Origin of the sequence: Cellulomonas soli (genome assembly GCF_052036975.1) — a bacterium.
Taxonomy (GTDB): Bacteria; Actinomycetota; Actinomycetes; order Actinomycetales; family Cellulomonadaceae; genus Cellulomonas; species Cellulomonas soli_A.
In genome coordinates this window covers 55,502-105,724 of sequence record NZ_JBQIAR010000015.1, presented here as the reverse complement: position 1 = coordinate 105,724, position 50,223 = coordinate 55,502, and the positions used below count along the sequence as shown (strand labels likewise).

The following is a 50,223-nucleotide window of genomic DNA, read 5'->3' as shown; positions in this document are numbered from 1 at the left end:
GGCGTCTCCCACACGGAATGGGGGGTCACGCCGGCGTCGAGGACACCGGCGAGCCGCCGCCCGGTGATGTCCCAGGCGGGTTCGTGCCGGTCGGCCTCGTCGACGAGGCCTTCGTGGCGGTCGCGGGAGAACGGCAGGGTCACGACGCTGATCCGGCGGTGCCCGAGGTCCGTCAGGTGCGTTGCGAGCCGTTGCATGCCGCCGCGGTCGTCGATGCCGACGACGGGGACGTCGGCGGTGCGGGAGCCCTCGACGAGCACGGTGGGCACCCCCCGTCGGCGCAGCGCCCCGAGCACCTCGGCGTCGGTGGTGCCGCCCCAGAGCAGGACTGCGACGTCCATCGCGGCGGATTCCAGGAGCGGGTCGACGGCGGGTGCGCCGGCGTCGCAGGAGTTGGGGATCAGCAGGACCCCGAGGTCGAGCGTGCCGAGGGTGCCGACGAGCCCGTCGAGCACCTGCACCGAGACGGGGTCGCGGAACGAGCGGCGCAGCGCGTCGCCGACGACGACGCCGACGATCCCCGAGCGTCCTCGGCGCAGCTGGCGGCCGAGCGGGTTGGGGCCGGCGTAGTCGAGCGTGGCGGCTGCGTCGAGCACGCGTTGGCGGGTGGAGGCGGCGATCGGGCCGGCCCCGGAGAAGGCCAGGGAGGCCGTCGAGACGGAGACGCCCGCGGCGGCGGCCACGTCGGCGAGGGTCGGGCGCTGGCTCGACAGGGGGCCACCTCCGGTCGGTCTGCGGCGGGTCCGGCGGGTGCCGGGGCGGGTCGCGCGTCGGGTCGTGGCGGTCTCGGGCGGCACCGGTGACGTGTCCGCGGGGTGCGGCGTGAGGGTCGGCGGTGCCCAGGCGGGACCTGTTGACGCAGCGGCCAGCGTACCCGCAGAATGGTCGCCACACTCAAATCGATTCGATCCGCGCTTCACCGCTGTCGAATCGATTCGATATCGTGAGATCCGTCAGCTCGACCCGCCCTGCCAGCACAGCACCCGTGACGCACCAGTCGAGAGCGGGTCGGCCCTCGACCGTCCGTGGAGCATCCGTGAGTCAGCCCTCCCGCCCCGGGAGCCCCGTCGTCGTGCAGCGCCCCGCGCCGCGACCGGGTACCACCGACCCCGTCGTGCAGCGCGCCCGCGTGCTGCTCCTCGGGCTCTTCGGGCTCCTCGGGGTCGCCGTCTCCAGCTGGCTCGCCCGCATCCCGACGATCCGCGACCTGCTCGACCTGTCGACCGGGGACCTTGGCGTCATCCTGCTGATCGGCTCCGTCGGCGCGCTCGTGTGCGTCACGTTCGCCGGGGTCGTCGTGACCCGGTACGGCAGCCGCGTCGGCATCGTCGCCTCGACCGTCGTGTTCGCCGTCGGCTACGTGCTCATGGGCATCGGCCCGCAGGTCGGTTCGCTGCCCGTGCTCGCGGTCGGGGTCTTCCTGCAGGGCTGCTCGATGCCCCTGGGCAACGTGCCCCTCAACGTGGAGTCCGCACGCATCGAACGCGCGATGGGTCGCACCGTGATCCCGCAGTTCCACGCGATGTTCTCCGTCGGGGCGGTGCTCGGCTCGTCGCTGGGGGCGGTGGCCTCGCACGCCCAGGTGCCGGTCGCCACGCAGTTCGGCACCGTCGCGGCCGTGTTCGTCGTCTGGCGGATCGCGTCGCTGCGCGGGGTCGTGCTCGCGCAGGCCCCCGGCGACGCCCCTCGCGCCTCCCGGTCGGGCGGCACCCGCGCGCGCCGGGTCGGCTCGGCGCTCGGCGCGTGGCGCGAACCGCGCACGCTGCTGATCGGTGTGGTGATCATGGCCGCCTCCCTGTCGGAGGGGGCGGCCAACGACTGGCTCTCGCTCGCCGTGGTCGACGGCTTCGGTCGCACCGAGGCCGTCGGCGGGGTCGTGCTCGGTGTGTTCGTGGGTGCCATGACGCTCGTGCGCCTGCTGGGCACACGGCTGATCGACCGCTTCGGCCGGGTGGTGGTGCTGCGGACCTCGGGGCTGGTGTCCATCGCAGGCCTGCTGCTGTTCGGCCTGGCGCCCTCGTTCATGCTCGCCGGGATCGGTGTGGCCGCGTGGGGCTTCGGGGCCGCGCTCGCCGTGCCGATCGGCATCGCGGCGGCCTCCGACGACCCGGTGCGTGCCGCCGGACGGGTCGCCGTCGTCTCGTCGTTCGCCTCCGTCGCCTCGATCGCGGCCCCGCCGCTGCTCGGTCTGGCCGCCGAGGTCACCGGCGCGCGGCACGCGCTCCTGCTGATCAGCGTCGCCATGGTCGCCAGCGTGACGTTCTCCGGCCGGGTGGCCCGCGAGACCCCCACCCGGACCACCCCGCCGGTCGACCCGACGCCCGTGCACGACACCGAGGCCGAGCACCTCGACGACGCCCACGGAGCCGCCGACACGTTCGGTGGGCCCGACCTGGCGCCGCACACCCTCGCACCGGCCGGTGCGGTGCGAGGCTGAACTCTGACCCTCTGCCCGCCCCGCCACCCCCACGACCACCACAGCCACGCCCCGGAGGGACGATGACGACTCCCCACGACCCCGACGTCCCCGGCGCCGGGGGTACCTCCACCGCCGCGAGCGCCGCACCGCAGGCCGCACAGCAGGGCGTGCCCGGCACGACGCGCGCCGTGCGCGCCGCGTCGACCGCGGTGTTCGTGGTGTTCGTGCTCAACGGCGTGAACTTCGCCAGCTGGGCCTCGCGCATGCCGGCCATCCGCGACGGGCTCGGGTTCTCCCCGCAGTCCATGGGTCTGCTGCTGCTGGTCGCCTCCGTGGGGTCCCTGCTCGCGCTGCCGTTGTCCGGGCTCGTCGTCGAACGGCTGGGCGCCCGACGCACGGTGATGGCGTTCGCGATGCTCAACGCGAGCGGCCTCGTCGTCGCCTCGGTGGGTGTCGCGGTCGTCCAGGTGTGGGTCGTCACGCTGGGTCTGGTCCTGTTCGGCGTGGGCACCGGGGTGTGGGACGCGGCGATGAACCTCGAGGGCGCGGCCGTCGAGCAGCGACTGGGGCGGACCGTCATGCCGCGGTACCACGCCGGGTTCTCGTTCGGCACGATGGCCGCCGCCGGGGTCGCCGCCGTCGTGGCCGCGCTGCACGTGCCCGTGGTGGTGCACCTGCCGGTCGTCGTGGCGCTGTCCACCGTGGGTGTGGCGCTGGCCGTGCGGGCGTTCCTGCCTGCTGCGGACGAGCGCACGCCCGACGTCGCCGCCCCCCAGGGCTCCCTCGCCCGCACGGCTGTCGACACCGCGGCCGACCCGTCGACCCTCGCTCCCCGCGGTGCCCGCGGCGCGCTGGCCGCCTGGGGGGAGTCGCGCACGCTGCTCATCGGACTGGTCGTGCTGGCCGCCGCCCTCACCGAGGGCTCCGCGAACGACTGGGTGAGCCTGGCGGTCGTCGACGGGTTCGGCACGTCGCACGCCGTGGGCGCCGTCGGCTTCGGCGTGTTCGTCACCGCGATGACCGCCATGCGCCTGTTCGGCACGCTGCTGCTGGACCGGTTCGGCCGGGTGCTGGTGCTGCGCCTGACGGCCGGGCTCGCGCTCGTCGGCCTGCTGCTGTTCTGCCTCGTCGGCCCGCTGTGGCTCGCGCTGCTGGGCGTGGTGCTGTGGGGGGCGGGTGCCGCGCTCGGATTCCCGGTCGGCATGAGTGCTGCCGCGGACGACCCGCTGCGGGCTGCCGCTCGCGTGTCGGTCGTCTCGACGATCGGCTACTCGGCGTTCCTGGCCGGCCCCCCGCTGCTCGGCCTGCTCGCCGACGCCGTCGGGTACCGCAACGCGCTGCTGGCCATCGGCGTGCCGATCGTGCTCGGCCTGCTCGTGACGAGCGCCGCGGCCCCGCTGTCCGAGCAGGGGCGGCCCTCGACGGGCGGTTAGCCTGTGCGCGTGGAGCTCGACGCCTGCGACCTGCCCGCCCCGAGCCCCGTGCCCGGTGCGACGCCCGCCCCTGCGACGGCGCAGACCGCGCGGAGGCTGGCCGACCTGACCACGATGCGTGTCGGCGGGCCGGCCCGCAGCTACGTCGAGACGTCCACCGAGGCGGACCTGATCGATGTGGTCCGGGCGGCGGACGCGGCCGGTGAGGCCCTGCTGGTGCTCGGCGGCGGCTCGAACGTGGTCGTGGCCGACGCGGGGTTCGACGGGGTCGTGGTGCGTGACGTGCGCGGTGGCATCCAGGTGCCCGACGCCTCGGCGTGCGCCGGTGTGACCCTGACCGTCCCGGCGGGCACCCCGTGGGACGAGGTCGTGGCGTACGCGGTCGAGCACGGGCTGTTCGGCGTCGAAGCGCTCTCCGGCATCCCCGGTTCGACGGGCGCCACACCCGTGCAGAACGTGGGCGCCTACGGCCAGGAGGTCGCCCAGTCCATCGCGCACGTGCGCGTGTGGGACCGCGCGCGGGGGCGAGTGCGCACCCTGCCGTTCGTCACGCTCGCGTTCGGGTACCGCAGCTCGCTGCTCAAGCGGTCGATGCGGACCGCCGACCCGGCCGACCCGCGGTCACCGTGGGCACCGACGCCGCGCTACGTGGTGCTCGACGTGACGTTCCAGCTGCGCCCCGGGTCGTTGTCCGCGCCGATCGCGTACGCCGAGCTGGCGCGCACGCTCGGCGTCGCCGTGGGGGAGCGTGCCCCGTTGGCGCAGGTCCGCCAGGCCGTGCTGGGCCTGCGCGCCGGCAAGGGCATGGTGCTCGACCCGTCCGACGCGGACACGGCCAGCGCCGGGTCGTTCTTCACCAACCCGCTCCTCGACGCCGCGGCGGCGTCCGCGCTGCCGGACGACGCCCCGCGGTTCCCGACCGACGACGGTCGGGTGAAGTCGAGCGCGGCCTGGTTGATCGAGCATGCCGGGTTCACCAAGGGCTTCGGCGCACCGGGGCCGGCGACCCTGTCGACCAAGCACACGCTGGCCCTGACCAACCGCGGTACTGCCAGCACGGCCGATGTGCTGACGCTGGCGCGTCGGGTGCGCGACGGGGTGCGCGAGCGGTTCGGTGTCGAGCTCGAGCCGGAGCCCGTGCTGGTGGGCGTCAGCCTCTGACGTCGGCGGGGGTGCCGTGCGTCGCGCCGACGGTCGTGCCGGGTACGGCGGGTACGGCCGGCGCGGCGAGCCAGTCGTCCACCCCGGCCAGCAGGCGCGCCCGCACGTCACCCGCGGCACGCGAGGCCCGGATCGAGGACCGCGCGAGCTCGGCCAGCTCCGTGTCGGAGAAGCCGTGCACGGTGCGCGCGCTCTCGTACTGGGCCAGCAGCCGCGACCGGAACAGCAGCGGGTCGTCGGCGCCCAGCGCCACGACCGCGCCGGCGGCCACCAGGGTCCGCAGCGGCACATGCTGCGCGTCGCGGTAGACGCCCAAGGACACGTTCGACGCGGGGCACACCTCGAGCGCCACACCGGAGCGCACCACCCGGTCGAGCACGCGTGGGTCCTCGCCGGCACGCACGCCGTGTCCGAGACGGTCGGGGTGCAGGTGACCGAGCACGTCCTCGACGTGCGTGGGGCCCAGGAGCTCGCCACCGTGCGGCACCGAGGCCAGGCCGGCCCGTCGGGCGATCGCGAACGCCGGCGCGAACGCCGCGGTGTCGCCGCGCCGCTCGTCGTTGGACAACCCGAAGCCGACGACCTCGCCCGTGCCGTCACCGGCATGCCGGGCGGCCAGGCGTGCCAGCGTCCGGGCTTCCAGCGGGTGGCGCATGCGTGAGGCGGCGACCACCACCCCGACGCTCGTGCCGGTCTGGGCCCCGGCCGTGCGGGCCGCGTCGAGGACGATCTCCAGAGCGGGGGTGATGCCGCCGACGAACGGCGCGTACGAGGTCGGGTCGACCTGGATCTCGAGCCGCCCCGAGCCCTCGGCCGCGTCGTCGGCGACCGCCTCGGCCACGATGCGACGCATGTCGGCCTCGGTGCGTACGCACGCGCGGGCGGCGTCGTACAGCCGCTGGAACCGGAACCAGCCGCGCTCGTCGGCCGGCACGTGCAGCGGGTCGTCGTCGAGCAGCGCCGCCGGGAGCCGCACCCCGTGGGCCGCCGCCAGCTCGGCGAGCGTGCCCGGGCGCATCGACCCGGTGAAGTGCAGGTGCAGGTGCGCCTTGGGGAGCCGGGCCAGGTCGCGCACGGCGTCAGTCTGCCAGGCGCACGGGCGTGCCCCGGCCGCTGCCCGGGCTCAGCGCTGCGCGAGCTCCGGTTGCTCGCCGACGCCGGCGTCGACCAGGCGGTAGCCCAGGCCGCGGACGGTCTCCACGTGCTCGGCACCGAGCTTGCGGCGCAGGTACCGCACGTACACGTCCACCACGTTCGAGCCGGGGTCGAAGTCGTAGCCCCACACCTGCGACAGCAGCTGCTCGCGGGTGAGCACCCGTCCGGGGTGCCGCAGGAACATCTCAGCGAGCGCGAACTCGCGGGCCGACAGGTCGACGTCGCGGTCCCGCACCCGCATCCGGCGGGCGTGCAGGTCCAGCTGCAGCGGCCCGTGGGTCAGCACGGCGACGTCGGCGCCGTGCCCGCCGCCGCGCAGCCGTAGCCGGATGCGTGCGAGGAGCTCCTCGAAGCGGAAGGGCTTGGGCACGTAGTCGTCCGCACCGTGCTCGAGCCCGGCCACCGTGTCACCCACCGAGGTCCGGGCGGTCAGCACGATCACGGGCACGGGGTTCTGCTCGTCACGGACCCGGCGCAGCACGTCGAAGCCGTCCATGTCGACCAGGCCCAGGTCGAGGATCACCAGGTGCACGCCGCCGGCCCGGATCAGCGCCAGGGCCTCGCGGCCGCGGGTGACGCACGTGGTCGAGTAGCCGGCCCCCCGGAGGCCCTTGGCGACGAAGGCGGCGATCCGTTCCTCGTCCTCGACGATCAGGATGTGCGTCATCGGTTCTCCACGAGCTCGGGGTCGAGGAAGGATCGCCTGCCGAACCCGTCCGTGTCCAGGTCACCCCGCAGGTCCGAGGCCCGTCCGGGGTTCCGGGCCGGTGTCTGGTCCGGCACGCAGAGCCGGGCCGGCAGGTCGAGGACGAACACCCCGCCGGGATCGTGACCGGCCGGGGGTTGCTCCACCCGCACACGGCCGCGGTGCGCCGTGGCGATGGCCATGACGATCGGCAGGCCGAGTCCGGCGCCGTGCGCGGTGCGGTCGGCCTGCCCGCGGTGGAACCGCTCGAAGATCAACGGCACCTGATCGGGGTGCACCCCTGGACCCTCGTCGCGGGACCACAGCAGCAGGCGGTCGCCGACCAGCTCGCTGCCGATCCGCACGGTGGTCCCCTCGTCGGAGAACCGCACGGCGTTGGCCAGCAGCTGCAGCCATGCCTGCGTGATCCGCTGCTCGTCGAGCAGCACCGTGACCTCGGCGCGGGCGGCCACGACCCACCGGCGGTCGCCCAGGCCTCGGGCCTTGTCGTGCACGTCGTCGGTGAGTCGACCCACGTCCGTCGGTGCCGGCCGCACGAAGTCGGGACGGTCCGCTGTCGCCAGGGTGACCAGGTCGTCCACCAGGCGGTGCATCCGGTCGAGCTCGTCCAGTGCCAGGGCCTGCGTGGCGCGCACGTCGTCCGGGTCCAGCGGGTCGACGAGCTCCAGGTGCCCGCGGACGATGGTCAGCGGGGTGCGCAGCTCGTGGCCGACGTCGTCGAGCAGCTCGCGCTGCGAGCCGAAGGCCCGCTGGAGCCGGTCGAGCATGGCGTTCACGGTCCGCGCCAGGTCGGAGAGGTCGTCGTGCCCGGTCACCTCGATCCGTTCGGACAGGTCGGACTCCGTGACCCGCCGGGCGGTGTCGCGCAGCAGACGGATCGGTGCCAGGAGCCGGCCGACGACGCGCCAGGAGACACCGCCGACGACCACCAGCGTGAGCATGCCGACCACGGAGTAGAGCACGTAGGTGCGGGTCAGGCCGGCCAGCTCGGCCGAGCGGTCCGTGGCCACGACGAACAGCCCCGGGGTGTCGTCGCCGACCTGCACGGGGACGGCCACCAGGCGGTACTGGGTCGTCGCGGTCCGAATGGTCCGAGGTGCGGTGGTCGTGGTCGTGGTCGCCGTGGCGGGTGCGGTCGTGGTGCGGGCGAGCTCGTCGAGCGCGGCCACCAGCTCAGGGTCCTGCTCGAGCCGCACACCCCGGGTCTCCGGTGCGGGCAGCCACAGCGGTGCACCGCCCTGCAGGGTGAGCACCCCTTCGTGCTCGCCCGGCACGCGGCTGCGCACCCCCTCGTTGAGCAGCCGCGAGACCGAGGCGAACGGTTGGTGCGTCTGCGGGTCGTCCTGCTCGGCGAGCGACTCGAACGCGGTGACCGCGCGGCGCAGCGAGTCGTCGATGCGGTCGTCGGTCTGGCGGCTCTGCAACCCGTAGGCGGCGAACCCTGCCACGAGCACGGTGATCGCGGCGATCGCGATGGATGCCGCCATGACCCGCGCCCGCACGGTGAGGCGAGCGCCCCACGAGCCGGGAGAACGGGAGTCGACGCGTTCGGGCGACGCGACGCGCGGTGGCATCGGGCCATTATGGCGCGGCAGGTCACCGACCAGGCAGGATCCCGCGTTCGAGCGCGACGGTGACCGCGCGGGTGCGGTCGTCCACGCCGAGCTTGGCGAAGATGCGCAGCAGGTGCGTCTTGACGGTGGCCTCGGTGATGAACAGCTCGCGCCCGATGGCCGCGTTCGACAGCCCGCGGGCCACGCCGGCCAGCACCTCGCACTCCCGAGGGGTGACCCGGTCACCGTCGCCGCCGCGCACCTGCTGCACGAGCCGCAACGCGACCGAGGGCGACAGCGCCGCCTCGCCGCGGGCGGCCGCCCGTACCCCGGCGACCAGCTGGTCCCGGGGTGTGTCCTTGAGCAGGTAGCCGGTTGCCCCGGCCTCGACGGCCCGCAGGATGTCCGTGTCGGTCTCGTACGTGGTCAGCACGAGCACCCGCACGCCGGGCAGCGTGGCGACGATCTGGCCGGTGGCCGTCGCCCCGTCCGTCCCCGGCATCCGCAGGTCCATCAGCACCAGGTCGGGGCGCAGCGTCGTGGCCAGCGTGACGGCCTCCGCACCGTCGGCCGCCTCGCCCACCACCTCCAGGTCGGGTTCGACGCCGAGCATCCCGACCAGGCCGGAACGCACCACAGGATGGTCGTCGGCCACGATCACGCGGATCCGGGTCACGGGGTACCTCCGGTCGGTGGTGCGGGTGGGAGCGGCGCTGTGGCCTGGTCCCCGGCGGGCACGCTGGCGGGGGACGATCCCACCGGCAGCCGCAGCAGCACCCGTGCGCCGCCGCCGTCGGCCGAACCCACCTCGAGCGACCCGCCCCCGGCGCGGACCCGCTCCCGCATACCGCGCAGGCCCACGCCCTCGACGGCGTCGGCCGGGAGCCCCCGCCCGTCGTCGACGACCTCCAGCTGCACGTGCCCGCCGGAGGTGGCGCCCGGGCCGGACGAGCTGCCCGCCGGGGTCGCGCCGTCCGCGTCGAGCGAGAGGTGCAGCACGACGTGCCGGGCGTGCGCGTGCTTGCGCACGTTGGCCAGCGCCTCCTGCGCCGCGCGCAGCAGCACCACCTCGGTGTCCTTGCCCAGCTCTGCCCGCTCGGGGGCCTCACCCGGGGAGTCGTGGTCCCCGAGCCCGCGCACCTCGACCCGCACCCCGGTCTCTGCCTCGAACCGGCGCGCGAGCCGCCCGAGCGCTTCGGGCAGGTCGCCGTCCTGCAGCGCGGTCGGGCCGAATGCGGCGACGAGCGCCCGTGCCTCGGCCAGGTTCTCGCGGGCCACCTGCTCGATCTGGGTCACACGTTCCCTCGCGCGCGCGGGGTGCTCCGCGTCCAGCTCGGCGCTCGCGGTCTGCGCGAGCATGATCACGCTGGTGAAGCCCTGCGCGAGGGTGTCGTGGATCTCCTGGGCGACGCGTGCCCGCTCGGCCAGCACCCCGGCACTGTGGTGGGTCACGGCGAGCTCGGCCTGCGCCGCCTCGAGCCGTTCGAGCAGCACGGCGCGTTCCTCGCCCCGTTCGGCCACCTGGGTGAGCCACAGGCCCAGCACGATGCTGAACGCGAGCGCGAGGGCGAGCTGTGCGACGGTCGTCAGCAGCTCGACCGCCCCACCGTCGGTGCCGAGCAGCACCGGGACGGCGACCCCCACGGTGAGCAGCGTCGCCAGGACCACACCGGTGGTGCGGTTCTCCGCGAGGTACCAGATCTGGGAGTAGGCCACGAACAGCAGCACCTGCCCCTGGGCCGACAGCGAGACGACCACGACGGTCACCACGAGCAGCACCGCGAGGTAGGCCCCCACGAGGCGCCGGTCACCGGTCCGCGCACCGCGGCGACCGAGCAGGGTGTACGCGGTGACGAGCACCGCGAACGAGGCTCCAGCCGCGACGGCGCGCGACGTACCGTGCGGGTCGGCGAACGCGGCCACCGCCGCCAGGGCCGTCATCGCGTAGAACGCGACGTCCCACCCGCGCAGCGAACGCTCCCAGAACTCGATGCGCGTCGAGGACACCTCAGCCGTCGTCACGACGCTGCCACCGGAACGTCTTGACCCCGACCACCAGGGCCACGACCAGCCACGCCGTGAGCATGATCGCGGTCTGCGGGTGCTGCCACGAACCTGACACCTCCCACGCCTCGGCCTGCTCGGGCAGGAACACCGACCGCATGCCCTGCGCCATCCACTTCAGCGGGAACACCGAGGCGATCTGCTGCATCCAGGTGGGCAGCTGGTCGTACTGGAAGAACACCCCGGAGATGAACTGCAGGATCAGCACCACGGGGATGACCACTGCGCTGGAGCTGCGGCCCGACCGCGGCAGCGAGGAGTACGCCACACCGCACACAGCACCGGTGGCCGTGCCGAGCACGAACACCCACGTGAACGTGGTCCAGGCGGCCGCCGTGGAGGGCATCGGCACGTCGAACACGACTGCGGCGACCGCCAGCAGCAGCCCGATCTGCACGACGGAGGCGACCAGCACCTGACCGACCTTGCCCAGGAAGTACGCCGCCGGCGGCATCGGTGTGCCGCGCAGCCGCTTCAGCGACCCCTCGTCGCGCTCCACCGAGATGGAGATCGCCAGGTTCTGGAAGCTGGAGAGCATCAGGCCGGTGGCGATCATGCCCGGCAGGAAGTACTGCGCGAACGAGACGTCCTGGCCGCCCACGGTCTGGCCGTCCTGGCCGAACACCGTGGCGAAGATCGCCAGCATGATGATCGGGTAGGCGAAGATGAACACGACCGCGTCGCGCTCGCGGAAGTAGAGCCGCAGCTCGTGGGCGGTGCGGGCGGCGGCCACGCGCAGCAGAGCGGGCTGGCGGGCCGCGCCGGCGGACCGGGTCGGGGGCGTCAGGGTGGTGCTCATCGCAGGGCCTCGCTCGTCTGGTCGGCTGCTGCCGTCGTGCTCCGCGGGTCGGCGAGGGGTGTGCCGTCGTCGCCGTCGGGGTGTCCGGCGCTCTCGATGAGCCCCAGGTACACGTCTTCCAGCGTCGGGCGCAGCACCTGCAGGCCCGGCACCTCGTCGTCGGCGAACCGTGCGGAGAGCGCGGCGACCGTGCGGGTGGGTGTGGCGGTGCGCTCCTCGTGCACCTGCCCGTCCTGGGTCCAGCGCACCACGGCCAGCCGTGCGTCGCGGCCGCCCAGGTCCTGCGGGGTGCCGAGCGCCACGACCTGGCCGTCCCGGACCACGGCCACCCGGTCGGCGAGCCGTTCGGCCTCGTCGAGGTAGTGGGTGGTCAGCAGGATCGTCGTGCCTTCGTCCCGCAGGCCGTCGATGAGGTCCCAGAACGAGCGTCGTGCCTGCGGGTCGAACCCGGTGGTCGGTTCGTCGAGGAACAGCAGCTCGGGGCTGCCCACGATGCCGAGCGCGACGTCGAGCCGACGACGCTGCCCACCGGACAGCTGTCGGACGCGCGTACGGGCCTTCTCGCGCAGCCCGACGGCGTCGATGACCTGCTCGGGGTCGCGCGGGTGCGGGTAGTACAGCGCGCACAGCCGCACGAGCTCGCTCACGGTGGCCTCGTCGAGGTCGTTCGCGCTCTGCAGCACGATGCCGAGGCGGGCGCGCCAGTCGCGGCCGGCGGTCTGCGGGTCCTGGCCGAGCACCCGCACGTGGCCCTCGTCGCGGTGCCGGTAGCCCTCGAGGATCTCCACGGTCGTGGTCTTGCCGGCTCCGTTGGGGCCGAGGATCGAGAAGATCTCGCCGCGGTGGACCGTCAGGTCGAGGCCGTCGACGGCCTGCTTGGTGCCGTAGCGCTTGCGCAGACCGCGGACGTCGACCGCGGGGGCGTCAGCGAAGGTGGTGGTCATGGCTCCAGCCTGGCCTCGTGGACCGGATCGGCGCGAGGGCCGTCCGACGGCAACGGCCGTCCACCGATCGGTGGACGGCCGTGTCGGTCGTCATGGTCGGCGCGCGGGGTCCGGGCCGGGCGCGCCGACGTTCACTCGGCCTCGGCGAGCAGACGCTGGATCCGGGCCACGCCCTCGACGAGGTCCTCGTCGCCCAGCGCGTACGACAGCCGCAGGTACCCGCTGGGCCCGAACGCCTCGCCGGGCACCACGGCCACCTCGGCCTGCTCGAGGATCAGCGCGGCCAGCTCGGCGGACGTCGTCGGGGTGACGCCGCGGATGGTGCGGCCCAGCACACCCTCCACCGAGGGGTACGCGTAGAACGCGCCCTGCGGGGCGGGGCACACGACGCCGTCGATCGCGGAGAGCATCTCCACCATGGTGCGGCGGCGGCGGTCGAAGGCCGTGCGCATCTCGTGCACCGCCTCCAGGTCGCCGGTGAGCGCGGTGATCGCGGCCCGCTGGGAGACGTTCGCGACGTTCGAGGTCAGGTGCGACTGGAAGTTCGTCGCGGCCTTGATCACGTCGGCCGGCCCGATCATCCAGCCCACGCGCCAGCCGGTCATGGCGTACGTCTTGGCCACGCCGTTGAGGACGATCGTGGTGTCGGCGAGCTCGGGCACCGCCTTGACGATGGGTGTGAACACCGCGTCGTCGTAGGTGAGGTGCTCGTAGATCTCGTCGGTGATGACCCAGATGCCGTGCTCCAGCGCCCAGCGGCCGATCTGCTCGGTCTGCTCGGGGGAGTACACGGCGCCCGTCGGGTTCGACGGGGAGTTGAACAGCAGGACCTTGGTGCGCGGTGTGCGAGCGGCTTCGAGCTGGTCGACGGTCACCAGGTAGCCCTGGTCGACGCCGGCGAACACCTCGACGGGCTCGCCGCCGGCGAGGCGGATCGCCTCGGGGTAGGTCGTCCAGTACGGCGCGGGCAGGAGGACCTCGTCGCCGGGGTCGACGATCGCGGCGAACGCCTGGAACACCGCCTGCTTGCCGCCGTTGGTGACGAGCACCGAGGCGGGGTCGACGGCGTAGCCGGAGTCGCGCAGGGTCTTGGCGGCGATGGCCTCGCGCAGGGCCGGTAGGCCCGCGGCGGGCGTGTAGCGGTGGTTGGCCGGGTCCTGCGCGGCCGCGACGGCTGCGGCCACGATGGGGGCCGGCGTGGGGAAGTCGGGCTCACCGGCGCCGAAGCCGATGACGGGACGACCGGCGGCCTTGAGCGCCTTCGCCTTCGCATCGACGGCGAGCGTCGCCGAGGGGGCGATCGCGGCCAGGCGCGCCGAGACGCGCGGGCGGACGGAGGACGACGTCGATGCGTGCTCGCTCACCGGTCCATAGTGGCAGAGGTCGTGCTGAGCGACCTGCGCCGTCCGGTTTCACCTTCCGGTCACGGTCGCGTACAGTGGGCGCCCGGCGGTTGACGTCCGCCATGATCGGTCGTGCCCAGGCGCGTGCAGACATGGTGGAGGGCGGCCGTCGTAGGGCAGTAGCTCAATTGGTAGAGCAGCGGTCTCCAAAACCGCAGGTTGCAGGTTCGAGTCCTGTCTGCCCTGCGCACGCGACCCCGTTCCGGACCCCGGAGCGGGGTGTGTGAGCAGGACCGCCGGCCGGTCCGGCGCCTCGCGTCGGTCCAGGCGGTGCCATGTCACACCATCGGGGACACACGACGAGACGTAGGGGCCAGACGTGAGCGATACCGCAGCGGCGGCAGCGTCCGACGCCGAGGGCTCGGCGGCCCGCGCCCGGACGCCCCAGGACGCCGGCAAGGACGAGAAGAAGCGCGGTCTGGGCGGTCGTATCGCCCTGTTCGTGCGTCAGGTCGTCGCCGAGCTCAAGAAGGTCGTGCGCCCGACTCGTTCGGAGCTGCTGACCTACACCTCGGTGGTGCTCGTGTTCGTCGCGGTGGTCATGGCGTTCGTCACCGTGGTGGACCTCGGCATCGGCCAGCTGACGCTCTGGGCGTTCGGCGGCTGATCGGGCACCGAGCCCGGCCCGCACCACCCCACTGCCGCTGACGCGGTCCGCACAGCACCCGATCGAGGAAGCAGGTTCGCCCGTGTCGCAGGAGTCGCAGGAGCCCACCGAGGGCGCTGAGATCGAGCTCGAGGACGCCGTCGCGTCGGTCGAGGCTGTCGAGGCACCCGTCGTCGAGGGCACTGAGGACGACCTCGACGAGGTCGCCACGGACACCGAGGACGAGGCCGCCGAGGACGAGGCCGGGTCCGACGAGAGCGAGCCGGAGGTCGCCGCCGACGCGGACGCCGACGTGCTGGCCGACCCCGACGAGGACCCCGTCGCCGCGTTCAAGGCCCAGCTGCGCCGCCAGCCGGGCGACTGGTTCGTCATCCACTCCTACGCGGGGTACGAGAACCGCGTGAAGGCGAACCTCGAGAACCGCACGCAGAGCCTCAACATGGAGGACTTCATCTACCAGGTGGAGGTCCCCATGGAGGAGGTCGTGGAGATCAAGAACGCGCAGCGCAAGGTCGTGCGGCGCGTGCGGATCCCCGGCTACGTCCTGGTGCGCATGGACCTGACCGACGAGTCGTGGGGCGCCGTCCGGCACACCCCGGGCGTGACGGGCTTCGTGGGCCACACCCACCAGCCGGTGCCGCTGACGCTCGACGAGGTCTTCTCGATGCTCGCCCCGTCGCTGCAGCCCAAGGCCGCTGCTGCTGCCTCCGGTGGTGCAGCCAAGGCCGCCCCGGCGATCGAGGTCGACTTCGCGGTCGGCGAGTCGGTCACCGTCACCGACGGCCCCTTCGACACCCTGCCGGCGACGATCTCCGAGATCAACGCCGAGAGCCAGAAGCTCAAGGTGCTCGTCTCCATCTTCGGCCGGGAGACCCCGGTCGAGCTGTCCTTCAGCCAGGTCGCCAAGATCTGACCCTGACCGGCCAGCACTGCAACCGGGTCATCGCCCACGGCGTCGGCCCACGACACGAACGGAAGGCACATGCCCCCGAAGAAGAAGGTCACCGGCCTGATCAAGCTCCAGATCAAGGCCGGCGCCGCCACCCCCGCGCCGCCGATCGGTCCGGCGCTGGGTCAGCACGGCGTCAACATCATGGAGTTCTGCAAGGCGTACAACGCGGCGACCGAGGCCCAGCGCGGCAACGTCATCCCCGTCGAGATCACGGTGTACGAGGACCGCTCGTTCACCTTCATCACGAAGACGCCGCCGGCCGCCGAGCTCATCAAGAAGGCCGCCGGTGTGGCCAAGGGCTCGCCGACGCCGCACACGGTGAAGGTCGCCAAGCTGACGGCCGCGCAGGTCACGGAGATCGCGAGCACCAAGCTCGAGGACCTCAACGCGAACGACATCGCGGCCGCCGAGAAGATCATCGCCGGCACCGCCCGGTCGATGGGCATCACCGTCGAGGGCTGACCCAGCCGTCCGACGACGCCGCGGCACGTCACCCGACGTGCCGCGGCATCCGCAAGCACCACCAGTGGCAGGGCCCGCGTGCGGCCCGTCGACCACGACTGCTGATCAAGGAGAACGAGCAGATGGCACAGCACAGCAAGGCGTACCGCGCCGCCGCCGAGAAGATCGAGGCCGGCCGGCTCTACACGCCCCTCGAGGCCGTCCGCCTGGCCCAGGCGACGTCCACGACCAAGTACGACGCGACCGTCGAGGTGGCCTTCCGCCTCGGTGTCGACCCGCGCAAGGCCGACCAGATGGTCCGCGGCACGGTCAACCTGCCCCACGGCACCGGCAAGACCGCCCGCGTCATCGTCTTCGCGACGGGTGAGCGTGCCGAGCAGGCCCGCGCCGCCGGCGCCGACGAGGTCGGTGGCGACGAGCTGATCGAGAAGGTCGCGGCCGGCTACACCGACTTCGACTCGGCCGTCGCGACCCCGGACCTGATGGGCAAGGTCGGTCGACTGGGCAAGGTCCTGGGCCCGCGTGGTCTCATGCCGAACCCGAAGACCGGCACCGTCACCATGGACGTGGCCAAGGCCGTCGCCGACATCAAGGGCGGCAAGATCGAGTTCCGTGTCGACAAGCACGCGAACCTGCACTTCATCATCGGCAAGACCTCCTTCTCGGAGACCTCGCTGGTGGAGAACTACGCCGCGGCGCTCGACGAGGTCCTGCGTCTGAAGCCGTCCGCCTCGAAGGGTCGCTACATCACCAAGGCGACGTTCTCGACGACGAACGGCCCCGGCATCCTCGTCGACCAGAACAAGACGCGGAACCTGACGGAGGAGGAGGTCTGACGGTGACCGTCAGCCTCTCCGCCTGAACGGCGTGCACGACGATGAAGGCCCGGATCCCCGAGGGGGTCCGGGCCTTCGTCCGTTTCGCTGGTCGCGGTCAGCCGGTCAGCCGGTCAGCCGGTCAGCCGGTCAGCCGGTCACCAGGGCAACCACTGCGTCACGCACGTGCCGTCGACGCTGTCGCAGACCAGGCGCAGCGGACCGTCGGGGCGGATGTCGATCCGGAAGTAGCCGACGGCGTCGGTCTCCAGGGTCGTGACGACCGCCTCGGGGGACTGCAGGCTGATCCTGCCGGCGCGGGGCGGGATCAGCTGCCCCTCGATCGAGGAGGATCCCACCTCGACCTCGACACCCAGCTCGTCGCCCTGGAACGCCAGGAGCCGTGACTTGCCCCCGGTGCGGTCCCGGACCCCGGCCGGTTCGGGGTTCTCGCTCGAGTCGTACACGAGCGAGAGCAGCAGCAGGTCGAGGTCGAGGTCCTCGCGTGCCGCGAGCATGCCGCGGTGCGCGCGGAACGCCGTCTGCGCGCTGCCCACGACCCGGTCGTAGAGCGCACCCTGGGCCAGGGCCGCCATGAGCTCGTCGCCGAGCCGGTCGTCGTCCGCCCAGCGGGCGGCCACGCTCCGGTCGGCGCCGTCAGTCGAGTGCCAGGACACTGTCGCCCCCTTCCCCGGCGTGGGTGAGCGCCGCGAGGTAGTTCTTGATGGCCGGGGTCTGACGCAGGCGGGCCAGCCCGCGACCTCGGGTGGGTCCGATCGAGCCGACCGGGATCCCCAGTCGTGCGGAGATCTCCTGGTAGCTGAGCGGTGGATCGGTGGAGAGCATGATCAGCAGCTCGCGCTGGTGCTCGGGCAGCTGGGCGAGGCCGTCGCGCAGTGCGCGGTACCGCTCGACCTGGTCCATGCCCTCGTCGAGGTCCTGGTCGACCCCGATGTCGAGGCTGCCGGTCTGCGGGTCCACGGGGACCGAGCGGCGGTTCCGCTGGGTCATCCGGATGCATTCGTGACGGGCGGTCGTCGAGACCCAGCCCGGCAGCGCGGCAGGATCGCGCAGCTTGTCCAGGTGCTCGAGCAGGTTGAGCCAGACGGTCTGCGCCACGTCCTCGGCGTGCTCGGGGGAGAGGCGGAACTGGCGGACCTGGGCGAGCACCGCCGGCACGTGCCGACGGACGATCTCGTTCCAGGCCGCCTCGTCGCCGGTGAGTGCCCCGGTGACCAGCTCGGTGGTCCCCCGGGACCGGTACGGGTCGTCGAGGTCGATGACCTCCACCGCCCACCTCCTCTCGCTCGTCGTCCCGTGCTGCGGGCCATCATCCCGCCCGAGGAGCACGGTGTCAGTGGCGATCACAACCCGGGAAGGATGCTCATGGCCTGACCGAAGTCGGGCACGGGCACGCCGGCGGCCAACAGGTACGTGTAGGCCTGGCGCGGCGACCAGTCGTGCTCCTGCATGAGCCGCGCGATCCCGCCGCTGATCTGCGGTGCCGCGAACGAGGTGCCGCTCCACCGTGCGAAGGCGTTCTCGCCGAACGTGTCGGGCTCGGAGGTGTACTCGTACGACTCGCTACCTTCGACGAACGTGGACAGGACGCCCTCGCCGACGGCCGAGCAGTCCACCCAGAAGCCTCGGCTGGACCACGTGGTCGGCTTGAGGTCGGCGGACACGGCCCCGACGGAGATGACCCGGCGGAACGCGGCCGGCCAGGTGGGTGTGGTGTCGCCGTAGTTGCCGGCAGCGGCGACCACGAGCACCTCCTCGCCGCGTTCGGCCTCGATCTCGGCGACGACCTCGAGCGCCGCGGCGATCGCGATCGACGGCTGGTCGTACCGGGTGTGCGATCCGAGGGACAGGTTGACGACCTGGGCGCCGTCGCGGACTGCCCGCACCAGCGAGCAGGCGACCTCCAGCTCGCTGCCCGCGCCACCGCCGCGCAGCGCCCGGTACACCGCGATGTCGGCACCCGGCGCGACCTGCGCGACGACGCCGGCGGCGAACGTGCCGTGACCGGCCGCGAAGTCGAGGAACCCGTCCGGCGGGTCGTTGTCGAGCAGGTCGATGTTCGACTCGTTGGGGTGCGTGGAGGGGTCGTCCCGGTGCCGGGGGACGCCGTCGAGCCATCCGTCGCTGCGCAGACTGCCGTCGATGCCGGTGTCGATGACGGCGACCTTCGCCGCCGCACCGCTGCCGTCGCGTCCGAACGCCGGGTAGTCGGCGAACGCGCCGAGCGACTCGCCGAGCGCGGGTCCGCCGAGGTTCTTGATCACGGGTGCCATCGGGGTCACGTGCGTGAGGGACGCGCCGAACCCGCGGGCGCGCAGCTCGGCGACGGTGTCGTCGAGGCGCTGGATGGCGACCTCGTCCTGGGCGACGAGTCGGGTCAGCCGAGACTCGAGCTCCGCGCAGCCCAGCTCGGCCTCCTGCAGGCCCCGGCGCTGCAGGTACTCCCGGGCGCCCCGGTTGCTCCACGTCCGGTCGGTGACCAGCACCTCGCCGTCGACGAGGAGCACGTCCACGCCGCCGGTCCCGGCGATCCAGCCGAGCTGGCGGTTGCGGCGCTCCTGGTACCTGCTGGAGATGGCCCTGCTGAGCTCGCGCTGCACGCCCGGGTTCGACCTGCTGACCCGCAGGTCGGTGACCTGCTGCTGCACGCGCTGGTAGGTGCGCGAGGTCGGTCGTCCCTCGGCAAGGTCGCGGTAGTCGTCCCCGAAGGGTGCACCCTCGCGCCCGGCGTCGCCGGTTGTCGTCACGTCTGCTCCAGTTCTTGTCGGTCGGCCTAAGATCCGCTGTGTGTCGGACGGGTCCCCACCCGACCGACCCCTGGCGGGGGGCCGGTCCACTTCATCAGAGCGCCCAGAGTCGCTCCTGATACATGCACGCCTACTTTTCGACACCGTAGGCGCCGATCCTCGCCGGGGGGAGCAGCTGGCCCGCGAGGCGGTGGACTCGAGCCGTGCGGCGGCGGACACGCAGGCGCTGGCGTGGTCGCTGCGTGCGCTCGCGTGGGCGCACCGCTCCCAGTGGGACCACGGCACCGCCGACCGTCTGCTCGCAGAGGCCTTGCGCCTGGGACGTCGTTCCGGTGACGGCCTTCTGGTGGCGCACGTGCGCATGACTCGGCACGCCGTGCGGCAGGAGATGGGTCGTCCGCATGCGGCCCGTCGTGACCTCGAGGCGGCGCTCGAGGCGCTCCTGCACGCCCCGGAAGGCGACGAGCGCAGCCTCGCCGAGGCCCGTGTCCGCATCCAGCAGGCGACGTCGGACACCAACGCCGGACGGATGGACAGGGCCGAGCACCAGTTCCGGGAGCTGGCCCGCAACCCGCTGCTGACCGACACCGACCGGTACAAGCTGCTGAACAACCTCGGGTTCGTCGTCGCGCAGCGCGGTGAGTACGACGAGGCCTTGGCGTGGGTCGAGCAGGCCGTCGAGGTTGCCGCACGGCTGGGCCCGGCGGCGCTGGCGCCCGTGCTGCAGAGCCGGGCGTGGATCCGCGTGCAGGCGGGCCGGTTGGCGCTCGGACTGCGTGACTTCGACGAGGCCGCCCGGGTGTACGCCGATGCGGGGTTGCCGCTGGGCGAGTACTACGCCGAGTACGCCGACACCATGGCCGATCTGCGCCTGCTGCCGGAAGCCTCGATGGCGGCACGCCGAGCGGTCGAGGAGTTCGACGCGGCGCACGTGCCCCTGATGGGCGCTGAGGCGCGTCTGCGTGTCGCGGAGATCGCCCTGCTCGAGGGCGATCTCGAGGGCGCCTGTGCGCACGCCGAGCAGGCGGTCTCCGCACTCGATCGGCAGCGTCGAGGCGGATGGCGTGACCGCGCGCTGCTGGTGTCCGTCGAGGCACGTCGGCTCGCGGGTGAGGCTGCCGGCTCGGAGCTGGCGACGGCCCGCCGGGCGGCGAGCCGGCTGGAGCGGGCGGGCAGCCTGCCCGGTGCCGTCCAGGCGCACCTGGTGGCGGGTCGACTCGCCATCGCCGAGGATCGTGTGGCGGTGGCCGTGCAGGAGCTGGCCCGTGCCGATCGGCTCGCAGCGGGCGGCTCGATCGTCGTGCGGATGCGCGGCAGGGTGGCCGCGGCGCTCGGAGCGCGGGTGGCCGACCGGCCCGCGCAGGCGCTGACGGCCTGCCGTGCAGGGCTGCGGGACCTGGCCGCGCACCGGGTGAGCCTGCCGACGATGGAGCTGCGGGCTCTCGCCTCGGGGCACGGTGCGGAGCTGGGGGAGATCGGGCTGGGCGTCGTGCTGCGGCAGGGGTCGCCCGCGCGAGCACTGGAGTGGATGGAGCGCACCCGCGCGGCGGCCCTGCTCACCCGTAGCCCGGCGGAGCCGGCACGCAACCCCCGGACCCGTGAGCGGCGTGCCCGGCTGGCCACGACGGCGGGGCAGGGCACACGTGACGCACTGGTGGCGGACGTGGACGACCAGGTGCGCGAGCGGACCTCCGCGTGGTCGCGCGACGTCGACGACTTCGAGGCGCCCCCGGCCCATCGCCAGGTCGTCGGCCTGGGTCCCTTGCGGGACGCGTTGGGCGACCGGGTGCTGGTCGAGTACGGGCGACACGAGGGAGCGCTGGTCGCGGTCGTCGTGACCCGGTCGCGCAGCCGCGTGGTGGACCTGGTGGACGAGGCCGAGGTCGACGCCCAGCTGCGTGCGCTCCTGTTCGCCCTGCGCCGCTTGGCCAACCCGCGTGCCGCGGCGTCCGCGGAGGCGGCGCGCGCGAGCGCCGACCTGCGCGTGCGCGAGCTGAGGAGGCTGCTCGTCGATCCGCTGGGGATCGGCGTGGACGACGAGCTCGTCGTGGTGCCCGACGGGTCGCTGCACGGCGTCCCGTGGGCTGCGCTGCACCCGGCGCCGGTGGCGACGGCGCCGTCGGCGACGTTGTGGCTGCGCACGGCCGGGCAGTCGGGTTCCCGGCCGGGCGGCACGGTCCTGGTGGCCGGGCCCGAGCTCGACGGCGCCCAGGAGGAGGTCGCGGCGCTCGGTGAGCTGCACCCCGGGGCGACGGTGCTGGGGCCCCGGCAGAGCACCGCGGACGAGGTCCTGGGTGCGCTGGCCGCGGCCGACCTCGGGCACCTCGCGTGTCACGGCACGCTGCGTGCCGACAACCCGATGTTCTCCTCGTTGGCGCTCGCGGACGGGCCGGTCACGGTGCAGGAGCTGCATGCCGCGGGTGCCGCACCGCGTCGCCTGGTGCTGGCCTCGTGCCATGGCGGTGCCGATGTGGCCTTCGCGGGCGGTGAGGTGCTGGGTCTGGTCAGCGCGATGCTGGCGCAGGGCACGGACGGTGTGGTCGCGAGCATCGCGGCCGTGCCCGACGTGGAGGCGGTGGACCTCATGGTGGGTCTGCACCGCCGGCTGCGGGCGGGCGACACCCTGGCACATGCGCTGCACACGGCGCGTGCGGGGATCGACCGGCAGACGCCCGGTGGCTACGTGAACTGGTGCACGTTCGGCGTGCACGGGGCCGCCTGACGGCCCGTGCCGACGTGATGCCGGCCGTGATTTGGCTGCCCGCCGGGTGTGCCGTACCCTGATCGGGCCCAAGACCGCCGGTCGTCGACAGGTCCGGGACGCGCAGCGTCCAGGTCACGTCGCCCGAAGTCCCGCAGCAGCGGAGGCCAGCGCAGGCGAGAGTTCACGTCCGGCCGTCCGTTCCTCGCGGATCGATGTGCCACCGAGAGCCCCGCGCCTGCGCCGGGGCTCTTTCTGCGTCCAGGACCAGGGATGACCGGTGGCACCACCATCGGAAGGATTGCCATGGCGAGGCCGGACAAGGCAGCCGCTGTCGCAGAGCTCACGGACCTGTTCCGCGAGTCGAACGCGGCCGTGCTGACCGAGTACCGCGGGCTCACCGTCGCGCAGCTGAAGTCGCTGCGCAAGGCGCTCGGCGGGAACGCTACCTACGCCGTGGTGAAGAACACGCTGACCGCGATCGCGGCCAAGGAAGCCGGCCTCGAGGGCCTCGACGACGCGCTTGCGGGCCCGTCGGCGATCGCCTTCGTCTCTGGTGACCCGGTCGAGGCCGCCAAGGGTCTGCGTGACTTCGCCAAGGCGAACCCCGCACTGGTCATCAAGGGCGGTGTCCTCGACGGACGCGCCCTGACCGCTGCGGACATCACCAAGCTCGCGGACCTCGAGTCCCGTGAGGTCCTCCTGGCCAAGGCGGCCGGTGCGATGAAGGCCAAGCTCTACCAGGCTGCCTACGTCTTCACCGCGAACACCGCTCAGGCCGCTCGCGTCATCGATGCCCTGCGTCAGAAGCAGGAATCGGAAGTCGCTGCTGCCTGACCCGGTACGGCTCCAGGGCCGTCCAGGTCGCGTGACGCGACACCACCACACCCTGCTTCGGCGGACCCGCTGACCGGGCCGACCGAGCACCGAAGAAAGGAACGCCATCATGGCGAAGCTCAGCACCGACGAGCTCATCGAGCAGTTCAAGGGCCTCACCCTCATCGAGCTCTCCGAGTTCGTGAAGGCGTTCGAGGACGTCTTCGAGGTCACCGCCGCCGCCCCCGTCGCCGTGGCCGCCCCGGCCGCCGGTGGCGCTGGTGCCGAGGCCGAGGTCGAGGAGGAGAAGGACTCGTTCGACGTCGTTCTCGAGGCCGCCGGCGACAAGAAGATCCAGGTCATCAAGGAGGTGCGCGCCCTCACGTCCCTCGGCCTGAAGGAGGCCAAGGACCTGGTGGACGCCGCCCCGAAGCCCGTCCTGGAGGGTGTCAACAAGGAGGCCGCCGAGAAGGCCAAGGCTGCCCTCGAGGGCGCCGGCGCCACGGTCACCCTCAAGTGATCTGACCGGTCCCGTCGCTGACGGGGCCGGGCGCTCACGCACGAAGGCCCGTACCCCCTGGGGTGCGGGCCTTCGTCGTCCCCGCCGGCTCCGGGGGTTCGCGCCGGTGCGGCGATGCTGCCTCACGGCGGCGGTCCTGTGGACCCGACTTCCGCGCGGGCCGCGCGGTGTGCCACCATGTGCGCGGCGACGAGGGGGTCGCCCGGACGGGAGGGCAGCCCGTCGGAACACATCGGCACCACCCGGCGGGGTCCGCGGGGCGCCGATGCCGGACCGAGGAGGGTGTGGCTGGGCCGCGCCCGCCGCACTGGACTTGTCTGCGTGGGTCGAGTACGCTAGCGCTTTGCGCTGGCCTGTGCCCGCGATCCCGTATAACCCGAGCCCTCTGCCGTCGACCGTGCGCGACGCGAGAGGACTGTGCGGCCGGGGGATCGCACCCCGCCGGGACCTGCGCAGAGTGCACTCGATCCGCAGGGAAGGACCCCTCTTGGCTGCCTCGCGCACCCCTTCTGCACCGTCCGCCGACGCCATCGCGAACCGCACCGCATCCCGCCGCATCTCCTTCGCGCAGATCCACGAGCCGCTCGAGGTCCCCGACCTGCTCGGTCTGCAGACCGAGAGCTTCGACTGGCTGCTGGGCAACGAGCGCTGGCAGGCCCGCGTGGCCGCTGCTCTCGAGAACGGCCGTCAGGACGTCCCCGAGACCGCCGGCCTCGAGGAGATCTTCGAGGAGATCTCGCCGATCGAGGACTTCGGCGGCTCCATGTCGCTGTCGTTCCGCGAGCACCGCTTCGAGCCGCCGAAGTACACAGCCGAGGAGTGCAAGGAGAAGGACTTCACCTTCGCCGCCCCGCTGTTCGTGACCGCCGAGTTCGTCAACTACACGACCGGTGAGATCAAGTCGCAGACCGTGTTCATGGGCGACTTCCCGCTCATGACCGAGCGCGGCACGTTCATCATCAACGGCACCGAGCGCGTCGTCGTCTCGCAGCTCGTCCGTTCGCCGGGGGTCTACTTCGAGCGCGTCGCCGACAAGACGTCCGACAAGGACATCCTCACGGCCAAGGTCATCCCGAGCCGTGGTGCCTGGCTCGAGTTCGAGATCGACAAGCGCGACAACGTCGGTGTCCGCGTCGACCGCAAGCGCAAGCAGAACGCCACGGTCCTGCTCAAGGCGCTCGGCATGACCGACTCGGAGATCCGCGAGGAGTTCGCGGCCTACCCGGCGGTCATCGACACGCTCGAGAAGGACCACGTCCAGACCCAGGACGAGGCGCTGCTCGACCTCTACCGCAAGATCCGTCCGGGCGAGCCGCCGACGGTCGAGGCCGGCCGCGCGCTGCTGGAGAACTTCTACTTCAACCCCAAGCGCTACGACCTGGCGAAGGTCGGCCGCTACAAGGTGAACAAGAAGCTCGGCCTGGACGTGCCGCTCGCCGACTCGGTCCTGTCCCTGTCCGACGTCGTGGCCACGATCAAGTACCTCGCCTCGCTGCACATCGACCTGCCCGCGCTGCCGGGTGTGCGCGCCGGTGAGGCCATCGAGGTGCGCGTCGAGCCCGACGACATCGACCACTTCGGCAACCGTCGTATCCGCGCCGTCGGCGAGCTCATCCAGAACCAGGTCCGCACGGGCCTGTCCCGGATGGAGCGTGTCGTGCGCGAGCGCATGACCACCCAGGACGTCGAGGCCATCACGCCGCAGACCCTGATCAACATCCGTCCCGTCGTGGCCTCCATCAAGGAGTTCTTCGGGACGAGCCAGCTGTCGCAGTTCATGGACCAGAACAACCCGCTCGCCGGCCTGACGCACAAGCGGCGTCTGTCGGCCCTGGGCCCCGGTGGTCTGTCCCGCGACCGCGCCGGCATGGAGGTCCGTGACGTCCACCCCTCGCACTACGGCCGCATGTGCCCCATCGAGACCCCTGAAGGTCCGAACATCGGCCTGATCGGCTCGCTGGCGACGTTCGGGCGCATCAACCCCTTCGGCTTCGTCGAGACGCCGTACCGCAAGGTCGACAACGGCCGCGTCACGGACGAGGTGCACTACCTCACCGCCGACGACGAGGACCGTCACGTCATCGCCCAGGCCAACGCGCTGCTGAACGCCGACAACGTGTTCGCCGAGGAGCGCGTCCTGGTGCGCACCAAGGGTGGCGAGATCGACTACGTCACCGGCACCGCCGTCGACTACATGGACGTCTCGCCGCGCCAGATGGTCTCGGTCGCGACCGCGCTCATCCCGTTCCTCGAGCACGACGACGCCAACCGTGCCCTCATGGGTGCCAACATGCAGCGCCAGGCCGTGCCGCTGGTCCGTTCCGAGGCCCCGTTCGTCGGCACCGGCATGGAGCGGCGTGCGGCCGTCGACGCCGGTGACGTCATCGTGGCCACGAAGCCCGGTGTGGTCACCGAGGTCTCGGCCGACCTCATCACGATCGCCAACGACGACGCGACGACCACGACCCACCGGGTCGCCAAGTTCCGTCGCTCGAACCAGGGCACGTCCTACAACCAGCGTGTGCTGGTCGACACCGGCGCCCGCGTCGAGGTCGGCTCCGTGCTGGCCGACGGCCCGGCCACGGACGAGGGCGAGCTCGCGCTCGGCCGCAACCTGCTGGTCGCGTTCATGTCGTGGGAGGGCCACAACTACGAGGACGCGATCATCCTGTCGCAGCGCCTCGTGCAGGACGACGTCCTGTCCTCGATCCACATCGAGGAGCACGAGGTCGATGCGCGCGACACCAAGCTGGGCCCCGAGGAGATCACGCGGGACATCCCGAACGTCTCCGAGGAGGTCCTCGCCGACCTGGACGAGCGCGGCATCATCCGCATCGGTGCCGAGGTCAACGCAGGCGACATCCTCGTCGGCAAGGTCACGCCCAAGGGTGAGACCGAGCTGACCCCGGAGGAGCGCCTGCTGCGCGCGATCTTCGGCGAGAAGGCCCGTGAGGTCCGCGACACCTCGCTGAAGGTGCCGCACGGCGAGTCGGGCACGGTCATCGAGGTCCGCACGTTCAGCCGCGAGGACGGCGACGAGCTGCCCGCCGGTGTGAACGAGCTGGTCCGGGTGTACATCGCCCAGCGCCGCAAGATCACCGCCGGTGACAAGCTCGCCGGCCGTCACGGCAACAAGGGCGTCATCTCGACGATCCTGCCCGTCGAGGACATGCCGTTCCTCTCGGACGGCACCCCGGTCGACATCATCCTCAACCCGATGGGTGTCCCCGGCCGTATGAACGTCGGCCAGGTGCTCGAGGTCCACCTCGGGTGGATCGCCTCGCAGGGCTGGGACATCGAGCTGGCCTCCGAGGGCGACCTGTCCTGGAAGGACCACGTGCCGGCTGCGGCCGCCACGAGCGCTCCGCGCAACCCGGTCGCCACGCCCGTCTTCGACGGTCTGCAGGAGGACGCGCTGTCCGGCCTGCTGCAGTCGACGCTGCCGAACCGCGACGGCGACCGCATGGTCCAGCCCGACGGCAAGGCGCGCCTGTTCGACGGGCGTTCCGGTGAGCCGTTCCCGGACCCGGTGTCCGTCGGCTACATGTACATCCTCAAGCTGCACCACCTGGTCGACGACAAGATCCACGCCCGTTCGACCGGCCCGTACTCGATGATCACGCAGCAGCCGCTGGGTGGTAAGGCGCAGTTCGGTGGTCAGCGCTTCGGTGAGATGGAGGTGTGGGCCCTCGAGGCGTACGGCGCTGCGTACACCCTGCAGGAGCTGCTCACCATCAAGTCCGACGACGTCCCGGGCCGCGTGAAGGTCTACGAGGCGATCGTCAAGGGCGAGAACATCCCCGACTCGGGCATCCCGGAGTCCTTCAAGGTCCTCCTCAAGGAGATGCAGTCGCTCTGCCTGAACGTCGAGGTGCTGTCCGCGGACGGTGTCTCCATCGACATGAAGGAGAACGACGACGAGGTCTACCGCGCGGCGGAGGAGCTCGGTATCGACCTGAGCCGCCGCCCGAACGCGAGCAGCATCGAAGAGATCTGACGCCGAGCACCGGTGCGGTCCTCACCTGAGGGCCGCACCGGCGCCGACACCCTTGTGACACTCCATCCCGCCGGCGGGTTCGCCGCCCCCGGCAAGCGAAGGAAGTAGGACCCCCCTTGCTCGACGTCAACGTCTTCGACGAGCTGCGCATCGGTCTGGCCACGGCCGACGACATCCGTGCCTGGTCGCACGGTGAGGTGAAGAAGCCCGAGACCATCAACTACCGGACCCTGAAGCCGGAGAAGGATGGCCTGTTCTGCGAGAAGATCTTCGGTCCCACCCGGGACTGGGAGTGCTACTGCGGCAAGTACAAGCGCGTGCGCTTCAAGGGCATCATCTGCGAGCGCTGCGGCGTCGAGGTGACCCGTTCGAAGGTCCGCCGTGAGCGGATGGGCCACATCGAGCTCGCCGCCCCCGTCACCCACATCTGGTTCTTCAAGGGCGTGCCCTCGCGTCTGGGCTACTTGCTGGACCTGGCCCCGAAGGACCTCGAGAAGGTCATCTACTTCGCGGCCTACATGATCACGTGGGTCGACGTCGACGGCCGGCACGAGGACCTCCCCAACCTCCAGAACGAGATCGACCTGGAGAAGAAGGAGATCGCGGACCGCCGCGACAACGACATCAACACCCGCGCCGCCAAGCTCGAGGCCGACCTGGCCGAGCTGGAGGCCGAGGGTGCCAAGGCCGACGCCCGCCGCAAGGTGCGCGACTCGGCCGAGCGCGAGATGGCTCAGCTGCGCAAGCGTGCCGACCTCGAGCTCGAGCGCCTCGAGACGGTCTGGGACCGTTTCAAGAACCTCAAGGTCGCGGACCTCGAGGGCGACGAGATGCTCTACCGCCAGCTGCAGGACCGCTACGGCAACTACTTCGAGGGCTCCATGGGCGCCCAGGCCATCCAGAAGCGCCTGCAGGCGTTCGACCTGGAGGCCGAGTCGGAGTCGCTGCGCGAGATCATCCGGACGGGCAAGGGCCAGCGCAAGACGCGTGCCCTCAAGCGTCTGAAGGTCGTCAACGCGTTCCTCACCACGAGCAACTCGCCCACGGGCATGGTCCTGGACGCCGTCCCGGTCATCCCGCCGGACCTGCGCCCGATGGTGCAGCTCGACGGTGGCCGGTTCGCCACCTCGGACCTGAACGACCTGTACCGCCGCGTCATCAACCGGAACAACCGCCTCAAGCGGCTCCTGGACCTGGGCGCGCCGGAGATCATCGTCAACAACGAGAAGCGGATGCTCCAGGAGGCCGTCGACTCGCTGTTCGACAACGGTCGTCGTGGTCGTCCGGTGACGGGCCCGGGCAACCGCCCGCTGAAGTCCATCTCGGACATGCTCAAGGGCAAGCAGGGTCGTTTCCGTCAGAACCTGCTCGGCAAGCGTGTCGACTACTCGGGCCGTTCGGTCATCGTGGTCGGCCCGCAGCTCAAGCTGCACCAGTGCGGTCTGCCCAAGCAGATGGCTCTCGAGCTCTTCAAGCCGTTCGTGATGAAGCGTCTGGTCGACCTGAACCACGCGCAGAACATCAAGTCGGCCAAGCGCATGGTCGAGCGTGCCCGCCCGGTCGTGTGGGACGTGCTCGAGGAGGTCATCACCGAGCACCCGGTGCTGCTGAACCGCGCACCCACGCTGCACCGTCTGGGTATCCAGGCGTTCGAGCCCCAGCTGGTCGAGGGCAAGGCGATCCACCTGCACCCGCTCGTCTGCGCGGCGTTCAACGCCGACTTCGACGGTGACCAGATGGCCGTGCACCTTCCCCTGAGCGCGGAGGCGCAGGCCGAGGCCCGCATCCTCATGCTCTCGAGCAACAACATCCTCAAGCCGTCGGACGGCCGTCCGGTGACCATGCCCTCGCAGGACATGATCATCGGCCTGTACCACCTGACGATGGACAAGGACGAGCCGAAGGGCGCCGGCCGGGCGTTCAGCTCGGTGTCCGAGGCGATCATGGCGTTCGACCAGGGCACCCTGGACCTCAACGCCGTGGTGAAGATCCGCTTCGACGACCTGGTGCTCGCCGAGGGCGACGCGCCCGAGGGCTGGTCCGAGGGTCAGACGCTGCTGTTCGAGACGACCCTGGGTCGTGCGCTGTTCAACGAGCTGCTGCCGGTCGACTACCCGTACGAGAACGGTGTGGTCGACAAGAAGCGCCTGTCGGTCATCGTCAACGACCTGGCCGAGCGGTACCCGAAGGTCGCCGTCGCGGCGTCCCTCGACGCGCTCAAGGAGGCCGGCTTCCGCTGGGCCACCCGTTCCGGCGTGACGATCTCCATCTCCGACGTGGCCACGCCCGCGGCGAAGAAGGGCATCCTCGAGGAGCACGAGGGTCGTGCCGCGAAGGTCCAGGGCCAGTACGAGAAGGGCCTGATCACCGACGACGAGCGCCGCCAGGAGCTCATCGAGATCTGGACCCAGGCCACGGACAAGGTCGCCGAGGCCATGCGCTCGAACTTCCCGAAGCAGAACACCGTCTACAAGATGGTCGGCTCGGGCGCACGTGGTAACTGGATGCAGGTCCGGCAGATCGCCGGTATGCGTGGTCTGGTCGCCAACCCGAAGGGCGAGATCATCCCTCGCCCGATCAAGGCGAACTACCGCGAGGGCCTCTCCGTCCTGGAGTACTTCATCGCGACGCACGGTGCTCGTAAGGGTCTGGCGGACACCGCTCTGCGGACCGCCGACTCGGGCTACCTGACTCGTCGTCTGGTGGACGTCTCGCAGGACGTCATCGTCCGCGAGGAGGACTGCGGTACCGAGCGCGGCCTGACGATGCCGATCGGCGTCCCGGGTCCGGACGGTGCGCTGCGTCGCCACGACAAGGTCGAGACGAGCGTCTACTCGCGCACGCTGGCCTCCGACGTGGAGATCGGTGGCGAGGTCGTCGGCAACGCCGGGGACGACGTCGGCGACGTCCTGCTGGACGCGCTGCTCGCGGCGGGTGTCACGCAGCTGAAGATCCGTTCGGTCCTGACCTGCGAGTCGCGTGTCGGTACGTGCGCCAAGTGCTACGGGCGTTCGCTGGCCACCGGCAAGCTCGTCGACATCGGCGAGGCCGTCGGCATCATCGCGGCCCAGTCGATCGGTGAGCCCGGTACGCAGCTGACGATGCGTACCTTCCACACCGGTGGTGTGGCCTCGGCCGACGACATCACGCAGGGTCTGCCGCGTGTCCAGGAGCTCTTCGAGGCCCGTACCCCCAAGGGTGAGGCGCCGATCGCCGAGTTCTCGGGCAGCATCGCGATCGAGGAGGGTGACCGTTCGCGGCGCATCGTCCTGACGCCGGACGACGGCTCGGAGGAGATCGCCTACCCGATCACCAAGCGTTCGCGCCTGCTGATCGCGGACGGCGACCACGTCGAGGTCGGCACCCAGCTGGTCCAGGGTGCGGTCGACCCGAAGAAGGTGCTGCGCATCCTCGGCCCGCGTGCCACGCAGAAGCACCTGGTCGACGAGGTGCAGGACGTCTACCGCTCGCAGGGCGTGGACATCCACGACAAGCACATCGAGGTCATCGTGCGGCAGATGCTGCGCCGCGTGACCGTGCTCGACTCCGGCGAGACGGGTCTGCTGCCCGGCGAGCTGGCCGAGCGGGGTCGCTTCGAGGACGCGAACCGCAAGGCCGTGTCCGAGGGCGCTCAGCCCGCGGCCGGTCGTCCGGAGCTGATGGGCATCACGAAGGCGTCGCTCGCGACGGACTCGTGGCTGTCGGCCGCCTCCTTCCAGGAGACGACGCGCGTGCTCACCGAGGCCGCCATGTCGGGTCGTTCGGACCCGCTGCTCGGCCTGAAGGAGAACGTCATCCTCGGCAAGCTGATCCCTGCCGGCACCGGTCTGCCCCGCTACGGCAACATCACGGTGGAGCCGACGGAGGAGGCCAAGTCGGAGCTGTACCCGACGTTCGGCTACGACGAGATCGACTTCCCCGCCCTGGGCCTCGGCTCGGGCGAGGCGATCCCGCTCGAGGACATCGACTTCGGCGACTTCCGCTGATCTCGACGGCCTGACGCGGCGTCTGCCGCACCCCGCACGGGGGCTCACCGGGACACCGGTGGGCCCCCGTCGGCGTCGGTGGGCGGGGTGGGTCCGCCCGGGTGGGTCGGGGCCCATCCGGTAGGGCCCGACGCTGGGCACCCGGGCCCATCGGGACGGATGCAGGCTCGGCCAGCCTGGTGCGATGGTGACGGGTCGCAGGGCTGAGACGTCCGCGGGGAGCGGGCGTGAGCGCGGGGCGGGCGCGCTCGAGTACCTCGGCGTGGTGGTGGTCGTCGCGCTGCTCGTGGCGGGTCTGGTCACTGCGGTCGTGCGGTTCGACCTGGGCACGCAGGTGGCCTGCCGGCTGCAGGCGGTGGTCAGCCAGGCCGGGACCTGCGGCGGACCCGAGGTCCCCACCGTCTACGACGCCGGTGGGCCGGACGACGGCGCACCGCAGGCGCAGCGGCCCGGGGCCGGCGGGGCGGAGGTCTCCGGCGACGGTGCGGGTGCCGGCCAGGACGCCCTGTCGGATGCGACTCGCTACGCCAACGCAACGGGCACCTCCGACCCGGTCGACGAGGAGCGCGTCGCGGACGCGCTCGACGACCTGCGCGACGCGCTGCAGGGTGGGTGGTTCGGCGTTCGCGGCGGTGACCTGCGCGACGCGATGACGGCCGTGCAGAACCTCTCGGGTCCCGAGCTGGACGCGCTGGTCGCGCAGATGTCGGACGACGAGCTGCGCGCGTGGGTCGACGAGCTCGACGACGGTTGGTGGGGCGGGGGTTGGGACCGGGGTGAGCGTCGCGAGCTGTGGGAGCTGTTCGCCTCGTCCGCCGACAAGGTCACGCTCGACCGGCTGGCCACGTTCACGGACGAGCTGCAGCCGTCGTTCTCGGGGGTCGGTGGTGATGGCGCGCGCGACGACCCGTCGAGCCCGGCGAACGTCGCCGAGTACGGCGAGCTGGACCACGAGCTGTTCGTCGGGACCGCCAGTGCGACGGATGTCTCCCAGGGCTACATCGGCGACTGCTGGTACATGATGTCGATGATGGCGGTGGCGCAGGCGGATCCGGACGTGATCCGAGAGGCGATCACGGTGAACGCGAACGGCACGTACACGGTCCGGCTCTACCCGGACGGGCAGGCCGTCGACGTGACGGTGACACCGGAGATGGTCCTCATGCCTGACGGCTCTCCGGCCTTCGCCGCCAACGACGGTGGCGACCCGCCCTACGAGCTGTGGCCGATGGTGCTCGAGAAGGCCCTCGCGCTGCAGTACGGCGACTACGAGGACATCGAGGGCGGCTGGCCCAAGGACGGGCTGACGCTGTTGACGGGGCGCGCGTCGCAGAGCCACGACGTGGATGAGCTGGGCATCTCGGAGCTGGCGCAGGTGCTGGACGACGGGGGTGCCGTGGGCCTGTCGTCCTTGACGACCGGTGATGCAAAGACCAGCCCGTACTATCAGTCGGACAAGGGCGACGACCGGCTGCACGCGAACCATGCGTACTACCTGCAGTCCGTCGATGTCTCGAACGGCACCGTGACCGTCGTCAACCCGTGGGGGATCGCCGGTTACCCGCCGATCACGATGGCCTACGACGACTTCGTCCGCGCCTTCCGCCAGGTCGACACCAACGAGGTGAGCTGATGTCACGCTGGTCCCGCATGGCCGCCCTCGCGACGGCGACGGTCGTCGCAGGGCTTGCGCTGACGGGCTGCGGGGGTGAGCCCGAGCCCGCACCGTCGTCGCCCCCCGGCGCGGTGATGCTGCGGGAGAACGTCCCGACCCCTGTCGGTGATCTGACGGTGATCGCGAGCAACATCTGGGACGACAGCATCGCGCTGTCAGTGCGCAGCGGCTCCGGCCCGGCCGAGAGCGCCGACCTGACGGTGGGGGAGACCGCCACCGTCATGGGGCAGGAGTTCGAGCTCGTCTCGGTGCACGAGGACGACGGCGACGCTGCGCCGGGTGGGTCGGCGAGCTTCGCCTGGGTCGTGCCGGGCACCTGATCCCCGCGTCCGGCTCCGTGGTGAGCGGGGCGATCTGCGCGGCGGCGGTGTGCGCCTCCTCTCTTTGACGCCCCCCGGAGGGCCAGGTAACGTAGGACACCGTGCCCGCGCCGTCGGGCTCTCGCGCGTGCACCCGGTCCATGTCCCTCCCTCGCGGAGGCGGCAGGACGCGGAGGCACCGGGTGGTTCCCCACCGCCGTCGCGGTTCGCCCAGGTCATGCTTGGACGGTCCGCAGCGGGGACGGGGACGACACGCCCGGGCGCGGGGGTCGGTGCGGGAGGAAAGGCCTCGGGGTAGTCGCGCGACGGGCGACGATCCGGATCATGCCGGCCGTCCTGGGTGACGGGTCCGGTCGACCAGAGATCATCAACAGACGGAGACGTAGTGCCTACGATCCAGCAGCTGGTCCGCAAGGGCCGGCAGGCGAAGACGAACAAGTCGAAGACGCCTGCCCTCAAGGGCTCCCCCCAGCGACGCGGTGTGTGCACCCGCGTCTACACCACGACCCCCAAGAAGCCGAACTCGGCCCTCCGCAAGGTGGCCCGCGTGCGTCTGTCCAGCCAGGTCGAGGTCACCGCGTACATCCCGGGTGTCGGCCACAACCTGCAGGAGCACTCGATCGTGCTCGTGCGCGGCGGCCGTGTGAAGGACCTGCCCGGTGTCCGCTACAAGATCGTCCGTGGCGCCCTCGACACGCAGGGCGTCAAGAACCGCAAGCAGGCGCGTAGCCGCTACGGCGCGAAGAAGGTGGGCTGATGCCTCGCAAGGGTCCGGCCCCGAAGCGGCCGCTCATCGTCGACCCGGTCTACGGGTCCCCGGTCGTCACGCAGCTGATCAACAAGGTGCTGCTCGACGGCAAGAAGTCGGTCGCCGAGTCGATCGTCTACGGCGCCCTCGAGGGTGTGCGTGAGAAGACGCAGGGCGACCCGGTCGTCGTGCTCAAGCGCGCGCTCGACAACGTGCGTCCCTCGCTCGAGGTGCGTTCGCGCCGCGTCGGTGGCGCCACCTACCAGGTGCCCGTCGAGGTCCGTCCGGTCCGCCAGACGACCCTGGCCCTGCGCTGGCTCACCGACTACTCGCGTGCTCGCCGTGAGAAGACCATGACCGAGCGCCTCATGAACGAGATCCTCGACGCCTCCAACGGCCTGGGTGCCGCGGTGAAGCGTCGTGAGGACATGCACAAGATGGCCGAGTCGAACAAGGCCTTCGCGCACTACCGCTGGTAAGACCGGCACCAAGGGCGTCTGCGCCGCCGGTCCGCGATCCCAGGAGCCCTTCGGGGCCCTGCGCGGACCGGACCGGCGGCGCCACCCGAACCGCCAACCGACAAGGGGCAACACTCGTGGCACTGGACGTGCTCACGGACCTCACGAAGGTCCGCAACATCGGCATCATGGCCCACATCGATGCCGGCAAGACGACGACCACCGAGCGGATCCTGTTCTACACCGGGGTCAACTACAAGATCGGTGAGACGCACGACGGCGCCTCGACGATGGACTGGATGGAGCAGGAGCAGGAGCGCGGCATCACGATCACGTCGGCCGCGACGACCTGCTACTGGAAGAACAACCAGATCAACATCATCGACACCCCGGGCCACGTCGACTTCACGGTCGAGGTCGAGCGCTCGCTGCGCGTCCTCGACGGCGCCGTCGCGGTGTTCGACGGCAAGGAGGGGGTCGAGCCCCAGTCGGAGACCGTCTGGCGTCAGGCCGACAAGTACGACGTCCCCCGCATCTGCTTCGTCAACAAGATGGACAAGCTCGGCGCGGACTTCTACTTCACGGTCGACACGATCGTGAACCGCCTCAAGGCCAAGCCGCTGGTCATCCAGCTGCCCATCGGTGCCGAGAACGACTTCATCGGTGTCGTGGACCTGGTCGAGCAGCGCGCCCTGGTGTGGCGCGGCGAGACCGCCCTCGGCGAGAAGTACGAGATCGAGGAGATCCCGGCCGACCTGGTCGAGAAGGCCGCGCAGTACCGCGCGGAGCTCATCGAGGCGGTCGCCGAGACGGACGAGTCGCTGCTCGAGAAGTACCTCGCGGGCGAGGACCTGACGGTCGAGGAGATCAAGGCCGGCATCCGTAAGCTCACCGTCGCCTCGGAGGCCTACCCGGTCCTGTGCGGCTCGGCGTTCAAGAACAAGGGCGTGCAGCCCATGCTCGACGCCGTCATCGACTACCTGCCGACGCCGCTCGACGTCCCCGCCGTGCAGGGCCACGACGTGCGCGACGAGGAGATCGTCGTCGAGCGCCACCCCGACGCGACGGAGCCGTTCTCGGCCCTGGCGTTCAAGGTCGCCTCGCACCCGTTCTTCGGCAAGCTGACCTACGTCCGGGTCTACTCCGGCAAGGTCGCGCAGGGCGCCCAGGTGCTCAACTCGACCAAGGGCAAGAAGGAGCGCATCGGGAAGCTCTTCCAGATGCACTCCAACAAGGAGAACCCTGTCGAGGACGCCACGGCCGGCCACATCTACGCGTTCATCGGCCTCAAGGACGTCACCACCGGTGACACCCTGTGCGCCCTGGACGCCCCGGTGGTCCTGGAGTCGATGACCTTCCCGGAGCCCGTCATCGACGTGGCGATCGAGCCGAAGACCAAGGGCGACCAGGAGAAGCTCTCCCTGGCCATCCAGAAGCTCGCCGAGGAGGACCCGACGTTCCGGGTCAAGCTCGACGAGGAGACCGGCCAGACCGTCATCGGCGGCATGGGCGAGCTCCACCTCGACATCCTCGTGGACCGCATGCGTCGCGAGTTCAAGGTCGAGGCGAACGTCGGCAAGCCGCAGGTGGCCTACCGCGAGACCATCCGTCGTGCGGTCGAGAAGATCGACTACACGCACAAGAAGCAGACCGGTGGTTCGGGTCAGTACGCGAAGGTGCAGATGACCTTCGAGCCGCTGGACCCGGCCGAGGGCGAGCTGTACGAGTTCGAGAACAAGGTCACCGGTGGCCGTATCCCGCGCGAGTACATCCCGTCCGTCGACGCCGGTATCCAGAGCGCGATGCAGCTGGGCGTGCTGGCGGGCTTCCCGCTGGTCGGTGTCAAGGCGATCCTGCTCGACGGCGCGTCGCACGACGTCGACTCCTCGGAGATGGCGTTCAAGATCGCCGGTTCGATGATCCTCAAGGAAGCGGTCCGCAAGGCCGACCCGGCTCTGCTCGAGCCGATCATGGCGGTCGAGGTCCGTACCCCCGAGGACTACATGGGTGATGTCATCGGCGACCTGAACTCGCGCCGCGGCATGATCCAGTCCATGGAGGACGCCACGGGCGTGAAGGTGATCCGCGCCCAGGTTCCTCTCTCCGAGATGTTCGGGTACGTCGGCGACCTGCGGTCCAAGACCCAGGGTCGTGCGGTGTACTCGATGCAGTTCGACAGCTACGCCGAGGTTCCTCGGAACGTTGCCGACGAGATCATCAAGAAGACCCGGGGCGAGTAGTCCCACAGGTCGAACCCTGTAGTTCCACGCAACAACCCGACCCGTAGGACCGCACGTCCAGCAGGTACCCTCGCGGCACCTGCAGTCGTCCGGCAATCTCTACCAGTCCTGAGGAGGACACCCAGTGGGCAAGGCGAAGTTCGAGCGGACGAAGCCGCACGTCAACATCGGGACCATCGGCCACGTCGACCACGGCAAGACGACGCTGACCGCCGCGATCTCGAAGGTGCTGCACGACAAGTACCCCGACCTGAACCCCTTCACGCCGTTCGACGAGATCGACAAGGCGCCTGAGGAGAAGCAGCGCGGTATCACGATCAACATCGCGCACGTCGAGTACCAGACCGAGAAGCGTCACTACGCGCACGTCGACGCCCCCGGTCACGCCGACTACATCAAGAACATGATCACGGGTGCGGCGCAGATGGACGGCGCCATCCTCGTGGTCGCGGCCACCGACGGCCCGATGGCCCAGACGCGTGAGCACGTGCTGCTCGCCCGTCAGGTCGGCGTCCCGTACCTGCTCGTCGCGCTGAACAAGACCGACATGGTCGACGACGAGGAGATCCTGGACCTCGTCGAGATGGAGGTGCGCGAGCTCCTCACGTCGCAGGGCTTCGCGGGCGACGACGTGCCGGTCGTGCGCGTCTCCGGCCTGAAGGCGCTCGAGGGCGACCCGGTCTGGGTCAAGTCCGTCGAGGACCTGCTGGACGCCGTCGACGAGAACGTGCCGGACCCGGTGCGCGACATCGACAAGCCGTTCCTCATGCCGATCGAGGACGTCTTCACGATCACCGGCCGTGGCACGGTCGTCACCGGTCGTGTCGAGCGTGGCTCGCTCAAGGTGAACGAGGAGGTGGAGATCGTCGGTATCAAGGAGAAGGCGATCAAGACCACGGTCACCGGCGTCGAGATGTTCCGCAAGCTGCTCGACTACGCCGAGGCCGGCGAGAACGTCGGTCTGCTCCTGCGCGGCACGAAGCGCGAGGAGGTCGAGCGCGGCCAGGTCGTCGTCAAGCCGGGTTCGATCACGCCGCACACCGAGTTCGAGGGCCAGGTCTACATCCTGGCCAAGGACGAGGGTGGCCGTCACAACCCGTTCTACGGCAACTACCGTCCCCAGTTCTACTTCCGGACGACGGACGTCACCGGTGTCATCACGCTGCCCGAGGGCACCGAGATGGTCATGCCCGGCGACAACACCGAGATCTCGGTGACGCTGATCCAGCCCATCGCCATGGAGGAGGGCCTCGGCTTCGCCATCCGTGAGGGTGGCCGCACCGTCGGCTCGGGCCGGGTCATCAAGATCATCAAGTGATCACCGCCCCGCGGGGCACGATCGCAGACCTGTCCTAGGACGGGTTCCGGCAAGGGCCCGGGCACCGCACACCGCGGAGCCCGGGCCCTTCGCCGTAGGCCGGACGGGGCGGCCACGAGCCGCGAGTTGGAGTATTCGGCGGCCGTCTGGCACACTGTTCAGGTTGCCCATCGCGGGCGGGTGCCGTCGTGCGCCTGCTGGGACGAAGGGCAGGGAAAACGTGGAGGGCTCCACGAACCCGCGGAGTGATCCGTGGGGCGGGGTCCCACTGCAGCCAACCACCCCGTGCCGGGAACGGTACGCAGCGCAAGAGTGCGTCGCGCAACGCGACACGCCCGAGTGCGGGGGTCGGATGGACCGGTTCGAGAAGAAGGAAGTAGACGACGCCATGGCGGGACAGAAGATCCGCATCCGGCTCAAGTCCTACGACCACGAGGTCATCGACAGCTCGGCGCGCAAGATCGTCGACACGGTGACTCGCGCTGGTGCGTCGGTCGTGGGTCCGGTGCCGTTGCCGACGGAGAAGAACGTCTTCTGCGTCATCCGGTCGCCCCACAAGTACAAGGACAGCCGCGAGCACTTCGAGATGCGCACGCACAAGCGGCTGATCGACATCATCGACCCCACGCCGAAGGCCGTCGACTCGCTCATGCGTCTCGACCTGCCTGCGGACGTGAACATCGAGATCAAGCTCTGACGCTGGGAAGGAACTGATCTTCATGGTTACCCAGCAGAACGCGCGCCCCGTCACGGCGGTGCTCGGCACGAAGCTCGGCATGACCCAGGTGTGGGACGACAACGGTCGTCTCGTCCCGGTCACCGTCGTCTCGGTCGGCACGAACGTCGTCACCCAGGTGCGCTCCGCTGAGAGCGACGGCTACGCCGCGGTGCAGCTGGCCTACGGCCAGATCGACCCGCGCAAGGTCACCAAGCCGCTCAAGGGCCACTTCGAGAAGGCCGGGGTCACCCCCCGCCGGCACGTGGCCGAGATCCGTACGTCCGACGCCGCCGAGTACACGCTCGGGCAGGAGATCACGGCAGCAGCCTTCGAGGCCGGCGCCGTGGTGGACGTCATCGGTACGACCAAGGGCAAGGGCACCGCAGGTGTCATGAAGCGTCACGGCTTCAAGGGCGTCTCGGCCTCCCACGGTTCGCACCGCAACCACCGCAAGCCTGGCTCGATCGGTGGGGCATCGACCCCGTCGCGCGTGTTCAAGGGCCTGCGCATGGCCGGTCGCATGGGTGTCGACCGCCAGACCACTCAGAACCTGACCGTGCACGCGGTCGACGTCGAGAAGGGTCTGCTGCTCGTCAAGGGCGCGGTCCCGGGCCCCAAGGGTGGCGTCGTCGTGGTGCGGTCCGCATCGAAGGGGGCGTGAACCGCATGAGCGACACGCTGACCGTCGACGTCCTGGACGCCCAGGGCAAGAAGGCCGGTACGGCCGACCTGCCCGGTGACGTCTTCGACGTGCAGACGAACGTCCCGCTGATCCACCAGGTCGTCGTCGCCCAGCTCGCCGCGGCGCGCCAGGGCACCCACGACACCAAGTCGCGTGGTGAGGTCCGCGGTGGCGGCAAGAAGCCGTACAAGCAGAAGGGCACCGGCCGCGCCCGTCAGGGCTCGACCCGTGCGCCGCAGTTCGCCGGCGGTGGCGTCGTCCACGGCCCCACCCCGCGCGACTACAGCCAGCGGACCCCGAAGAAGATGAAGGCCGCGGCGCTCCGCGGTGCTCTCTCGGACCGCGCCCGTGCCGGCCGCGTGCACGTCGTCTCCGGGTTCGCCCCGGGCGCCGCGCCGTCGACCAAGTCCGCTCTGGCCGTGCTCGACAACCTGTCGGGCCGCAAGAACGTCCTGGTCGTGGTCGAGCGCTCCGACGAGATCACGTGGAAGTCGCTGCGCAACGTCGAGCGGGTCCACCTGCTCGTCGCCGACCAGCTCAACACGTACGACGTGCTGATCTCGGACGACGTGGTCTTCACGCAGGGCGCGCTCGACGCGTTCCTCGCCGGCCCGACCAAGGGTCGCGGTGCTACTGCTGTCGCCACCGAGTCCGAGGCGCAGGAGGAGACCAAGTGACCGCCGTCGGTAAGGACCCCCGCGACATCCTGATCGCGCCGGTCGTCTCGGAGAAGAGCTACGGCCTGCTCGACGAGGGGAAGTACACCTTCCTCGTCGACCCGCGGGCGAACAAGACCGAGATCAAGATCGCCGTCGAGCAGGTCTTCGGCGTCAAGGTCGACTCGGTCAACACCGCGAACCGTCAGGGCAAGGCCCGTCGGACCCGGTTCGGCATCGGCCGCCGCAAGGACACGAAGCGTGCGATCGTCACCCTCCGCGAGGGCACGATCGACATCTTCGGCGGACCGGTCGGCTGAGCGGCCCGAGAGCAGAAGAGGACTAGTCCCCATGGGAATCCGTAAGTACAAGCCGACGACGCCGGGCCGTCGTGGCTCGTCGGTCGCCGACTTCGTCGAGATCACGCGCTCGCAGCCGGAGAAGTCGCTCGTGCGCCCGCTGCACAAGACGGGTGGACGCAACTCCACCGGTCGTGTGACGACCCGCCACCAGGGTGGCGGTCACAAGCGTGCGTACCGCGTCATCGACTTCCGTCGCCACGACAAGGACGGTGTGCCGGCCAAGGTCGCGCACATCGAGTACGACCCCAACCGCACGGCGCGCATCGCGCTCCTGCACTACGCGGACGGCGAGAAGCGCTACATCATCGCGCCGAACAAGTTGTCGCAGGGCGATGTCGTCGAGGCCGGTGCCGGTGCCGACATCAAGCCGGGCAACAACCTGCCGCTGCGCAACATCCCGACCGGTACGGTCATCCACGCCATCGAGCTCAAGCCCGGTGGCGGCGCGAAGATCGCCCGTTCGGCCGGCGCATCGGTGCAGCTCGTCGCCAAGGACGGCCCCTACGCCCAGCTGCGTATGCCGTCCGGCGAGATCCGCAACGTCGACCTGCGCTGCCGCGCGACGATCGGCGAGGTCGGCAACGCCGAGCAGTCGAACATCAACTGGGGCAAGGCCGGACGCATGCGCTGGAAGGGCAAGCGTCCGACCGTCCGCGGTGTCGCGATGAACCCGATCGACCACCCGCACGGTGGTGGTGAGGGCAAGACCTCCGGTGGTCGCCACCCGGTCAGCCCGTGGGGTCAGCCTGAGGGCCGTACCCGTCGTCCGAACAAGCCGAGCGACAAGCTCATCGTGCGCCGTCGGCGCACCGGCAAGAAGCGCTGATAGGAGCCTGAGATGCCACGCAGCCTGAAGAAGGGCCCGTTCGTCGACGGTCACCTGCAGAAGAAGGTCGACGTCCAGAACGAGGCAGGGACCAAGAACGTCATCAAGACGTGGTCGCGTCGTTCGGTCATCACGCCGGACTTCCTCGGTCACACGTTCGCCGTGCACGACGGTCGCAAGCACGCCCCGGTGTTCGTCACCGAGTCGATGGTCGGCCACAAGCTCGGCGAGTTCGCCCCCACGCGGACCTTCCGCGGCCACGAGAAGGACGACCGGAAGGGTCGTCGCCGCTGACCTCGGTCAGCTGGTGACGTCTTTCCGGCACAAGACAGAAGGCAGGACAGCAATGGAAGCCAAGGCGAAGGCGCGGTTCGTCCGCGTCACGCCCCAGAAGGCCCGGCGCGTCGTGGACCTCATCCGTGGCAAGCAGGCCGGCGAGGCCGTGGCGGTGCTGAAGTTCGCACCGCAGGCCGCGGGGGAGACCGTCCTCAAGGTCGTCGAGTCGGCGATCGCGAACGCTCGTGAGACTGCCAAGCGCAGCAACGAGCGTCTGGACGAGCAGGACCTCTACATCTCTGAGGTCTTCGTCGACGAGGGCCCGACGATGAAGCGGTTCCGTCCGCGCGCGCAGGGTCGCGCCGGTCGGATCCTCAAGCGTACGAGCCACATCACGGTCGTCGTCGCAGCACGCGACAAGGCCGCCACCAAGGGAGGGAACCGCTAGTGGGACAGAAGGTCAACCCGCTCGGGTACCGCCTGGGCATCACGACCGACCACCGTTCGCGCTGGTTCGCCGACTCGACCAAGCCGGGTCAGCGGTACCGCGACTACGTCCGCGAGGACGTGCAGATCCGCAAGCTCATGGGCACGGGTCTGGAGCGCGCGGGCATCGCGAAGGTCGAGATCGAGCGCACGCGTGACCGCGTCCGCGTCGACATCCACACCGCCCGCCCGGGCATCGTCATCGGGCGTCGTGGTGCGGAGGCCGACCGGATTCGCGGCGAGCTCGAGAAGCTCACGGGCAAGCAGGTCCAGCTGAACATCCTCGAGGTCAAGAACGCCGAGATCGAGGCTCAGCTGGTCGCCCAGGGCATCGCCGAGCAGCTCGCGAGCCGCGTGTCGTTCCGTCGTGCCATGCGCAAGGGCATCCAGTCGGCGCAGCGCGCCGGCGCCAAGGGCATCCGCGTGCAGGTCTCCGGCCGCCTCGGCGGTGCGGAGATGAGCCGCACGGAGTTCTACCGCGAGGGTCGCGTGCCGCTGCACACGCTCCGCGCCAACATCGACTACGGCTTCTTCGAGGCCCGCACGACCTTCGGGCGCATCGGCGTCAAGGTGTGGGTCTACAAGGGCGACATGACCGAGAAGGAGTTCGCCCGCGAGCAGGCGAGCCAGGCCCCGCGCCCGGCCCGTGGCCCGCGCGGTGACCGTCCTGAGCGCGGTGGCGACCGCGGCCCGCGTACTGCGGGTCGTCGCCCCGAGCGGTCCGACGCCCCGGCAGAGGCCACCGCGCCCGAAGCGGCTCCGGCCGCCGAGGCTGCGACCGAGACCGGAACGGAGGCCTGAGCCGTGCTGATCCCGCGCAGGCTGAAGCACCGCAAGCAGCACCACCCCGGGCGTTCCGGCGCCGCGACCGGTGGTACGTCGATCACCTTCGGTGAGTTCGGCATCCAGGCTCTCGAGCCTGCGTATGTCACGAACCGGCAGATCGAGGCTGCTCGTATCGCCATGACCCGCCACATCAAGCGTGGAGGGAAGGTCTGGATCAACATCTACCCGGACCGCCCCCTCACGAAGAAGCCCGCCGAGACCCGCATGGGTTCCGGCAAGGGCTCGCCCGAGTGGTGGATCGCCAACGTCAAGCCCGGTCGAGTGATGTTCGAGCTCGCCGGCGTCCCGGAGCCGCTGGCTCGCGAGGCCATGCGCCGCGCACAGCACAAGCTCCCGATGAAGACCCGTTTCGTGGTTCGCGAGGGTGGTAACTGATGGCTATCGGAACCAAGGATCTGGCTCCCAGCGAGCTGGACGCCTTCGACGACGAGAAGCTGGTCGCCGAGCTGAAGAAGGCCAAGGAGGAGCTGTTCAACCTCCGCTTCCAGTCGGCGACGGGCCAGCTCGAGAGCCACGGGCGTCTGAAGGCCGTGCGCAAGGACATCGCCCGGATCTACACGATCCTGCGCGAGCGCGAGCTCGGCATCCGTACCGCCCCGAGCGCGAGCGAGTGAGGTCACGATGAGCGCCAACGAGAAGAACGCGGAGACCACCACCGCGGTCACCGAAGCACGTCCGTACCGCAAGACGCGGCGCGGCTACGTGGTCAGCGACAAGATGGACAAGACCGTCGTGGTCGAGGTCGAGGACCGGGTCAAGCACCCGCTCTACGGCAAGGTCATCCGTCGCAGCAGCAAGATCAAGGCCCACGACGAGCAGAACAGCGCCGGCATCGGCGACCTGGTCGTCATCATGGAGACCCGGCCGCTGTCGGCCACCAAGCGGTGGCGTCTGGTCGAGATCCTCGAGAAGGCCAAGTAAGCAGCAGTACCCCCAGTTGCCCACGGGCGTGGGTGCCGGTCCGGTCAGGCTCGCGAGAACCTGCCGGCCGGCGCCCACGCGACGTGTGCATCACGGCAACTATCCGTTCGGCCAGGCTCACGCCCCGGCGTGAGAACCCGCCAGACGACAGGAGCAACAGATGATTCAGCAGGAGTCGCGACTTCGTGTCGCCGACAACACGGGTGCCAAGGAGATCCTTTGCATCCGTGTGCTCGGCGGCTCCGGCCGTCGCTACGCCGGGATCGGTGACGTGATCGTCGCCACCGTGAAGGACGCCATCCCCGGCGGCAACGTCAAGAAGGGCGACGTCGTCAAGGCAGTCGTCGTGCGCACCCGCAAGGAGCGCCGGCGTCCCGACGGCTCGTACATCAAGTTCGACGAGAACGCCGCGGTCATCCTCAAGAACGACGGTGAGCCCCGCGGGACCCGCATCTTCGGTCCGGTCGGTCGCGAGCTGCGCGACAAGAAGTTCATGAAGATCATCTCGCTGGCTCCGGAGGTGCTCTGACCATGGCGAAGATCAAGAAGGGCGACCTCGTCGTCGTCATCTCGGGTCGGGACAAGGGCCTGCAGGGCCGTGTCCTCGAGGTGCTCGTCGAGTCCCAGCGTGTCGTGGTGGAGGGTGTCCAGCGCGTGCAGAAGCACGTCAAGGCCGGCCAGACCGCCCGCGGCACCCGGACCGGCGGCATCGAGACCGTCGAGGCCCCCATCCACATCAGCAACGTGATGCTCGTGGACCCGGAGACCAAGAAGGGCACCCGGGTCGGCTACCGCACCGAGCAGGTCGAGCGTGACGGCCGCACCCGGACGGTTCGCGTCCGCGTCGCCAAGCGCTCCGGTAAGGACATCTGATGAGCGAGATCACCGCACCGGCGCTGCCGCGCCTGAAGTCCAAGTACAACGACGAGATCCGTGCCGCGCTCCGCGAGGAGTTCGGCCACGAGAACATCAACCAGGTCGCGCGCCTGGTGAAGGTCGTCGTGAACATGGGTGTCGGAGAGGCCGCCAAGGACTCCAAGCTCATCGAGGGTGCGATCCGCGACCTGACCCAGATCACGGGTCAGAAGCCGCAGGTCACCAAGGCTCGCAAGTCGATCGCCCAGTTCAAGCTGCGTGAGGGCATGCCGATCGGCGCGCACGTCACGCTGCGTGGCGACCGTGCCTGGGAGTTCCTCGACCGTCTGCTCTCGACGGCTCTGCCCCGCATCCGTGACTTCCGTGGCCTCTCGCCGCAGCAGTTCGACGGCAACGGGAACTACACCTTCGGCCTCGTGGAGCAGTCCGTGTTCCACGAGATCGACCAGGACAAGATCGACCGGGTTCGCGGCATGGACATCACCGTCGTGACCACGGCCGGCACCGACGCTGAGGGACGCGCGTTCCTCAAGCTCCTCGGCTTCCCCTTCAAGGAGAACTGACATGGCGAAGACCGCCCTGATCAACAAGGCCGCGGCCAAGCCGAAGTTCGGTGTCCGCGCCTACACCCGGTGCCAGCGTTGCGGTCGTCCGCACTCGGTGTACCGCAAGTTCGGCCTGTGCCGTATCTGCGTGCGCGAGATGGCTCACCGCGGTGAGCTGCCCGGCGTGACCAAGAGCAGCTGGTAACACCCACACGACCGTCGGTAGGTCCCTCCCCGCACTGTGCGGGGAGGGATACCCCGGCGAGGAAGGGCTGACGCCCGATGACCATGACCGACCCGATCGCAGACTTCCTGACGCGTCTGCGCAACGCGAACTCGGCGCACCACGACCAGGTGACGATCCCGTTCTCGAAGCTCAAGTCGCACATCGCGGAGATCCTCCAGGCCGAGGGTTACATCGCGGGCTGGACGGTGGAGGACGCCCCTGTGGGCAAGAACCTCGTCGTCACGCTGAAGTACGGCCCGAACCGCGAGCGTGCGCTCGCCGGCATCAAGCGCGTGTCCAAGCCGGGCCTGCGCGTGTACGCCAAGTCGACCAACCTGCCGAAGGTGCTCGGCGGCCTGGGTGTGGCGATCCTGTCCACGTCCTCCGGCCTCCTGACCGACAAGCAGGCCGCCAAGAAGGGCGTGGGTGGGGAAGTCCTCGCCTACGTCTGGTAATCCCGAGACGAGAGGAGAACAGCCATGTCCCGAATCGGCAGGATCCCCGTCCCGGTGCCGGCCGGCGTCGACGTCACCATCGACGGCGCGCTCGTGACGGTCAAGGGCCCCAAGGGCACTCTGACGCACACGATCCCCACGCCCATCGCGGTCACCCGTGACGAGACGGGGGCCCTCGCGGTCACCCGTCCCGACGACGAGCGCGCCTCGCGTTCGCTGCACGGCCTGACCCGCACGCTCCTGGCCAACCTGGTCACGGGTGTCACCGAGGGCTACACCAAGAAGCTCGAGATCGTCGGCACCGGTTACCGCGTGACGGCGAAGGGCACGGACCTCGAGTTCGCGCTCGGCTTCAGCCACCCGGTCGTCGTGAGCGCCCCCGAGGGCATCACGTTCGCAGTCGAGGGCCCGACCAAGTTCTCGGTCCAGGGCATCGACAAGCAGCAGGTCGGCGAGGTCGCAGCGAACATCCGCAAGATCCGCAAGCCCGAGCCCTACAAGGGCAAGGGTGTGCGGTACGCGGGCGAGAACGTGCGCCGCAAGGTCGGAAAGGCTGGGAAGTAAGCCATGGCGATCAGCATCAAGGGCAAGGGCAAGTCCATCGCCCGCAAGCGTCGTCACCTGCGCCTGCGCAAGAAGGTCCAGGGCTCCGCGGTTCGTCCGCGCCTGGTCGTGACCCGGTCCGCCCGGCACATCACGGCTCAGGTCGTCGACGACAGCATCGGGCAGACCGTGGCGTCGGCGTCGACGCTCGAGGCGGACCTGCGGGCACTCGAGGGCGACAAGTCGGCGAAGGCCCGCAAGGTCGGCGAGCTCGTCGCTGCGCGTGCCAAGGCTGCCGGCATCGACTCGGTCGTCTTCGACCGCGGCGGCAACAAGTACCACGGCCGGGTGGCCGCGGTGGCCGACGGTGCCCGCGAGGGTGGTCTGGCGCTGTGACGACGACGAACTCCGCACTGAAGAAGAGGACTCACTGATGGCTGCTCCTCAGCGCAGCAACACCGGTGCCGCCCAGGGCGGCACCGGCGGCGACCGCCGCGACGGCGGCCGTCGTGACGGCGGGCGGCGCGGCGACGCCGCCGAGAAGAGCGCGTTCGTCGAGCGCGTCGTGACGATCAACCGCGTGGCCAAGGTCGTCAAGGGTGGTCGTCGGTTCAGCTTCACCGCGCTGGTCGTGGTGGGCGACGCCGACGGCACCGTGGGTGTCGGCTACGGCAAGGCCAAGGAGGTGCCCGCGGCGATCGCCAAGGGTGTGGAGGAGGCGAAGAAGAACTTCTTCCGCGTCCCGCGCATCCAGGGCACCATCCCTCACCCCATCCAGGGTGAGGCCGCTGCCGGTGTCGTCTTCCTGCGTCCGGCCTCGCCGGGTACCGGTGTGATCGCCGGTGGTCCGGTCCGCGCCGTGCTGGAGTGCGCCGGGATCCACGACGTGCTGAGCAAGTCGCTCGGCTCGTCCAACGCGATCAACATCGTGCACGCCACCGTCGCGGCCCTGCGTGGCCTCGAGCAGCCGGAGGCCGTGGCCGCGCGCCGTGGCCTTCCGGTCGAGCACGTCGTCCCGGCCGCGCTGCTGCGCGCCCAGGCGGCGGGCCAGGCTGCGGCTGCGGCAGCGAAGGTGGGTGCGTGATGGCCCGTCTGAAGGTGACCCAGACCAAGTCCGCCATCGGCGGCAAGCAGAACCAGCGCGACACGCTGCGCACCCTGGGCCTCAAGCGGATCGGCGACGTCGTCGTCAAGGAGGACCGTCCTGAGATCCGCGGCATGGTCAAGACGGTGACGCACCTTGTCGCGGTCGAGGAGGTCGAGTGACCATGGCCGACGAGAAGAAGGTCGAGGAGGCCGCCGAGGTCAAGGCCCCGGCGAAGAAGGCCCCCGCCAAGAAGGCCGCCGCTACGGCCGAGGCAGCCGAGGCTGCTCCGGCCAAGAAGGCTCCGGCCAAGAAGGCGACCACGGCGAAGGCCGAGGCCGCTCCGAAGAAGGCTGCGAAGTCGGAGGCGGCCCAGAAGGCCGCCGAGGCCGCCGCCGTTCCGGGCGCCGGTGGCACCCTCAAGGTGCACCACCTGCGTCCGGCCCCCGGCGCCAAGACCGCCAAGACCCGCGTGGGTCGTGGTGAGGCGTCGAAGGGTAAGACGGCCGGCCGTGGCACCAAGGGCACCAAGGCCCGCTACCAGGTGCCGGACCGCTTCGAGGGTGGGCAGATGCCGCTGCACATGCGGCTGCCCAAGCTCCGCGGCTTCAAGAACCCGTTCCGTGTCGAGTACCAGGTCGTCAACCTGGACAAGCTCTCGGCGCTGTACCCGGACGGCGGCGACGTGACTGTCGCCGACCTGGTCGCGAAGGGCGCCGTCCGCAAGGGCGAGCCCGTCAAGGTGCTCGGCACCGGCGAGCTGACGGTCAAGGTCTCCGTCGCGGTGGACGCGTACTCCGCGTCCGCGAAGGAAAAGATCGTGGCTGCCGGCGGGAGCGTCGCGCAGGACTGATCCAAGGACGGGGCCGGTGGGGCACAGTTCCCACCGGCCCCTTTCCGTCTCTCACCGGCCATCCGTTATGGTTCGGCGGGGCCCGCCACCGTGCGGGACGAACTGACCGGGACGCGCCGGTCGAACGAGATGCCGCTGCGGCGGCCCAGGAGGACAGGTGCTCAGCGCATTCGTGCGGGCGTTCCGGACGCCCGACCTGCGGCGCAAGCTGCTCTTCACGATCGGCATCATGGTCGTGTTCCGCTTCGGCTCCTTCCTGCCGACGCCGGGCGTCTCCTACCCGAACGTGCAGACGTGTATCGACGAGTCGGCGAACAACGACCTGCTCGGGCTGGTGAACCTGTTCAGCGGCGGTGCGCTGCTCCAGCTGTCCGTCTTCGCGCTGGGGATCATGCCGTACATCACGGCGAGCATCATCATCCAGCTGCTGCGTGTAGTGATCCCCAAGTTCGAGGAGCTGCACAAGGAGGGCCAGTCGGGTACTGCCCGGCTGACCCAGTACACGCGTTACCTCACGATCGCCCTGGCCGTGCTGCAGTCGACGACCATCATCACCGTCGCGCGCTCCGGCCAGCTGTTCACCGGGTGCTCCGTGGACGTCATCCCGGACGACAACTGGATGACGCTGGTCATCATGGTGCTCACGATGACCGCCGGCACCGGGCTGATCATGTGGCTCGGCGAGCTCATCACGGAGCGCGGCGTCGGCAACGGCATGTCGCTGCTGATCTTCACCTCGATCGCGGCCTCGTTCCCGACGGCCATGTGGTCGATCGCCGGCGGCGCCAACGGCGCCATGAAGTTCACCGTGGTGCTGGCGATCATCGTGCTCGTCATCGCGCTGGTGGTCTTCGTCGAGCAGTCGCAGCGCCGCGTGCCCGTGCAGTACGCCAAGCGCATGGTCGGTCGCAAGATGTACGGCGGCTCGAGCACCTACATCCCGATCAAGATCAACATGGCCGGTGTCATCCCGGTGATCTTCGCCTCGTCGCTGCTGGCCGTCCCCGGCCTGATCGCGCAGTTCGCCGACCAGACGGCCGGCTGGGTGATCTGGGTGCAGCGGTACCTGGTGAGCCAGAGCTCGCCGCTGCACATCGCGCTCTACGTGCTGCTGATCATCTTCTTCTGCTACTTCTACACGGCGATCACGTTCAACCCGGACGAGGTCGCGGACAACATGAAGAAGTACGGCGGCTTCATCCCCGGGATCCGCGCCGGTCGTCCTACGGCCGAGTACCTCGACTACGTGATCTCTCGGATCACCGCGCCCGGGTCGATCTATCTGGCTCTGGTAGCCCTCATCCCCACCATCACGTTCCTCGTGCTGGGCGTCGGTCAGAACATCCCGTTCGGTGGCTCGTCGATCCTCATCGTCGTCGGTGTGGGTCTGGAGACGGTCAAGCAGATCGAGTCCCAGCTGCAGCAGCGGCACTACGAAGGGTTCTTGCGTTGAGCGCACGTCTCGTCCTCCTCGGGCCTCCCGGAGCAGGCAAGGGCACCCAGGCGGCCCGTCTGGCCGAGCGGCTTGCCGTCCCCGCGATCTCCACGGGCGACATCTTCCGCGCGAACATCAAGGGCGGCACCGAGCTGGGCCGCACCGCGCAGGCGTACACGGCGCGCGGCGAGCTGGTCCCGGACTCCGTGACCAACGCGATGGTGCAGGACCGCCTGGCGCAGGCGGACGCCGCCGAGGGCTTCCTGCTCGACGGCTACCCGCGCAACGTGGCCCAGGTCGCCGAGCTGGACGCGATCCTCGCGGCGGCTGGGCTGGCGCTGGACCTCGCCCTCGAGATCACGGCCGACCCGGCAGCGGTCACCGACCGGCTGCTCAAGCGGGCGGCGATCGAG

The 50,223-nt window shown here is 70.5% G+C and carries 53 protein-coding genes and 1 tRNA gene (1 of these 54 running past the window's edge); 42 read left to right on the top strand and 12 right to left on the bottom strand.

The features are described 5' to 3' along the window. A partial coding sequence (locus ACTHAM_RS14995; protein ID WP_440688860.1) for a LacI family DNA-binding transcriptional regulator occupies window positions 1-683 on the bottom strand: 683 nt, incomplete at its 3' end. Between the two features lie 353 nt (window positions 684-1,036). Between ACTHAM_RS14995 and ACTHAM_RS14990 the strand changes: the two genes are divergently transcribed. From ACTHAM_RS14990 to ACTHAM_RS14980, 3 genes are all read left to right on the top strand, one after another. Next, window positions 1,037-2,437: an MFS transporter gene (locus ACTHAM_RS14990; protein ID WP_440688859.1), complete on the top strand. Its 1,401-nt coding sequence runs from the start codon at window positions 1,037-1,039 to the stop codon at window positions 2,435-2,437. A gap of 62 nt (window positions 2,438-2,499) precedes the next feature. Continuing rightward, window positions 2,500-3,852 (top strand): MFS transporter, encoded by a 1,353-nt coding sequence (locus tag ACTHAM_RS14985; RefSeq protein ID WP_440688857.1) that lies wholly within the window; start codon window positions 2,500-2,502, stop codon window positions 3,850-3,852. A 9-nt stretch (window positions 3,853-3,861) separates the two neighbouring features. Further along, window positions 3,862-5,013, top strand: a complete 1,152-nt coding sequence (locus ACTHAM_RS14980; RefSeq protein ID WP_440688855.1) for a UDP-N-acetylmuramate dehydrogenase — start codon at window positions 3,862-3,864, stop codon at window positions 5,011-5,013. On the opposite strand, the gene ACTHAM_RS14975 is transcribed toward ACTHAM_RS14980, so the two are convergent. From ACTHAM_RS14975 to ACTHAM_RS14940, 8 genes are all read right to left on the bottom strand, one after another. Continuing rightward, the gene (locus ACTHAM_RS14975) at window positions 5,003-6,088 is read right to left on the bottom strand and encodes an adenosine deaminase (protein ID WP_440688853.1); all 1,086 of its coding nucleotides are present in this window, start codon (window positions 6,086-6,088) and stop codon (window positions 5,003-5,005) included. The two genes, ACTHAM_RS14980 and ACTHAM_RS14975, sit on opposite strands and share 11 nt — an antisense overlap. Before the next feature lie 48 nt (window positions 6,089-6,136). Next, window positions 6,137-6,835 carry a response regulator transcription factor gene (locus tag ACTHAM_RS14970; protein WP_440688851.1) on the bottom strand — a complete coding sequence of 233 codons (699 nt, stop codon included), beginning with the start codon at window positions 6,833-6,835 and terminating at the stop codon, window positions 6,137-6,139. Continuing rightward, the gene (locus ACTHAM_RS14965) at window positions 6,832-8,448 is read right to left on the bottom strand and encodes an ATP-binding protein (RefSeq protein ID WP_440688849.1); all 1,617 of its coding nucleotides are present in this window, start codon (window positions 8,446-8,448) and stop codon (window positions 6,832-6,834) included. Before ACTHAM_RS14965 ends, ACTHAM_RS14970 begins: the two co-directional genes overlap by 4 nt. A 22-nt stretch (window positions 8,449-8,470) precedes the next feature. After that, a complete protein-coding gene (locus ACTHAM_RS14960) occupies window positions 8,471-9,103 on the bottom strand; it encodes a response regulator (protein WP_440688847.1) in 633 nt (210 codons plus the stop codon). Next, entirely contained in the window at window positions 9,100-10,449 is a 1,350-nt protein-coding gene (locus ACTHAM_RS14955; RefSeq protein ID WP_440688845.1) for a sensor histidine kinase, read from the bottom strand. The genes ACTHAM_RS14960 and ACTHAM_RS14955 overlap by 4 nt, the downstream gene beginning before the upstream one ends. Next, entirely contained in the window at window positions 10,436-11,290 is an 855-nt protein-coding gene (locus tag ACTHAM_RS14950; protein ID WP_440688843.1) for an ABC transporter permease, read from the bottom strand. The genes ACTHAM_RS14955 and ACTHAM_RS14950 overlap by 14 nt, the downstream gene beginning before the upstream one ends. Further along, window positions 11,287-12,234 carry an ABC transporter ATP-binding protein gene (locus ACTHAM_RS14945; protein WP_440688841.1) on the bottom strand — a complete coding sequence of 316 codons (948 nt, stop codon included), beginning with the start codon at window positions 12,232-12,234 and terminating at the stop codon, window positions 11,287-11,289. The genes ACTHAM_RS14950 and ACTHAM_RS14945 overlap by 4 nt, the downstream gene beginning before the upstream one ends. Before the next feature lie 131 nt (window positions 12,235-12,365). Then, a complete protein-coding gene (locus ACTHAM_RS14940) occupies window positions 12,366-13,598 on the bottom strand; it encodes a pyridoxal phosphate-dependent aminotransferase (RefSeq protein ID WP_440688839.1) in 1,233 nt (410 codons plus the stop codon). A 152-nt stretch (window positions 13,599-13,750) separates the two neighbouring features. On the opposite strand from ACTHAM_RS14940, the gene ACTHAM_RS14935 reads away from it, so the two are divergent. From ACTHAM_RS14935 to rplA, 5 genes are all read left to right on the top strand, one after another. Beyond that, window positions 13,751-13,823, top strand: a tRNA-Trp gene (locus ACTHAM_RS14935). Between the two features lie 133 nt (window positions 13,824-13,956). Next, window positions 13,957-14,244, top strand: coding sequence for a preprotein translocase subunit SecE (gene secE / locus ACTHAM_RS14930; RefSeq protein ID WP_440688837.1), 288 nt, complete (start codon window positions 13,957-13,959; stop codon window positions 14,242-14,244). A gap of 82 nt (window positions 14,245-14,326) precedes the next feature. Next, window positions 14,327-15,157: a transcription termination/antitermination protein NusG gene (nusG, locus tag ACTHAM_RS14925; RefSeq protein WP_440688835.1), complete on the top strand. Its 831-nt coding sequence runs from the start codon at window positions 14,327-14,329 to the stop codon at window positions 15,155-15,157. Between the two features lie 69 nt (window positions 15,158-15,226). Further along, the gene (gene rplK, locus ACTHAM_RS14920) at window positions 15,227-15,658 is read left to right on the top strand and encodes a 50S ribosomal protein L11 (RefSeq protein WP_146951488.1); all 432 of its coding nucleotides are present in this window, start codon (window positions 15,227-15,229) and stop codon (window positions 15,656-15,658) included. Window positions 15,659-15,780: 122 nt separating this feature from the next. Continuing rightward, on the top strand, window positions 15,781-16,494 hold the full coding sequence (gene rplA / locus ACTHAM_RS14915; protein ID WP_440688833.1) for a 50S ribosomal protein L1: 714 nt from the start codon (window positions 15,781-15,783) through the stop codon (window positions 16,492-16,494). Window positions 16,495-16,631: 137 nt separating this feature from the next. On the opposite strand, the gene ACTHAM_RS14910 is transcribed toward rplA, so the two are convergent. From ACTHAM_RS14910 to ACTHAM_RS14900, 3 genes are all read right to left on the bottom strand, one after another. Next, window positions 16,632-17,150, bottom strand: a complete 519-nt coding sequence (locus ACTHAM_RS14910; protein WP_440688831.1) for a hypothetical protein — start codon at window positions 17,148-17,150, stop codon at window positions 16,632-16,634. Further along, window positions 17,131-17,763: an RNA polymerase sigma factor gene (locus ACTHAM_RS14905; RefSeq protein ID WP_440688829.1), complete on the bottom strand. Its 633-nt coding sequence runs from the start codon at window positions 17,761-17,763 to the stop codon at window positions 17,131-17,133. The genes ACTHAM_RS14910 and ACTHAM_RS14905 overlap by 20 nt, the downstream gene beginning before the upstream one ends. A 74-nt stretch (window positions 17,764-17,837) precedes the next feature. Further along, window positions 17,838-19,241, bottom strand: coding sequence for a S8 family peptidase (locus ACTHAM_RS14900; protein WP_440688827.1), 1,404 nt, complete (start codon window positions 19,239-19,241; stop codon window positions 17,838-17,840). Window positions 19,242-19,431: 190 nt separating this feature from the next. Here ACTHAM_RS14900 and ACTHAM_RS14895 point away from each other — a divergent pair, with 190 nt between their 5' ends. The 34 genes from ACTHAM_RS14895 to ACTHAM_RS14730 form a co-directional block, all read left to right on the top strand. Next, entirely contained in the window at window positions 19,432-21,963 is a 2,532-nt protein-coding gene (locus ACTHAM_RS14895) for a CHAT domain-containing protein (protein ID WP_440688825.1), read from the top strand. Between the two features lie 285 nt (window positions 21,964-22,248). Beyond that, window positions 22,249-22,779, top strand: coding sequence for a 50S ribosomal protein L10 (gene rplJ, locus ACTHAM_RS14890; RefSeq protein WP_440688823.1), 531 nt, complete (start codon window positions 22,249-22,251; stop codon window positions 22,777-22,779). 109 nt (window positions 22,780-22,888) lie between these two features. Next, complete coding sequence (rplL, locus tag ACTHAM_RS14885) at window positions 22,889-23,278, top strand: 50S ribosomal protein L7/L12 (RefSeq protein WP_440688821.1); 390 nt, start codon at window positions 22,889-22,891, stop codon at window positions 23,276-23,278. Between the two features lie 487 nt (window positions 23,279-23,765). Then, window positions 23,766-27,275 (top strand): DNA-directed RNA polymerase subunit beta, encoded by a 3,510-nt coding sequence (gene rpoB, locus ACTHAM_RS14880; RefSeq protein WP_440688819.1) that lies wholly within the window; start codon window positions 23,766-23,768, stop codon window positions 27,273-27,275. A gap of 116 nt (window positions 27,276-27,391) precedes the next feature. Then, entirely contained in the window at window positions 27,392-31,261 is a 3,870-nt protein-coding gene (locus ACTHAM_RS14875; RefSeq protein WP_440688817.1) for a DNA-directed RNA polymerase subunit beta', read from the top strand. Between the two features lie 184 nt (window positions 31,262-31,445). Continuing rightward, on the top strand, window positions 31,446-32,894 hold the full coding sequence (locus ACTHAM_RS14870; RefSeq protein ID WP_440688815.1) for a C2 family cysteine protease: 1,449 nt from the start codon (window positions 31,446-31,448) through the stop codon (window positions 32,892-32,894). Beyond that, window positions 32,894-33,256 (top strand): hypothetical protein, encoded by a 363-nt coding sequence (locus ACTHAM_RS14865; RefSeq protein WP_440688813.1) that lies wholly within the window; start codon window positions 32,894-32,896, stop codon window positions 33,254-33,256. The genes ACTHAM_RS14870 and ACTHAM_RS14865 overlap by 1 nt, the downstream gene beginning before the upstream one ends. Before the next feature lie 385 nt (window positions 33,257-33,641). Then, window positions 33,642-34,013, top strand: a complete 372-nt coding sequence (gene rpsL, locus ACTHAM_RS14860; protein ID WP_013770160.1) for a 30S ribosomal protein S12 — start codon at window positions 33,642-33,644, stop codon at window positions 34,011-34,013. Then, the gene (gene rpsG / locus ACTHAM_RS14855) at window positions 34,013-34,483 is read left to right on the top strand and encodes a 30S ribosomal protein S7 (RefSeq protein ID WP_146951476.1); all 471 of its coding nucleotides are present in this window, start codon (window positions 34,013-34,015) and stop codon (window positions 34,481-34,483) included. The genes rpsL and rpsG overlap by 1 nt, the downstream gene beginning before the upstream one ends. A gap of 116 nt (window positions 34,484-34,599) precedes the next feature. Next, window positions 34,600-36,702, top strand: a complete 2,103-nt coding sequence (gene fusA / locus ACTHAM_RS14850; RefSeq protein ID WP_440688811.1) for an elongation factor G — start codon at window positions 34,600-34,602, stop codon at window positions 36,700-36,702. Window positions 36,703-36,826: 124 nt separating this feature from the next. After that, on the top strand, window positions 36,827-38,020 hold the full coding sequence (gene tuf, locus ACTHAM_RS14845) for an elongation factor Tu (protein WP_440688809.1): 1,194 nt from the start codon (window positions 36,827-36,829) through the stop codon (window positions 38,018-38,020). 388 nt (window positions 38,021-38,408) lie between these two features. Then, complete coding sequence (gene rpsJ / locus ACTHAM_RS14840; RefSeq protein ID WP_013117879.1) at window positions 38,409-38,717, top strand: 30S ribosomal protein S10; 309 nt, start codon at window positions 38,409-38,411, stop codon at window positions 38,715-38,717. 22 nt (window positions 38,718-38,739) lie between these two features. Continuing rightward, the gene (rplC, locus tag ACTHAM_RS14835) at window positions 38,740-39,399 is read left to right on the top strand and encodes a 50S ribosomal protein L3 (RefSeq protein ID WP_440688807.1); all 660 of its coding nucleotides are present in this window, start codon (window positions 38,740-38,742) and stop codon (window positions 39,397-39,399) included. A 5-nt stretch (window positions 39,400-39,404) separates the two neighbouring features. Further along, window positions 39,405-40,097 (top strand): 50S ribosomal protein L4, encoded by a 693-nt coding sequence (gene rplD / locus ACTHAM_RS14830; RefSeq protein WP_440688805.1) that lies wholly within the window; start codon window positions 39,405-39,407, stop codon window positions 40,095-40,097. Beyond that, the gene (gene rplW / locus ACTHAM_RS14825; RefSeq protein WP_146951467.1) at window positions 40,094-40,396 is read left to right on the top strand and encodes a 50S ribosomal protein L23; all 303 of its coding nucleotides are present in this window, start codon (window positions 40,094-40,096) and stop codon (window positions 40,394-40,396) included. The genes rplD and rplW overlap by 4 nt, the downstream gene beginning before the upstream one ends. A gap of 31 nt (window positions 40,397-40,427) precedes the next feature. Beyond that, window positions 40,428-41,264: a 50S ribosomal protein L2 gene (gene rplB / locus ACTHAM_RS14820; protein ID WP_440688803.1), complete on the top strand. Its 837-nt coding sequence runs from the start codon at window positions 40,428-40,430 to the stop codon at window positions 41,262-41,264. Window positions 41,265-41,276: 12 nt separating this feature from the next. Beyond that, window positions 41,277-41,558 (top strand): 30S ribosomal protein S19, encoded by a 282-nt coding sequence (rpsS, locus tag ACTHAM_RS14815; RefSeq protein ID WP_146951465.1) that lies wholly within the window; start codon window positions 41,277-41,279, stop codon window positions 41,556-41,558. A gap of 52 nt (window positions 41,559-41,610) precedes the next feature. Next, on the top strand, window positions 41,611-41,988 hold the full coding sequence (gene rplV / locus ACTHAM_RS14810) for a 50S ribosomal protein L22 (protein WP_440688801.1): 378 nt from the start codon (window positions 41,611-41,613) through the stop codon (window positions 41,986-41,988). Then, on the top strand, window positions 41,988-42,827 hold the full coding sequence (rpsC, locus tag ACTHAM_RS14805) for a 30S ribosomal protein S3 (RefSeq protein WP_440688799.1): 840 nt from the start codon (window positions 41,988-41,990) through the stop codon (window positions 42,825-42,827). Before rplV ends, rpsC begins: the two co-directional genes overlap by 1 nt. Window positions 42,828-42,830: 3 nt before the next feature. Further along, window positions 42,831-43,247, top strand: a complete 417-nt coding sequence (rplP, locus tag ACTHAM_RS14800) for a 50S ribosomal protein L16 (protein WP_146951462.1) — start codon at window positions 42,831-42,833, stop codon at window positions 43,245-43,247. After that, a complete protein-coding gene (rpmC, locus tag ACTHAM_RS14795; RefSeq protein ID WP_146951461.1) occupies window positions 43,247-43,486 on the top strand; it encodes a 50S ribosomal protein L29 in 240 nt (79 codons plus the stop codon). The genes rplP and rpmC overlap by 1 nt, the downstream gene beginning before the upstream one ends. Before the next feature lie 7 nt (window positions 43,487-43,493). Continuing rightward, window positions 43,494-43,793 (top strand): 30S ribosomal protein S17, encoded by a 300-nt coding sequence (gene rpsQ / locus ACTHAM_RS14790; protein WP_440688796.1) that lies wholly within the window; start codon window positions 43,494-43,496, stop codon window positions 43,791-43,793. Between the two features lie 160 nt (window positions 43,794-43,953). Continuing rightward, window positions 43,954-44,322, top strand: a complete 369-nt coding sequence (gene rplN / locus ACTHAM_RS14785; protein ID WP_013770175.1) for a 50S ribosomal protein L14 — start codon at window positions 43,954-43,956, stop codon at window positions 44,320-44,322. A gap of 2 nt (window positions 44,323-44,324) precedes the next feature. After that, on the top strand, window positions 44,325-44,666 hold the full coding sequence (rplX, locus tag ACTHAM_RS14780) for a 50S ribosomal protein L24 (protein ID WP_440688793.1): 342 nt from the start codon (window positions 44,325-44,327) through the stop codon (window positions 44,664-44,666). Continuing rightward, entirely contained in the window at window positions 44,666-45,232 is a 567-nt protein-coding gene (gene rplE / locus ACTHAM_RS14775; RefSeq protein WP_440688791.1) for a 50S ribosomal protein L5, read from the top strand. Before rplX ends, rplE begins: the two co-directional genes overlap by 1 nt. A gap of 1 nt (window position 45,233) precedes the next feature. Further along, complete coding sequence (locus ACTHAM_RS14770) at window positions 45,234-45,419, top strand: type Z 30S ribosomal protein S14 (RefSeq protein ID WP_146951457.1); 186 nt, start codon at window positions 45,234-45,236, stop codon at window positions 45,417-45,419. Window positions 45,420-45,496: 77 nt separating this feature from the next. Further along, a complete protein-coding gene (rpsH, locus tag ACTHAM_RS14765; protein ID WP_440688789.1) occupies window positions 45,497-45,895 on the top strand; it encodes a 30S ribosomal protein S8 in 399 nt (132 codons plus the stop codon). 24 nt (window positions 45,896-45,919) lie between these two features. Next, window positions 45,920-46,459, top strand: a complete 540-nt coding sequence (rplF, locus tag ACTHAM_RS14760; protein ID WP_440688787.1) for a 50S ribosomal protein L6 — start codon at window positions 45,920-45,922, stop codon at window positions 46,457-46,459. A gap of 3 nt (window positions 46,460-46,462) precedes the next feature. Next, a complete protein-coding gene (rplR, locus tag ACTHAM_RS14755; RefSeq protein ID WP_440688785.1) occupies window positions 46,463-46,834 on the top strand; it encodes a 50S ribosomal protein L18 in 372 nt (123 codons plus the stop codon). Between the two features lie 37 nt (window positions 46,835-46,871). Further along, complete coding sequence (gene rpsE, locus ACTHAM_RS14750) at window positions 46,872-47,522, top strand: 30S ribosomal protein S5 (RefSeq protein WP_146951453.1); 651 nt, start codon at window positions 46,872-46,874, stop codon at window positions 47,520-47,522. Further along, window positions 47,522-47,704, top strand: a complete 183-nt coding sequence (rpmD, locus tag ACTHAM_RS14745) for a 50S ribosomal protein L30 (RefSeq protein ID WP_146838591.1) — start codon at window positions 47,522-47,524, stop codon at window positions 47,702-47,704. Before rpsE ends, rpmD begins: the two co-directional genes overlap by 1 nt. Window positions 47,705-47,706: 2 nt before the next feature. Next, a complete protein-coding gene (gene rplO / locus ACTHAM_RS14740) occupies window positions 47,707-48,375 on the top strand; it encodes a 50S ribosomal protein L15 (protein ID WP_440688865.1) in 669 nt (222 codons plus the stop codon). A gap of 157 nt (window positions 48,376-48,532) precedes the next feature. Further along, window positions 48,533-49,828 carry a preprotein translocase subunit SecY gene (gene secY, locus ACTHAM_RS14735; RefSeq protein ID WP_440688782.1) on the top strand — a complete coding sequence of 432 codons (1,296 nt, stop codon included), beginning with the start codon at window positions 48,533-48,535 and terminating at the stop codon, window positions 49,826-49,828. Further along, window positions 49,825-50,223: the 5' portion of an adenylate kinase gene (locus ACTHAM_RS14730; RefSeq protein ID WP_440688780.1), read on the top strand. 180 nt of this gene lie beyond the right edge of the window; only the first 399 of its 579 coding nucleotides appear in the window; its start codon is at window positions 49,825-49,827; its stop codon lies off the right edge, out of view. Before secY ends, ACTHAM_RS14730 begins: the two co-directional genes overlap by 4 nt.

Bases quoted from the DNA above. Each gene is read 5' to 3' on its own strand.
- ACTHAM_RS14985 (WP_440688857.1), top strand. From the start codon at position 2,500: ATGACGACTCCCCACGACCCCGACGTCCCCGGCGCCGGGGGTACCTCC.
- ACTHAM_RS14970 (WP_440688851.1), bottom strand. From the start codon at position 6,835: ATGACGCACATCCTGATCGTCGAGGACGAGGAACGGATCGCCGCCTTC.
- ACTHAM_RS14965 (WP_440688849.1), bottom strand. From the start codon at position 8,448: ATGCCACCGCGCGTCGCGTCGCCCGAACGCGTCGACTCCCGTTCTCCC.
- ACTHAM_RS14950 (WP_440688843.1), bottom strand. From the start codon at position 11,290: ATGAGCACCACCCTGACGCCCCCGACCCGGTCCGCCGGCGCGGCCCGC.
- ACTHAM_RS14945 (WP_440688841.1), bottom strand. From the start codon at position 12,234: ATGACCACCACCTTCGCTGACGCCCCCGCGGTCGACGTCCGCGGTCTG.
- rplK (WP_146951488.1), top strand. From the start codon at position 15,227: ATGCCCCCGAAGAAGAAGGTCACCGGCCTGATCAAGCTCCAGATCAAG.
- rplA (WP_440688833.1), top strand. From the start codon at position 15,781: ATGGCACAGCACAGCAAGGCGTACCGCGCCGCCGCCGAGAAGATCGAG.
- rplJ (WP_440688823.1), top strand. From the start codon at position 22,249: ATGGCGAGGCCGGACAAGGCAGCCGCTGTCGCAGAGCTCACGGACCTG.
- rplL (WP_440688821.1), top strand. From the start codon at position 22,889: ATGGCGAAGCTCAGCACCGACGAGCTCATCGAGCAGTTCAAGGGCCTC.
- ACTHAM_RS14870 (WP_440688815.1), top strand. From the start codon at position 31,446: ATGGTGACGGGTCGCAGGGCTGAGACGTCCGCGGGGAGCGGGCGTGAG.
- ACTHAM_RS14865 (WP_440688813.1), top strand. From the start codon at position 32,894: ATGTCACGCTGGTCCCGCATGGCCGCCCTCGCGACGGCGACGGTCGTC.
- rpsG (WP_146951476.1), top strand. From the start codon at position 34,013: ATGCCTCGCAAGGGTCCGGCCCCGAAGCGGCCGCTCATCGTCGACCCG.
- rpsJ (WP_013117879.1), top strand. From the start codon at position 38,409: ATGGCGGGACAGAAGATCCGCATCCGGCTCAAGTCCTACGACCACGAG.
- rplC (WP_440688807.1), top strand. From the start codon at position 38,740: ATGGTTACCCAGCAGAACGCGCGCCCCGTCACGGCGGTGCTCGGCACG.
- rplD (WP_440688805.1), top strand. From the start codon at position 39,405: ATGAGCGACACGCTGACCGTCGACGTCCTGGACGCCCAGGGCAAGAAG.
- rplB (WP_440688803.1), top strand. From the start codon at position 40,428: ATGGGAATCCGTAAGTACAAGCCGACGACGCCGGGCCGTCGTGGCTCG.
- rpsS (WP_146951465.1), top strand. From the start codon at position 41,277: ATGCCACGCAGCCTGAAGAAGGGCCCGTTCGTCGACGGTCACCTGCAG.
- rplV (WP_440688801.1), top strand. From the start codon at position 41,611: ATGGAAGCCAAGGCGAAGGCGCGGTTCGTCCGCGTCACGCCCCAGAAG.
- rpmC (WP_146951461.1), top strand. From the start codon at position 43,247: ATGGCTATCGGAACCAAGGATCTGGCTCCCAGCGAGCTGGACGCCTTC.
- rpsQ (WP_440688796.1), top strand. From the start codon at position 43,494: ATGAGCGCCAACGAGAAGAACGCGGAGACCACCACCGCGGTCACCGAA.
- rplN (WP_013770175.1), top strand. From the start codon at position 43,954: ATGATTCAGCAGGAGTCGCGACTTCGTGTCGCCGACAACACGGGTGCC.
- rplX (WP_440688793.1), top strand. From the start codon at position 44,325: ATGGCGAAGATCAAGAAGGGCGACCTCGTCGTCGTCATCTCGGGTCGG.
- rplE (WP_440688791.1), top strand. From the start codon at position 44,666: ATGAGCGAGATCACCGCACCGGCGCTGCCGCGCCTGAAGTCCAAGTAC.
- ACTHAM_RS14770 (WP_146951457.1), top strand. From the start codon at position 45,234: ATGGCGAAGACCGCCCTGATCAACAAGGCCGCGGCCAAGCCGAAGTTC.
- rpsH (WP_440688789.1), top strand. From the start codon at position 45,497: ATGACCATGACCGACCCGATCGCAGACTTCCTGACGCGTCTGCGCAAC.
- rplF (WP_440688787.1), top strand. From the start codon at position 45,920: ATGTCCCGAATCGGCAGGATCCCCGTCCCGGTGCCGGCCGGCGTCGAC.
- rplR (WP_440688785.1), top strand. From the start codon at position 46,463: ATGGCGATCAGCATCAAGGGCAAGGGCAAGTCCATCGCCCGCAAGCGT.
- rpsE (WP_146951453.1), top strand. From the start codon at position 46,872: ATGGCTGCTCCTCAGCGCAGCAACACCGGTGCCGCCCAGGGCGGCACC.
- rpmD (WP_146838591.1), top strand. From the start codon at position 47,522: ATGGCCCGTCTGAAGGTGACCCAGACCAAGTCCGCCATCGGCGGCAAG.
- rplO (WP_440688865.1), top strand. From the start codon at position 47,707: ATGGCCGACGAGAAGAAGGTCGAGGAGGCCGCCGAGGTCAAGGCCCCG.